This is a genomic window from Streptomyces sp. MMS24-W38, from assembly GCF_059889265.1.
This window is the reverse complement of the sequence record NZ_JCBCPP010000002.1, coordinates 1-56468: the sequence shown is the minus strand read 5'-3', so window position 1 is coordinate 56468 and position 56468 is coordinate 1. Positions and strand designations below refer to the sequence as shown.

Annotated in this window: 49 protein-coding genes and 11 pseudogenes (1 of these 60 running past the window's edge); 34 read left to right on the top strand and 26 right to left on the bottom strand. The window is 69.5% G+C overall.

The annotated features are described in order from the left end of the window. Positions 1 to 147: the 3' portion of a hypothetical protein gene (locus AC6F7H_RS33190; protein WP_500754652.1), read on the top strand. Its footprint begins 276 nt before the window's first position; the window shows 147 of its 423 coding nt (coding positions 277-423); its start codon lies beyond the left edge, outside the window; its stop codon occupies positions 145 to 147. An 89-nt stretch (positions 148 to 236) separates the two neighbouring features. On the opposite strand, the gene AC6F7H_RS33185 is transcribed toward AC6F7H_RS33190, so the two are convergent. After that, a protein-coding gene (locus tag AC6F7H_RS33185; RefSeq protein ID WP_500756563.1) for an IS5 family transposase occupies positions 237 to 1051 on the bottom strand; the annotation gives its coding sequence in 2 pieces (ribosomal slippage) (positions 237 to 694 and positions 694 to 1051; 816 coding nt in all). A 168-nt stretch (positions 1052 to 1219) separates the two neighbouring features. Between AC6F7H_RS33185 and AC6F7H_RS33180 the strand changes: the two are divergent. The 9 genes and pseudogenes from AC6F7H_RS33180 to AC6F7H_RS33140 all read left to right on the top strand — a co-directional run. Further along, positions 1220 to 2997, top strand: a pseudogene (locus tag AC6F7H_RS33180) (DUF4158 domain-containing protein); the annotation flags it as partial. 76 nt (positions 2998 to 3073) lie between these two features. After that, positions 3074 to 4077: pseudogene (locus AC6F7H_RS33175) on the top strand (IS5 family transposase). A gap of 23 nt (positions 4078 to 4100) precedes the next feature. Further along, a pseudogene (locus AC6F7H_RS33170) lies at positions 4101 to 4676 on the top strand (Tn3 family transposase); the annotation flags it as partial. An 83-nt stretch (positions 4677 to 4759) separates the two neighbouring features. Beyond that, positions 4760 to 5917, top strand: a complete 1158-nt coding sequence (locus tag AC6F7H_RS33165) for a tyrosine-type recombinase/integrase (RefSeq protein WP_500758289.1) — start codon at positions 4760 to 4762, stop codon at positions 5915 to 5917. A gap of 89 nt (positions 5918 to 6006) precedes the next feature. After that, positions 6007 to 8004 carry a tyrosine-type recombinase/integrase gene (locus tag AC6F7H_RS33160; RefSeq protein WP_500758290.1) on the top strand — a complete coding sequence of 666 codons (1998 nt, stop codon included), beginning with the start codon at positions 6007 to 6009 and terminating at the stop codon, positions 8002 to 8004. A gap of 24 nt (positions 8005 to 8028) precedes the next feature. After that, positions 8029 to 8727: pseudogene (locus AC6F7H_RS33155) on the top strand (Tn3 family transposase); the annotation flags it as partial. A 336-nt stretch (positions 8728 to 9063) separates the two neighbouring features. Then, the gene (locus AC6F7H_RS33150) at positions 9064 to 9468 is read left to right on the top strand and encodes a VOC family protein (RefSeq protein WP_500762292.1); all 405 of its coding nucleotides are present in this window, start codon (positions 9064 to 9066) and stop codon (positions 9466 to 9468) included. A 253-nt stretch (positions 9469 to 9721) separates the two neighbouring features. After that, positions 9722 to 10378 (top strand): CatB-related O-acetyltransferase, encoded by a 657-nt coding sequence (locus AC6F7H_RS33145; RefSeq protein WP_202282908.1) that lies wholly within the window; start codon positions 9722 to 9724, stop codon positions 10376 to 10378. Next, on the top strand, positions 10375 to 11283 hold the full coding sequence (locus AC6F7H_RS33140; protein ID WP_500762290.1) for a Vgb family protein: 909 nt from the start codon (positions 10375 to 10377) through the stop codon (positions 11281 to 11283). The genes AC6F7H_RS33145 and AC6F7H_RS33140 overlap by 4 nt, the downstream gene beginning before the upstream one ends. 187 nt (positions 11284 to 11470) lie before the next feature. Here AC6F7H_RS33140 and AC6F7H_RS33135 read toward each other — a convergent pair whose 3' ends face one another. After that, the gene (locus tag AC6F7H_RS33135) at positions 11471 to 12445 is read right to left on the bottom strand and encodes a tyrosine-type recombinase/integrase (RefSeq protein WP_500762555.1); all 975 of its coding nucleotides are present in this window, start codon (positions 12443 to 12445) and stop codon (positions 11471 to 11473) included. Positions 12446 to 13220: 775 nt separating this feature from the next. On the opposite strand from AC6F7H_RS33135, the gene AC6F7H_RS33130 reads away from it, so the two are divergent. Further along, positions 13221 to 13583, top strand: coding sequence for an integrase core domain-containing protein (locus tag AC6F7H_RS33130; RefSeq protein ID WP_500762288.1), 363 nt, complete (start codon positions 13221 to 13223; stop codon positions 13581 to 13583). A 937-nt stretch (positions 13584 to 14520) separates the two neighbouring features. Continuing rightward, positions 14521 to 14859: a MerR family transcriptional regulator gene (locus AC6F7H_RS33125; RefSeq protein ID WP_500762285.1), complete on the top strand. Its 339-nt coding sequence runs from the start codon at positions 14521 to 14523 to the stop codon at positions 14857 to 14859. Positions 14860 to 15173: 314 nt separating this feature from the next. On the opposite strand, the gene AC6F7H_RS33120 is transcribed toward AC6F7H_RS33125, so the two are convergent. Both AC6F7H_RS33120 and AC6F7H_RS33115 read right to left on the bottom strand, forming a co-directional pair. Continuing rightward, the gene (locus tag AC6F7H_RS33120; RefSeq protein WP_500762282.1) at positions 15174 to 15932 is read right to left on the bottom strand and encodes an IS6 family transposase; all 759 of its coding nucleotides are present in this window, start codon (positions 15930 to 15932) and stop codon (positions 15174 to 15176) included. Between the two features lie 10 nt (positions 15933 to 15942). Next, positions 15943 to 16938, bottom strand: a complete 996-nt coding sequence (locus AC6F7H_RS33115) for an NAD-dependent epimerase/dehydratase family protein (protein ID WP_500762280.1) — start codon at positions 16936 to 16938, stop codon at positions 15943 to 15945. A gap of 364 nt (positions 16939 to 17302) precedes the next feature. Between AC6F7H_RS33115 and AC6F7H_RS33110 the strand changes: the two genes are divergently transcribed. After that, positions 17303 to 17425, top strand: coding sequence for a hypothetical protein (locus AC6F7H_RS33110; protein ID WP_500762278.1), 123 nt, complete (start codon positions 17303 to 17305; stop codon positions 17423 to 17425). 26 nt (positions 17426 to 17451) lie between these two features. Here AC6F7H_RS33110 and AC6F7H_RS33105 read toward each other — a convergent pair whose 3' ends face one another. Further along, a complete protein-coding gene (locus tag AC6F7H_RS33105) occupies positions 17452 to 17922 on the bottom strand; it encodes a VOC family protein (RefSeq protein WP_500762276.1) in 471 nt (156 codons plus the stop codon). A 381-nt stretch (positions 17923 to 18303) separates the two neighbouring features. Here AC6F7H_RS33105 and AC6F7H_RS33100 point away from each other — a divergent pair. Beyond that, positions 18304 to 18555, top strand: a pseudogene (locus AC6F7H_RS33100) (hypothetical protein); the annotation flags it as partial. Positions 18556 to 18588: 33 nt separating this feature from the next. Here the strand turns inward: AC6F7H_RS33100 and AC6F7H_RS33095 are convergent. From AC6F7H_RS33095 to AC6F7H_RS33070, 6 genes are all read right to left on the bottom strand, one after another. Beyond that, positions 18589 to 19416 (bottom strand): HARBI1 family protein, encoded by an 828-nt coding sequence (locus AC6F7H_RS33095; RefSeq protein ID WP_500762274.1) that lies wholly within the window; start codon positions 19414 to 19416, stop codon positions 18589 to 18591. Between the two features lie 342 nt (positions 19417 to 19758). Continuing rightward, positions 19759 to 20142, bottom strand: a complete 384-nt coding sequence (locus tag AC6F7H_RS33090) for an integrase core domain-containing protein (protein WP_500762271.1) — start codon at positions 20140 to 20142, stop codon at positions 19759 to 19761. After that, entirely contained in the window at positions 20105 to 20734 is a 630-nt protein-coding gene (locus AC6F7H_RS33085; protein ID WP_500762269.1) for a helix-turn-helix domain-containing protein, read from the bottom strand. The genes AC6F7H_RS33090 and AC6F7H_RS33085 overlap by 38 nt, the downstream gene beginning before the upstream one ends. 427 nt (positions 20735 to 21161) lie before the next feature. Further along, positions 21162 to 22286, bottom strand: a complete 1125-nt coding sequence (locus AC6F7H_RS33080; protein ID WP_500754596.1) for an ISAs1 family transposase — start codon at positions 22284 to 22286, stop codon at positions 21162 to 21164. 100 nt (positions 22287 to 22386) lie between these two features. Then, a complete protein-coding gene (gene ltrA / locus AC6F7H_RS33075; RefSeq protein ID WP_500762267.1) occupies positions 22387 to 23622 on the bottom strand; it encodes a group II intron reverse transcriptase/maturase in 1236 nt (411 codons plus the stop codon). 672 nt (positions 23623 to 24294) lie between these two features. Continuing rightward, entirely contained in the window at positions 24295 to 24618 is a 324-nt protein-coding gene (locus AC6F7H_RS33070) for a transposase (protein WP_500762265.1), read from the bottom strand. Between the two features lie 313 nt (positions 24619 to 24931). Here AC6F7H_RS33070 and AC6F7H_RS33065 point away from each other — a divergent pair, with 313 nt between their 5' ends. Further along, on the top strand, positions 24932 to 25147 hold the full coding sequence (locus AC6F7H_RS33065; protein ID WP_500762263.1) for a hypothetical protein: 216 nt from the start codon (positions 24932 to 24934) through the stop codon (positions 25145 to 25147). A 4-nt stretch (positions 25148 to 25151) separates the two neighbouring features. On the opposite strand, the gene AC6F7H_RS33060 is transcribed toward AC6F7H_RS33065, so the two are convergent. Further along, the gene (locus AC6F7H_RS33060) at positions 25152 to 26582 is read right to left on the bottom strand and encodes a gluzincin family metallopeptidase (protein WP_500762261.1); all 1431 of its coding nucleotides are present in this window, start codon (positions 26580 to 26582) and stop codon (positions 25152 to 25154) included. 400 nt (positions 26583 to 26982) lie between these two features. Between AC6F7H_RS33060 and AC6F7H_RS33055 the strand changes: the two genes are divergently transcribed. Then, positions 26983 to 27702 (top strand): IS6 family transposase, encoded by a 720-nt coding sequence (locus tag AC6F7H_RS33055; protein WP_500762259.1) that lies wholly within the window; start codon positions 26983 to 26985, stop codon positions 27700 to 27702. 78 nt (positions 27703 to 27780) lie between these two features. Here the strand turns inward: AC6F7H_RS33055 and AC6F7H_RS33050 are convergent. From AC6F7H_RS33050 to rpmG, 5 genes and pseudogenes are all read right to left on the bottom strand, one after another. Then, a pseudogene (locus AC6F7H_RS33050) lies at positions 27781 to 28113 on the bottom strand (IS6 family transposase); the annotation flags it as partial. A gap of 49 nt (positions 28114 to 28162) precedes the next feature. Next, on the bottom strand, positions 28163 to 28297 hold the full coding sequence (locus AC6F7H_RS33045; RefSeq protein WP_500762257.1) for a hypothetical protein: 135 nt from the start codon (positions 28295 to 28297) through the stop codon (positions 28163 to 28165). Positions 28298 to 28429: 132 nt separating this feature from the next. Further along, positions 28430 to 29494 carry an NAD(+)/NADH kinase gene (locus tag AC6F7H_RS33040; protein WP_500762553.1) on the bottom strand — a complete coding sequence of 355 codons (1065 nt, stop codon included), beginning with the start codon at positions 29492 to 29494 and terminating at the stop codon, positions 28430 to 28432. Between the two features lie 144 nt (positions 29495 to 29638). Beyond that, a complete protein-coding gene (gene ykgO, locus AC6F7H_RS33035) occupies positions 29639 to 29761 on the bottom strand; it encodes a type B 50S ribosomal protein L36 (protein ID WP_019525784.1) in 123 nt (40 codons plus the stop codon). Positions 29762 to 29807: 46 nt separating this feature from the next. Further along, a complete protein-coding gene (gene rpmG / locus AC6F7H_RS33030; protein WP_500762254.1) occupies positions 29808 to 29972 on the bottom strand; it encodes a 50S ribosomal protein L33 in 165 nt (54 codons plus the stop codon). A 116-nt stretch (positions 29973 to 30088) separates the two neighbouring features. Between rpmG and AC6F7H_RS33025 the strand changes: the two genes are divergently transcribed. The 7 genes and pseudogenes from AC6F7H_RS33025 (at position 30089) to AC6F7H_RS32995 (ending at position 35355) form a co-directional block, all read left to right on the top strand. Further along, the gene (locus AC6F7H_RS33025; protein WP_109383500.1) at positions 30089 to 30271 is read left to right on the top strand and encodes a hypothetical protein; all 183 of its coding nucleotides are present in this window, start codon (positions 30089 to 30091) and stop codon (positions 30269 to 30271) included. Between the two features lie 298 nt (positions 30272 to 30569). Beyond that, the gene (locus tag AC6F7H_RS33020; RefSeq protein ID WP_500762252.1) at positions 30570 to 31934 is read left to right on the top strand and encodes an FAD-dependent oxidoreductase; all 1365 of its coding nucleotides are present in this window, start codon (positions 30570 to 30572) and stop codon (positions 31932 to 31934) included. A 230-nt stretch (positions 31935 to 32164) separates the two neighbouring features. Then, a pseudogene (locus tag AC6F7H_RS33015) lies at positions 32165 to 32885 on the top strand (IS6 family transposase). 150 nt (positions 32886 to 33035) lie between these two features. Continuing rightward, positions 33036 to 33647: a molybdopterin-dependent oxidoreductase gene (locus AC6F7H_RS33010; protein ID WP_232839339.1), complete on the top strand. Its 612-nt coding sequence runs from the start codon at positions 33036 to 33038 to the stop codon at positions 33645 to 33647. A 22-nt stretch (positions 33648 to 33669) separates the two neighbouring features. After that, positions 33670 to 34377 (top strand): FAD-binding oxidoreductase, encoded by a 708-nt coding sequence (locus AC6F7H_RS33005; RefSeq protein WP_258382466.1) that lies wholly within the window; start codon positions 33670 to 33672, stop codon positions 34375 to 34377. 10 nt (positions 34378 to 34387) lie between these two features. Further along, positions 34388 to 34678, top strand: coding sequence for a DUF6510 family protein (locus tag AC6F7H_RS33000; protein WP_500762249.1), 291 nt, complete (start codon positions 34388 to 34390; stop codon positions 34676 to 34678). Next, positions 34675 to 35355 carry an RraA family protein gene (locus AC6F7H_RS32995; RefSeq protein WP_500762247.1) on the top strand — a complete coding sequence of 227 codons (681 nt, stop codon included), beginning with the start codon at positions 34675 to 34677 and terminating at the stop codon, positions 35353 to 35355. Before AC6F7H_RS33000 ends, AC6F7H_RS32995 begins: the two co-directional genes overlap by 4 nt. 202 nt (positions 35356 to 35557) lie before the next feature. Here the strand turns inward: AC6F7H_RS32995 and AC6F7H_RS32990 are convergent, their stop codons facing one another. From AC6F7H_RS32990 to AC6F7H_RS32980, 3 genes and pseudogenes are all read right to left on the bottom strand, one after another. Continuing rightward, positions 35558 to 36475, bottom strand: a complete 918-nt coding sequence (locus tag AC6F7H_RS32990; RefSeq protein ID WP_500762245.1) for an NADP-dependent oxidoreductase — start codon at positions 36473 to 36475, stop codon at positions 35558 to 35560. 38 nt (positions 36476 to 36513) lie between these two features. Continuing rightward, positions 36514 to 36648 (bottom strand): hypothetical protein, encoded by a 135-nt coding sequence (locus AC6F7H_RS32985; RefSeq protein WP_269809385.1) that lies wholly within the window; start codon positions 36646 to 36648, stop codon positions 36514 to 36516. Between the two features lie 720 nt (positions 36649 to 37368). Beyond that, positions 37369 to 38312 (bottom strand): annotated as a pseudogene (locus tag AC6F7H_RS32980) (IS5 family transposase). Here AC6F7H_RS32980 and AC6F7H_RS32975 point away from each other — a divergent pair. Then, positions 38311 to 38418, top strand: a pseudogene (locus AC6F7H_RS32975) (telomere-protecting terminal protein Tpg); the annotation flags it as partial. The pseudogenes AC6F7H_RS32980 and AC6F7H_RS32975 overlap by 2 nt on opposite strands. Before the next feature lie 15 nt (positions 38419 to 38433). Here AC6F7H_RS32975 and AC6F7H_RS32970 read toward each other — a convergent pair. Together AC6F7H_RS32970 and AC6F7H_RS32965 are read right to left on the bottom strand one after the other, a co-directional pair. Then, positions 38434 to 38667, bottom strand: coding sequence for a hypothetical protein (locus AC6F7H_RS32970; protein ID WP_500762244.1), 234 nt, complete (start codon positions 38665 to 38667; stop codon positions 38434 to 38436). Between the two features lie 598 nt (positions 38668 to 39265). Beyond that, positions 39266 to 40393: an IS701 family transposase gene (locus tag AC6F7H_RS32965; protein WP_500762551.1), complete on the bottom strand. Its 1128-nt coding sequence runs from the start codon at positions 40391 to 40393 to the stop codon at positions 39266 to 39268. Positions 40394 to 40982: 589 nt separating this feature from the next. Here AC6F7H_RS32965 and AC6F7H_RS32960 point away from each other — a divergent pair. Continuing rightward, the gene (locus tag AC6F7H_RS32960; protein ID WP_500759068.1) at positions 40983 to 41828 is read left to right on the top strand and encodes an IS5 family transposase; all 846 of its coding nucleotides are present in this window, start codon (positions 40983 to 40985) and stop codon (positions 41826 to 41828) included. Here the strand turns inward: AC6F7H_RS32960 and AC6F7H_RS32955 are convergent. Then, a pseudogene (locus AC6F7H_RS32955) lies at positions 41785 to 42066 on the bottom strand (hypothetical protein); the annotation flags it as partial. The gene AC6F7H_RS32960 and the pseudogene AC6F7H_RS32955 sit on opposite strands and share 44 nt — an antisense overlap. A 50-nt stretch (positions 42067 to 42116) precedes the next feature. Here AC6F7H_RS32955 and AC6F7H_RS32950 point away from each other — a divergent pair. From AC6F7H_RS32950 to AC6F7H_RS32930, 5 genes and pseudogenes are all read left to right on the top strand, one after another. Further along, positions 42117 to 43351 (top strand): annotated as a pseudogene (locus AC6F7H_RS32950) (IS3 family transposase). A 32-nt stretch (positions 43352 to 43383) separates the two neighbouring features. Further along, positions 43384 to 43812, top strand: coding sequence for a hypothetical protein (locus AC6F7H_RS32945; protein ID WP_500762243.1), 429 nt, complete (start codon positions 43384 to 43386; stop codon positions 43810 to 43812). Positions 43813 to 43895: 83 nt separating this feature from the next. Then, complete coding sequence (gene istA / locus AC6F7H_RS32940) at positions 43896 to 45530, top strand: IS21 family transposase (RefSeq protein WP_500762549.1); 1635 nt, start codon at positions 43896 to 43898, stop codon at positions 45528 to 45530. Then, positions 45527 to 46324: an IS21-like element helper ATPase IstB gene (gene istB, locus AC6F7H_RS32935; RefSeq protein WP_500762241.1), complete on the top strand. Its 798-nt coding sequence runs from the start codon at positions 45527 to 45529 to the stop codon at positions 46322 to 46324. Before istA ends, istB begins: the two co-directional genes overlap by 4 nt. A gap of 590 nt (positions 46325 to 46914) precedes the next feature. Further along, entirely contained in the window at positions 46915 to 47715 is an 801-nt protein-coding gene (locus AC6F7H_RS32930; RefSeq protein WP_500762239.1) for an IS5 family transposase, read from the top strand. A 19-nt stretch (positions 47716 to 47734) separates the two neighbouring features. On the opposite strand, the gene AC6F7H_RS32925 is transcribed toward AC6F7H_RS32930, so the two are convergent. Then, positions 47735 to 48268 (bottom strand): GNAT family N-acetyltransferase, encoded by a 534-nt coding sequence (locus tag AC6F7H_RS32925; RefSeq protein WP_500762236.1) that lies wholly within the window; start codon positions 48266 to 48268, stop codon positions 47735 to 47737. Positions 48269 to 49268: 1000 nt separating this feature from the next. Between AC6F7H_RS32925 and AC6F7H_RS32920 the strand changes: the two genes are divergently transcribed. The 4 genes from AC6F7H_RS32920 (at position 49269) to AC6F7H_RS32905 (ending at position 52454) form a co-directional block, all read left to right on the top strand. Then, on the top strand, positions 49269 to 49739 hold the full coding sequence (locus AC6F7H_RS32920) for a hypothetical protein (RefSeq protein ID WP_500762234.1): 471 nt from the start codon (positions 49269 to 49271) through the stop codon (positions 49737 to 49739). 66 nt (positions 49740 to 49805) lie between these two features. Next, on the top strand, positions 49806 to 50552 hold the full coding sequence (locus tag AC6F7H_RS32915; protein ID WP_500762547.1) for an ABC transporter ATP-binding protein: 747 nt from the start codon (positions 49806 to 49808) through the stop codon (positions 50550 to 50552). Then, positions 50543 to 51859, top strand: coding sequence for a DUF7224 domain-containing protein (locus AC6F7H_RS32910; protein ID WP_500762231.1), 1317 nt, complete (start codon positions 50543 to 50545; stop codon positions 51857 to 51859). Before AC6F7H_RS32915 ends, AC6F7H_RS32910 begins: the two co-directional genes overlap by 10 nt. A gap of 4 nt (positions 51860 to 51863) precedes the next feature. After that, positions 51864 to 52454: a hypothetical protein gene (locus tag AC6F7H_RS32905; RefSeq protein WP_500762229.1), complete on the top strand. Its 591-nt coding sequence runs from the start codon at positions 51864 to 51866 to the stop codon at positions 52452 to 52454. A gap of 341 nt (positions 52455 to 52795) precedes the next feature. Here AC6F7H_RS32905 and AC6F7H_RS32900 read toward each other — a convergent pair whose 3' ends face one another. Together AC6F7H_RS32900 and AC6F7H_RS32895 are read right to left on the bottom strand one after the other, a co-directional pair. Continuing rightward, positions 52796 to 55459 carry a helicase associated domain-containing protein gene (locus AC6F7H_RS32900; protein WP_500762227.1) on the bottom strand — a complete coding sequence of 888 codons (2664 nt, stop codon included), beginning with the start codon at positions 55457 to 55459 and terminating at the stop codon, positions 52796 to 52798. 43 nt (positions 55460 to 55502) lie between these two features. Then, the gene (locus tag AC6F7H_RS32895) at positions 55503 to 56033 is read right to left on the bottom strand and encodes a hypothetical protein (protein ID WP_500754399.1); all 531 of its coding nucleotides are present in this window, start codon (positions 56031 to 56033) and stop codon (positions 55503 to 55505) included. Positions 56034 to 56468 lie beyond the last annotated feature (435 nt).

Sequence of the window (56468 nt, the reverse complement as noted above, 5' to 3'; positions counted from 1 at the left end):
CTGCGGGCGCGGCAGGTGTGCGAGGCGATGGACCTGGAGATCGCGCCCAACACCATCAACAACACCCGCCTGAAACTCAAGCGGCTCGTCGAACGCGGAATCCTGACCGAGACCGAGCAGGGCTTGTTCATCCAGCCACGGCCGTAAGCCGCCCTGCGTCGCTGCGACCTGCCCACTCACCCACAACGGAAGCGACGAATCGGGGCATCAAGTCTCATACCGCCCTCTAAGAGGTCCTAACAGAGTGCTCGGACGCGCCGGTACAGGATGAGGCAGACCGCCAACTGCAGGAAGCCGTCGTGGATGTCGTCCCGGCGCTCCCAACGGATCCTCAGATGCCGGAAACCGTGCAGCCACGACAGTCCACGCTCGACCACCCACCGGTGGACGCCCAGGCCCGAGCCGTGGGATTGCCCCCGGCGGGCGATGACCGGGGTGATGCTCAGGGTGCGGACCATGCTGCGGTAGCGGTCGTGGTCGTAGCCGCGATCCGCATACAGACGCCGCGGCCGGAACCGGGGACGCCCACAGCGGCCGCGGACCGCGGGAATCGCCTTGAGCAGCGGCATCAGCTGGGTGACGTCGTTGCGATTGCCGCCGGTGAGCGAGACCGCGAGCGGAGTGCCGCGCGCATCGGTGATCAGGTGGTGCTTCGAGCCCGGCCGGGCGCGGTCGACCGGGCTCGGGCCGGTTTTGGGCCGCCCCGCAGGGCACGCACGTGAGAGGCGTCGATGGCGGCGCGGGAGAAGTCCAGCTGGTTCGCGCCGCGCAGCTTGGCCAGCAGGATGGCCTGCAACTGCTGCCAGACACCGGCCTGGTTCCAGTCCCGCAGCCGACGCCAGCAGGTCATGCCCGAGCCGAAGCCCAGTTCCTGTGGCAGCCACTCCCACTGGATGTCGGTTGCCAGCACGAACAGGATGCCCTGCAGGGCCTTGCGGTCGTCCAGTCGCTTGCGGCCCGGATGGTCGGGCCGGCGCTCGACCACGGGTAGCAGCGGCTCGATCAGGGCCCACAGGTCGTCGTCGATCTCCCAGGGCTTGGGGCGGGACATCGCGCACCTCCTGGTCAGAGCGGATCCGCACCGACATCTCCAGATTAGCGCAAACGTTCTATTTTGTTAGGTCCTCTAAGCCCTCGCGGCCTCGATTGACCCTTTGACCTGGGCTGATCGTACGGCGCAGCCTTCGCGGGTCGATGTTGTCGATCTTCGGAGGACCTGGTGGCGGTCGAGTTCCTGTCGGATCAACAGGCAGCCCAGTACGCGGCGTTCAACGGAGCGCCGTCGCGTGCGGAGCTGGAGCGGTACTTCTTCCTGGATGACTCGGATCTGGAGAAAGTGCAGGCCAAGCGGCGTCCGCACAACCGGCTCGGCTTCTCGGTCCAGCTGACGAGCGTGCGCTACTTGGGCCGGTTCATGCCGGACCCGCGGCACGTGCCGGCGGAGGTCGCCGAGCACCTCGCCGAGCAGCTGGGGATCGCCGATGCGTCGTGTCTGAAGGAGTACGGCGAGCGGGACGGGACGGCCCGTACGCACGCCGGGGAGATCCAGGAGGCCGGGGGCTGGCGTGACTTCGCCGAGGTGCGGGACGAGCTGAGCGAGTGGCTGGACGCGCGGGCCTGGACGACCGGTGACGGGCCGAAGTCGCTGTTCGACGCGGCGGCCGGGTGGCTGCGCGAGCGCCGGGTGCTGCTGCCCGGGGCCAGCCGTCGGCCAGGCTGGTGGGCACGGTCCGGGAGGCGGCGAACAACCGGCTGTGGGACACCCTGTGCGGCCTGCTGAGCACCGGCCAGCGGGCGGTGCTGGACTCGCTGTTGTCCGTTCCGCCGGGCGCCCGGGTCTCGGAGCTGGACCGGCTGCGCCGAGGACCGGTGCGGATCTCCGGGCCCCAGATGAAGTGGGCGCTGGAGCGGGCGCAGGAGATTGCCGCCTTCGGGATGGGCGAGGTGGACGTGTCCGCGATACCGCCGCGGCGGCTGGCGGAGCTGTCACGGTACGGGATCGACGGCAAGGCGTCGCTGCTCAGGCGGCACGGCGACTCCCGGCGCCTGGCCACCCTGCTGGCGACCGCGGTCTACCTGACGTCCCGGGCGGTCGATGACGCCCTGGACCTCCTGGAGGTGCTGATCGCGACGAAGCTGCTGGCCAGGGCGGAGCGGGAGACGGCGAAGGAGAAGCTGAAGAGCCTGCCACGGGTGGAGAGGGCATCGGCGAAACTGGCCGCCGCGTTCCAGATCGTGTTCGACAGCACCCGCGAGCAGGTCGACACCGACACCGGGGAGATCACCCCGCCCGAGGTGGAGACGCTGGAGGCGATGTGGGAACGGATCGAGCAGGTGGTGCCCCGGCACGAGCTGGCGGCGGCGATCGCAGCACTGTTCGAGCTGACTCCGCCGCTCGACTCGGACACGGACGAGTCATGGCGGACCCAACTGGTCACCCGGTTCGGCACCGTACGGCCGTTCCTGAAGCTCCTGGTGACGGTGGTCGACTTCGACGCCACGCCAGACGGCCTGCCGGTCCTGAAGGCGTTGAAGTCGCTGCCGGACCTGATGGGACGCAAGAAGATCGGGCCCGCCGAGATCGACACCGGCCTGCTCACCGGGTCGTGGCGGCGCCTGGTGCTGTCCGCGCCGCACCTGGAGCCGGGCACGGTCGACTGGAAGGCGTACGCGTTCTGCGTGCTGGAGCAGCTGCACCGGATGCTGCGCCGGCGGGAGGTGTTCGCGAAGAACTCCTCCAAGTGGGGCGATCCCCGCGCGAAGCTGCTGGACGGGGACGCGTGGGAGCAGGCGAAGCCGTCTGTGCTCGCCTCGCTCGGCCTGCCCGCCGAGGCGGGTGAGCACCTGGCGGCGAGGGCCGCACTGCTGGACGGCACCTACCGCGAGGTCGCCGCACGGGTGCCGGCGAACTCGCAGATCGTGTTCGATGACGACGGCCGCCTGCACTTCGCCGCCCTGGAACCGGAGCCCGAACCCGCCTCCCTGCGCCAACTGCGCTAGGGCCTGTGTGATGTTGTGATCAATCTTGCCGATCCGGGTCCGTCTGGAAGGCGGATCCGGTAGGAAGAAGGTCGTGACGCGCAGGCAACTCACCGACGAGCAGTGGAAGTTGATCGAGCCGTTCCTGCCGATAGGCGAGTACGGCCCGTACCCCGGGCGGCTGCGGGAGCAGTTCGAGGGGGTGATCTGGCGGTTCAGGACCGGCGCGCAGTGGCGGGAGATGCCGGGCGAGTTCGGGCCCTGGCCGACCGTCTACGGGCGCTTCCGGGTCTGGCGCAACGCGGGCGTCTTCACCGTCCTGCTGGAGGGCCTGATCGCCGAGGCCGCCCGCCGGGGCAAGACAGACTTGTCCCTGGTCAGCGTGGATTCCACGACCGTCCGCGCGCACCACGACGCCGCCGGGATGCTCGTCGGCCAGGACGTCATGGAGGCGCTGGAGGAGGCCGCCGCCGAGCAGGAACAGGCCCGGCAAAAGGGGGAGCCGAGGCGGAACAGAACGGACGGGACGGCGGAAAAGAGCCCGAGCGGACCGAACGCCGGCGCGTCCGCCGCCGACGCAGGCTCCGCCTGAGGGAAGCCCTGCTCGGCCGGTCCCGCGGCGGGCTGACCAGCAAGATTCACCTCGCTGCCGACCGCAGGCGCCGACCGCTGTCGTTCGTCCTGACCGCCGGGCAGGCCGCGGACAGCCCGCAGTTCATCCCCGTGCTGCAGAAGATCCGGGTCCGCCTGCCGGTCGGACGGCCCCGCACCCGGCCCGGCGCGGTCGCCGCGGACAAGGCGTACTCGTCCCGCGCCAACCGCGCCCACCTGCGCAAACGCCGTATCAAGGCGGTCATCCCGGAGAAGAGGGACCAGGCCGCCCACCGCAAGAAGAGGGGCAGCCGGGGCGGGCGTCCCGTCGCTTTCGACGCCGGTCTTTACCGTGACCGCAACGCTGTCGAGCGCCTGATCAATCGGCTGAAGGACTGGCGTGGCATCGCCACCCGCTTCGACAAGACACCCGAGAGCTACCTCGCCGGTCTCGAGCTCCGTGCCTCGATGATCTGGCTCGAGGACCTCCTGCGAGCAGCCGATTGATCACGACATCACACAGGCCCTAGGCGGTGGAGGCGATGCTGCCCCGTGTCGACCTGCCGGAAGCGCTGCTGGAGGTGTTCTCCTGGACCAGTGCCGACCAGGCATTCACCTCGGTCACCGGCGGCGAAGCCCGGCTGAAGGACCTGCACGTGACGATCACCGCGCTCTTGGTCGCGCACAGCTGCAACGTCGGCTACACCCCCGTCATCGGAGCCGCGGACGCGCTGAAGTACGGGCGGCTGTCCCATGTCGACCAGACGTATCTGCGGCTGACGACGTACCGGGCCGCGAACGCCACGCTGATCGACTACCAGGCAGCCATCCCGCTCGCGCAGGCGTGGGGCGGCGGCCTGGTCGCCTCCGTGGACGGCATGCGGTTCGTCGCCCCCGTGCCGTCGGTGTACGCGCGGCCGAACCCGAAGTACTTCGGGCGCCGGGGCGGGGCGACCTGGCTGAACATGATCAACGACCAGGCCGCGGGGCTGGGCGGAAAGGTGGTGGCCGGCACCCCGCGCGACTCGCTGTACGTGCTGGACGTCCTCTACGACCGCGACGGCGGCAAGCGCCCCGAGATGATCGTCACCGACAGCGCGAGCTATTTAGTTACCTGGACACCTCAGCCTCCGTTGGGGGTTGGGGGCGGCCGTCGAGGCCGTCGGGTGCGATGGCTGCGGAGGTGTCCGTGCGAGTTCAGCAGCGGTGTCTGGAAGACGGCTCGACCATTGTCGAGCTGCTCGACGAGGACGGAGTACCGGTCGAGGTCGTTGCGGGGTTCCTGCGGTTCCTCGGCGCCCGGGACTGTTCGCCCAACACGCTCGTCTCGTACGCCTACGACCTCCGGCACCTGTGGAGGTTCTTCGAGAGCCGGGAGCTGAGCTGGGAGCGCTTCGGTCCGCCGGACGCGATCGCGCTGCTGGAGTACCTGCGGTCAGTGCCGTCCCGCCGTCCACGCCGCCGGATGACGCTGTCGGTGGTGACGATGGATGCCGACGGCCCGGCGACCAAGCTCGCGGCGAGCACGGTGAACCGGATCCTGGCCGCGGTGTCCTCGTTCTACGAGTACGCGATCCTGGCCGGGCTGCTGGAGCGGGCCAACCCGATCGAGAAACGCCCGGACCCCGCGTTGCAGCGCGTCTCCGACCGGCACCGCCCGTTCATGGGCCGAGCCAGCCGACAGCGTCCCGTCCGCCGGGCGGTACGCGTGAAGACCGTTCAGCGGGTGCCCCGCCCCCTGGACGACGAGCAGATCCAGTTGCTGCTCGCGCAGCTTCGAGGATTGCGCGACCGGGCGATCGTGCTGCTGATGCTCCACGGCGGGCTGCGGCCCGGCGAGGTCCTCGGCCTGCACCTCGACGACCTGGCCTACGGGCGGCGGCGCGTGGTGGTCCGGCATCGTGACGACCATCCCAAGGGCGCCCGGTCGAAGTCCCGCCAGGAGCGGGTCGTGGACCTGCACGAGGCGGAAACCCTGGCCACCGTCAGTGCCTACGTGATGAACGAACGGCCGCAGGACGCCGACAGCCGACTGGTGTTCCTGATCGGCGGCCGCGGCACCCGACGTCTGGAGCCGCTCGGCTACGACGGGCTGGTGCGGATGTTCTCCCGGGCCTGCGCCCGGGCCGGCATCCGCGAGCCCTGGGTGACCCCGCATGCCCTGCGCCACACTCACGCGACCCGCATGTGGGAGGGCGGGATGCGGGAGCTGACGCTGCAGAAGCGACTCGGTCACGCATCGCCGGAATCGACACGTCTCTACACCCGGGTCTCCGACCCTGCCGTCGTCGCCGACTACCACCAGGCCCTGGACGCCCTGGGCAAGCCGCGCAAGGCCACCTCATGAGGGGCGGCCCGACCTCCACCGCGGCCATGGCCGCCACCCCGGACCCGGTCCGCCGACAGCGTCCCCGGCACTGCCCCGACCGTGAGTACGTGAGCTTCGTCCGTGGCCAGGACGGCTTCAACCACCACTATCTCAACGCCAAGTTGCGCTACTACCGGGCCTTTCGCGAACGGTGGCCGGACCTGGCCGCGTGGTTCGCCGGGCCGCTGGTCGAGCGGGTGGGCCGGCTGCCCGGCGAGTCCTTCCACCGTCCCTCCTTCCCCGCCTCGCACAAGGCCCGGCCCTACCTGACCTATCTCGGCCTGCGCGGATACGCGACGTTCGACTACCGGTGGATGTTCGCCGTCGGCCAGCTGCGCGTCCACGACCAGGCCGCGCTCGCCGGGATCGACCTGGGCACCGCGGCGCTGGTCGAGGAGGCGATCGCGCTCGGCTACAGCGGCCCGGCGGCGAGGCAGGCGATGCATTGGTCGGTGGCCCGGATCGTGCTCCGCAACGGCCTGGCCGGCGTCGCCGATATCACCGGCGCGCATGTCGCCGAGGTCCTGGAAGCGATCCGTCTCTTCCCCCAGGACCCGGAGTTCGCGGCCTTCTACCCATCGGCCGAACAGTTCTACGTGGGGCCGGCGAAGTGCTGGATCACGCACCTACACCAGCTGGAGGTGGTGCTCTTCCACCGCGGCCAGGTCGCCGCTCAGCCGCGCAAGCTGATGCCGTCGTGGAAGGCGTCCCTGGCACTGCCGCCCCGGATGCTGGCCGTCGCGGAGAAGTGGCTCGCGGCCCGCAGGCTGACCGACGCGCCCTCGACGGTGGACAAGCTGGAACTCGCGGTGCGGGCCTTCGGACAGTGGCTCGGCGAGCACCACCCCGGCATCATCACCTTCGCCGACGTCACCCGCGAGCACTGCCTGGACTGGATCGGCCACATCGCCGAGGCGCCGACGCAGACGACGGGCAAACCGCTGGGGGTCATGTCGCGGATTCAGCGGATCTCCGGGCTGTCGCAGTTCTTCCGGGACACCGCGCTCTGGCAGTACGACGACGTGCCCGGCCACATGCTCATCGGTGCCGGCGATGCACCGAAGTACCCGCAGAAGGTGCCGCGGTTCATCCCCGAGCAGGACCTCGACCGGCTGATGCCCGCCATCGACGCGATCGCCTGCCCGTTCCAGCGGGCCGCCCTGCTGGTCGCCCGCTGGTCCGGAGCCCGCCGCACCGAGATCCAGCGCCTTCCGATCGACTGCCTGGACCGCTATCCCGACGGCACCCCGCGACTCCGCCTGTCCGGCCGCAAGACCTACAAGGAGCGCGTCGTCCCCCTGCACGAAGACGCCGCCGAGGCCCTGCAGAGGGTCATCGACCTGCGCAGACACGCACCGGAGCGGCCGTTCACCGACGAGCGCACCGGCGAGGAGATCCGCTACCTATTCATGAGTCACGGCAAGCTGCTGTCGACCTACTACCTGTTCGAGACCCCGATCCAGGACGCCTGCAAGGCCGTTGGCCTGGTCCGCCCCGGCGGCCGCGACGGCACCGGCCGGGGCACCGTCTCGGCCCACCGCTTCCGTCACACCGTCGGCACCCAGCTCGCCGAACGCGGCGCGAAGCTCCACACCATCATGAAGGTCCTCGGACACACCTCCGTGAGCATGGCCCTCGTCTACGCGCAGATCAGCGATCAGGAAGTCCTGCGCGACTACCAGGCCGTGCTCGGCCCCGGCGCCACCATCGCTGGCCCGGCCGCCGACGAACTGCGCAACGGCACGCTGCCGGACGCGTCGGTCGACTGGCTCAAGACCAACTTCTTCAAGACCGAGCTCGAACTCGGCCGCTGTCTCCGGCTCCCCGCCGAAGGCCCCTGCGAATGCGACCTCTACCTGACCTGCGCGAAGTTCGTCACCACACCCGAATACGCACCACGACTGCGAGCACGGCGCGAGGTCGAGCTGACCCTCGCCCGCGACGCGGCCGAACACGGCTGGGACCGCGAGGTCGAACGCCACCGCTGCACCAGCGAACGCATCGAAAGACTCCTGGCCGACCTCGGCCAACCGGTCAACGAACCGCACGACACACCAGAGACATGATCAACTTGAACTGTCCACATAAACAGCGACATTGTCTTCGGGCTGCTCACGCTCGCGGGGTTCGCGTACGCTCCGCAGCTCGCTGAACTGCCGGATCAGAAGATGTGGCGCATCGACCGCGCAGCCGACTACGGCGCCTTCCAGGACGCGGCCCGCGGCCGGGTCGACCTCGCCAGGATCGAACGCCACTGGGAGGACATCCTGCGGATCATCGGCTCCATCCACACCGGCGCCGTGCGCGCCTACGACGTGATCCGGATGCTGTCCCGCGACGGCCGCCCCACCCCGCTCGGCGACGCCATCGCCCACTACGGGCGGATCTCCAAGTCCCTCCACATCCTGCGCCTGGCCGACGAGCCCGGCTACCGGCGGCAGATCAAGAGCCAGGCCAACCTCCAGGAGGGCCGTCACTCCCTCGCCCGGAAGATCTTCCACGGCCGATCCGGGCAGCTCTACCAGCGCTACCAGGACGGCATGGAAGACCAGATCGGCGCCCTGGGCCTGGTCCTCAACGCCCTCGTGCTGTTCAACACGCGATACATGGACGCCGCGGTGAACGAGCTGCGGGCGGACGGCTTCGACGTCCGTGACGAGGACGTGGCCCGCCTCTCGCCGTTCGTGCGGCACCACATCAACATGCTCGGCCGGTACTCCTTCCAGCTTCCCGACCTGCCCGGCGGCCTGCGTCCGCTTGGCGATCCGGACGCCACCGACGAGGAATGACCCAGGGTCCCTGGCCCGCACCAACGGATGGGAGGACCCTGGAGATATGGCCAGGAGGTACGTCCGGCGGTGCGGCCAGTGCGGCATGGAGCTGCCCAAAGGCAGCGGGCGGTCGCGCCGGTACTGCGACTCGGCCTGCCGTACAAGGGCCTGGCGGGTGACGCGGGCCCGCTGGGCGGCGATCGACGCCAGCAGTGAGGCGATGCGGACTTCCTCGGATGACGCCTCGACAGCGTGAGCGTTGCTGTTTAGGATCATGCGCACGCATCGCGTGTCGGTCACCGGCTGGGTGAGGCATGGAGGTGCCGTGAGGTGCCTTGCGGAGGCATTCCACACATGTCAGTTGAGTTGAATCACACCATCATCCATGCCCGGGACAACCGGGAGTCGGCCGAGTTCCTGGCGCACATCCTGGGGCTTGAGGTCGGGACCGAGTGGGGCCCGTTCATTCCCGTGGCCACCGGCAACGGGGTCACCCTGGACTTCGCCGCCATCCCGGCGGAGTCGATCGTCATGCAGCACTACGCGTTCCTCGTTTCCGACGAGGAGTTCGACGAGGCCTTCGCGCGAATCCAGCAGGCCGGGATCACGTACTACGCCGATCCGCATCTGAAGCAGCCTGGAGAGATCAACCACCACCACGGTGGGCGCGGCCTGTACTTCATGGATCCGGCCGGGCACGGCATGGAGATCATCACACGGCCCTATGGCAGCCACCAGGAGCAGCCGACGGCATCCTGAGGCAGTGGCAGGCCAGGGCACTCCCTGGCCTGCACTCCGTGGCGGGGTTCAACTGCCGTGCGAGCGCCTCTTCCAGGTCACCGACCCCAACGGGCGTGATCGTCCAGTTCGTCGAGTGAGTCACTCCGTCCGCCCCCCGAGAACGCCTGAGGTCCCGCCGCGTCAGGCCACATCCGAGCCATGCCCCGGCAACGCCCGGCCCCCGACCGCGTGCGACATCAGTATCCCGCAACCCCCGCAAAGGACCCCGGCCTTGTCACCTGACCCGACCACCGTTCACCCGCTGCCCGCCCACGACCGCGTGGTGTTCCTCAACCCGCTGGTCACCTCACCGAACATCGCCGTGGGCGAGTACACCTACTACGACGACCCGGACGGCGCCACGGACTTCGAGCACCGCAACGTCCTCTACGCCTACGGGCCGGAGCGTCTCATCATCGGCAAGTACTGCGCGATCGCCTCGGGGACCACATTCCTGATGGCCGGTGCCGAGCATCCGGCGATGGGGGTGTCCACGTACCCGTTCACCATGTTCGGCGGCCGGTGGGCCGAGCAGACTCTGGACATCGTCACCGCCATGCCCAGCCGCGGCGACACGGTCGTCGGCAACGACGTCTGGTTCGGCTACCGGGCAACCGTCATGCCCGGCGTACGGATCGGCGACGGCGCCATCATCGCGGCCGGCGCCATGGTCACCGCCGACGTGCCGCCCTACACGATCGTCGGCGGCAACCCGGCCAGACCGATCCGGCAACGGTTCGACGACGCCGGCATCGAGCGGCTGCAGCGCGCCGCGTGGTGGGACTGGCCCGCCGACCTCGTCACCGAACACGCCCGCACCATCATGGCCGGAACCCCGGCCGACATCGAACGCATCGCCACCGAGCACGGATTGGGGAAGCCCCTTTGAGCCATTCGCCCCAGGTATCCATCGAAGAGCACGCGGTGGCCGACAGTACGGCCGGACCCTACGCCCTCACCACGGGACCGGACGGCGCGCTGTGGTTCACCCTCGTCCACAGTGGCCGGATCGGTCGGCTCGTCCCCGGCGAGAAGCCGACGAGCCACCGGCTCGACCCCGACTGCGGGCCAACCGTCATCACCCCCGGCCCCGACGGCGCCCTGTGGTTCACCCAGTACCGGGCGGACCGGATCGGGCGGATCACCACCGACGGTGTCATCGACGAATTCGGCATTCCCACCCCCGGCTGCGGGCCGTTCGGCATCGCGGCGGGACCCGACGGTGCGCTGTGGTTCACCGAGACCGCCGCCAACCGCATCGGCCGTATCACCGTCACCGGCCACATCACCGAGTTCCGGCTGCCCGTCACCGGCGCGTTTCCCTCAGCGATCACCGCCGGTGACGACGGCGGGATGTGGTTCGCCCTCAACCAGGCCAACGCCATCGGGCGGATCGACATGGACGGTGCGGTCACCCTCCATCCCCTGCCGACGGAGGCGGCAGCGCCGGTCGGGATCGCCGCAGGCCGCGACGGAGCGCTGTGGTTCGTCGAGATCGCCGCCGGGCAGATCGGACGGATCACTCCCGACGGGCAGATCACCGAGTTCCCGTTGCCCGACCGCACCGCCCGACCGCACGCCGTCACCGTCGACGGCGACGGCACCGCATGGTTCACCGAATGGGGTGGCAACCGCGTCGGCACGATCACCCCCGACGGTTCCCTCGCCGTCCACGACCTGCCCACCCCTCACTCCGAACCACACGGCATCACCCCCGGCCCCGACGGAGCCCTGTGGACCGCACTGGAGATCGGCGCACTCGCCCGCATCGCCCCAGCGGACAGCACCACCTGACCAGGCTGCCCACTCACTCCCTGGCTTTGTTCAGTCCTCTCGATCGAGGTCACAACCACTCCGCCCCAAGACGAAACCCAACGTCACCACCAACGACACTGGGCCGAACGGGTGCGAGGGATGCTCAACGCTCCGAGGTCATCCCGTGGCGGGTTTCTGGTGCATCTGGGTCACGCCCCAGCAGGGCTCAGCGGCGCGCGTCGCCAGGCGCGAGCAGGCTCGTCAGCTCCGAGATCGCCTCAGGGGACGGCTTGAAGTAGCGGCGGACGTTCTCCGGCTTCTTGTGCCGGGACTTCGCCATCAGCATCAGCAGGGAGGCGCCCTGCTTGCCGAGGTGGGTCAGGGCGGAATGGCGGTACTCGTGCAGGTCCCAGCCGGTGCCCGGCCCGCGTACGGCGGTGTGCTCGTCCAGCAGCGCGCGGGCCTGGCCGTAGGAGAGGCGTGCCAGGCCGGTGTCCGGGAACACGTCGCGCGGGCTGACGACCTTCCCCGGGCCGGGGCGGCGGTGGGTGACGAACACCGGGCCCCGGGTACGGCCTTTGAGCAGGCGGGGCAGGAGCCGGGCGGTGCCGGCGTCCCAGTAGACGGTCTCCAGGACGAAGTCCTCGCGGGCCTGGCCCCGGCGGCGGGCCTTGCTCCGGGCGCCCTTGGCCTTGACCGGGCAGCGGCGCGCGGCGAGGTCCAGGTCCTCGATGTTCACGCCGAGGATCTCCTCCGCGCGGGCGGCGGTCTCGTAGAGCATCCGCCACAGCGTCTTCTCGCGCAGGTGGACCTCGTGCCGGGCGATGAGCCGGTCCACGGCCATCTTCGAGCGGGCCGGGGTCTCGGAGTCCGGCACCGCCAGCCGCTTCGTCCAGGCCGGGACGGACGGACCGTCGTAGCCGTACTCCTCGCACCAGCCCAGCCACGACAGCACCGCCGCCCGGCGCGCGTTCCAGGTGTTGACCGCCGCGGTGCCCCAGAGCAGTTCCAGGGCCTCGCCGATCTCGTCGTCCGCGACCGAGCCCAGCGGGCGGGCCTCGCCGATGCGCTCGGCGGTCTTGCCGACGCCGGTCGAGTAGCTGCGGACCGTGTTCGGGTTGCGAAGCGAGTCGAGGAAGGCGTCGGCCGCCGCGCGGACGGTCAGCGCCTTGCCGGTCGGCAGTTGCACGACGGTGGGCACCGCTTCCTGTGCCGCTCGAAAAGTCATCGCCGCAGGCGGCAGCGATGATGTTGCGCTGACTGGAAGCATGTCCGGGTGCTCGTGTCCCTGGTGGACAAGATGATCCGGAAGATGCCCTTTGTCCCGTCGGTGCTGCCGCGCCGCGACACCTCCAAGGATGCCGGGCTGCTCGTGCTGCGGAACGCGAACGCCGTGCTGCGCCGGCAGGTGGAGGGCCCGGTCCGCTATGAGCCGACCGACCGGTTCCGGTGCGCGGCGCTGTCCGCGCTGCTGCTCCGGCAGCCTGGCCACACGGTCTTCCCGGTCGCCCCCGGCACGCTCCTGGCCCGGCACCGCCGGTGCAGCGCCGCCCAGGGGGACTGCACCGGACGCCCACCCACCCCAGCGGCAGTCAGGACGCTCGTTCTGCGGCCGGCCCGGGACGATCCGCGGTGGGCACGGGCGCATCCCAGGGGAGGTGGCCCGGCCCGGGCAGCGGATCGCCGCCCCGGCGGTCTGGGAGATCCTCAAGGCCGCGGGCACCGGCCCGGCCCGCGCCGCTTTGGCCCGGCCCGGCGCGGATTCCTGGCCGCCCGGGCCGGGGGCATTTTCGCGGCCGACTTCCTCCACCCCGGCACCGCGCTCGGTACGAGGCCGTCGCGCCGGCGTTCGGCGAGTACGGCACCAGGCGCCTGCGCAGCATCGAAAGTCGCCGCCCGCCCGGCAGGGGGCCGGGCCACCGGCGCGCAACCTCGCCGCCGACCCGGGCAGGCGCCGGGAGTCTTTGCGGTTTCTGGTGCGTGACCGCGACGGCAGGTACGGCGGAGCGTGCGACGCGGTCTTCGAGGCCGAGAAACTGGACGGCATCCAGAGCGCGCCACGGGCTCTTCGGATAAACGCCCACGGCGAGAGGATCATCGGCGGCATCCGGCGCGCGGCCCTCGACCAGGTCCTGATCGTGAACGGGGCCCACGCCCGCCAGGTCCGGGCCGCCCACCGGTGGCACTCCACCGCGCACCGCCCTCACCAGGCCCGACAGCGACCACGGCCCGACGCCGAGGAACGGCCCGCCGCCACGGTGCACGTCCTCGACGCCCGCCGGGTGCTGCGGACCCGGCTCCTTGGCGGCGTGCTCGGCGAGTACCGCGACACCGCTTGACCGGCGATGGTGACTTCTCGAGCGGCACAGGCTGCCGGAGGGCTTCGCAGAAGGCCCGGGTGGTCTCGGGCGCGTCGGCGACCGCGGTTGCGGAGCGGATGGTCGTGGCGTCGACGCACATCGTGTCCATCAGGTCCACCCCGGCCGCCGGCTCGTCAATGCCCGGTCCTGCCTGCCCGGTGCTTGTGCTCAGCCCAGCGTCCCCCTTGACCCGGCAGGGCCCGATTACCTCACCGGCGAACGCGCGGAAATCTATGGCGGCTGCAGTAGACATTGGGTGGTGGTGTGGTTATGGTTTCTCTCGTAGTCGAGATCAACAGGGCCCGGCAGAGACGAACTGCCGGGCAGCGGTACCCGCAGTTGCAGGATGCAGGACGGTGCGGTGGTGGAGTTCCGAAGCCAGAGCGGTTGCAGGACGGCGACGGGACTGACGACCGGACCGGGTGGCCCGCAGTGATCAGGGGCCGCCGTGAGCAGTACCCCGCAGTGAAGTCAGTGAGCAGTACCTCGGTGAAGGCGTCGGCTGCGGACGCGCGCACCGGGAGGTTCGGCAGTGGGGTTCCAAGCCGGAGCAGACGCAGGACGGGCGACGGGGCCGGCTGCCGAAGAGTGGTGCCGTCACAGGCCACCAGCAGTACGCAGGAGAGCAGTACCAGCAGTAGGTAAGTGATTGATCACCGAGGGAAGAACGGAGGAGCCGAGCGCCATCAGGATCGCCCGGGCGGACGTCTGAGCCCGGGTACCGCAGGACATCGATAGTGAGGTGGTCTCCGGTCAAGCAACCGCGATCCCCGCACCCCCGGCAGCATCTCGGTCGGGTCTGCGGACACAGGAGGCCGGCGCAGGATCAGGGCCGGCAGATGGTGTAGCAAGTTCCTTCGGGGCCCTGGTGCCAATGGCACCAGGGCCCCTCCCCGCGTTTTACCGAGAGGTGCAAGTGACCGCAGACGACTCCTTCGGCCGTCTAGATGACGACGACTACCCCGCCTACACCATGGGCCGGGCCGCCGAGATGCTCGGCACCACCCCGGGCTTCCTGCGCGCCCTCGGCGAAGCCCGCCTGATCACCCCGCTGCGCTCCGAGGGCGGCCACCGCCGCTACTCCCGCTACCAGCTGCGCATCGCCGCCCGCGCCCGGGAACTCGTCGACCAGGGCACCGCCATCGAGGCCGCCTGCCGGATCGTCATCCTCGAAGACCAGCTCGAGGAAGCCCAGCGCCTCAACGCCGCATACCGCCGCGCCGCCGAAGCGGCGAACCCGACCACCGCGGCCTGAAACGGCGGAGACCCGTAACCCCCAGGAGCTTCGCGGCTGCCGCCGGGAAGGGGCCGTCGACGGTTCGGGCGCCGGCCCCGGCTGGGGCGACCTGTGCCACCACGGCCTGGCCGTGGAGGACTTCATCGCGGGCCTTTGGGCGAGTGCGGTCACGGTGGGCCTGTCGCTGTGCGTCGACACGCCGGACGGAGGCTGGTGGGATGAGACTCGGTTCCGACCGGCGTTATCACCTGATCCGGCGTTGTCACGTTGTTGGGTGCATGACTGCCTGATGGTGCGTCGGGGCGTGGTGGGCTCGCGGCCCGGGCCTGTGTTCAGGCCGTGGTGGGCCGGCCGGCGGCGCCGGTGACCTGCTCCCAGATGGCGAAGCGGAGGGTCATCTCGGCTCGGTAGTCGGGTGCGGTCATCAGGTGGCGGCGGGGTCGGAAGTGGGGTGAGATGCCGCTGAACGCGGACAGAAACCGCTGCGCCCCGCCGGCCGAGCGGAAGCCCTTCATCGCGCGCTCCCGCTGCCGGGTGGGCTGGTGGCTGTTCTCGGCCCGGTTGTTGAGGTACTTCGACTGCCGGTGCTCGACGGAGGGCATGACCTCGCGGTGGGCCGCTCGGTAGGAGCGGAGCTTGTCGGTGACGATCACCCGCGGCACCGAGCAGGTTCTCTTGAGCAGCGTACGGAAGAAGCGCCGGGCCGCAGCGGTGTCCCGGCGGTTCTGGACGAGGATGTCCAGGACGGTGCCGTCGGCGTCGACGGCCCGCCACAGGTACTTCTGCTCTCCGCCGATCTTGATGAAGACCTCGTCCAGGTGCCACTTATCGCAGGGCCGGGGCCGCCGTCGACGCAGGCCGTGGGCGTAGACCTGCCCGAACTTCGCGCACCAGCGGCGGATCGTCTCGTGGGAGACGAGCACGCCGCGCTCGGGCATCAGTTCCTCGACCTCGCGGAACGACAGCGGGAAGCGGTGGTACAGCCGCACGCAGTGGGAGATGATCTCCACCGGGTACCGGTGGCCCTGGTACGACGGCGGCGCGGACGACACGAGCGAACCTCTCCCCGGCACGATCAACTCCAAGATCATCCCAGGCCGGTCAGCCAACGTGACAACGCCCTTCCAGGAGTTCGCGTTCGCGCTCGATACTCAGGCCGGCCCGGCGGGGCCGGTCCAGACCCTGCTCCCGTTCCCAGCGCAGGGTCTCCTCCAGCAGCTCCGCCCGAGGCCGGTGCCGCAGGCCGGCCGCGCCCGCCGCAGCGCCGTTGCGGGCGCCGAAGCCGGCCCAGTCCGGGTCGGCCACCCACAGCGCGAGCGACTCCGGGCCCATGGCCTGGACCACCTTCTGCCCGAGCAGCCAGTCGTCGTCCGCCTCCACCACCGGCCCGGTGTGCCCGCCGATCTCCCGCGACAGCGCGACCCACTCCCCGAAGGGCACGATCGGGCCGACCGCGTTGTACGTTCCGGTCGTCCCCTTCTCCGCACAGTCGAGCAGCCATGCCGCGAGGTCTCGCGCGTCCACCACCTGCGTCGGGATGCCCAAAGAAGCCGGCACCAGCAGCGGGGCCAGCGGCTCGCGGGCCGCGCGGCCGACCCAGTACCCGGAGCGGCCGCTGTGGTCACCGGGGCCGCCGATCAGTCCCGCCCGCGCGATGAGGAGCCGGTCTCCCACTGCGGCCGCCGCGGCCTCCTCGCAGGCCACCTTGGCCTCCCCGAACTCCTCGTGGCCGACCTCGTCCCGCTCGGTCGCCGGGAGCAGTTCCGCCGACTCGTCCGCGTCCGGCTGCGCATGCGAGGCATACGCGCTGACCGACGACACGTACGACCAGTGACCCGCCCGCTCGCCGAGCGCCGCCAGCGCCCCGCGGACGAAGCCTGGCTGCCACGACACCTCGACCACGGCGTCCCAATCCCGGCCCGCCAGGCTTTCGTACGCCGACGGGTCACGCCTGTCCGCGGCGACCAACACCGCGCCCTCGGCCGCCTCGCCACTCTCCCCGCGGGCCAGGCAGGTCACTCGATGCCCACGTTCCAGTGCCTGCCGCGAGACCTCGCGGCCCACCCACGCTGTTCCGCCCAATACCAAGATCTTCATCAGCTCACTCAACCCGGACTGTGAGCCTGCGCGTTCCTGCTTCGCCGAGGGCGTAGCGGTCCTCAACGGGCCACCGGGGCGCCTTCCCAGCCGTTTACAACGGTCGGACGCTGTGGCCAACTGCCCAGTGCGTCCATCCGCGCGCCTAGGTTCGCTGAGACGGAAGGCCAAACGACTGGGTTCGATGAGGAAACGCCTCGATTGGATGAGAGGGCGGTACGTGAGTCAATGTCCGTATTGCCCTTTCGGTTGGGATGGGCGGGCTGGTCGGGGGTCCGGCTGGGTGGCTACGGCCGTGGCTGGGTGAACAATCCCTGCTCGGTCTCGACCGGGATGCCGCCTACGACGTCAGCCTCAACCCTCGGTGGTCAGGGTGGTCTGGGGCGGCGAGCGCAACCTGCTGACCGGCAACGGACCGCAGTCCGTCGACGCGCAGGCCTCCCGGCTCGCCGAGATCGTCCGCGACTCGCGCAGTCAAGGTCAATAGCGGGGCGCGGCCCGGGATCTCGGAACTCACTCGGAATCGCCGGTGCGGGAACTCGGGGGCCAGTGAGCCGGTGTCCAGTCTCCCTCCGGGTCGGTGGTCTGGCCGACTTCGATCAGATGGCCGTCAGGGTCGCGGATGTAGCAGCGGATCTCGTACGCGTGTTGTTTCGGCGGCGTCAGGAACTGGGCACCTCGGGCGCTCCACTCCTCGTACAAGGGGTAGATGTCCCTGACGCGGATATTGAGGAAACTGCTGACCCGGCCGGAATCGCGCGGCGCCTCCAGGGTGACCGAGGGCTTGTCGTCCGTCGGGCCTCCGCCGACGTTGATGATGATCCAGCTGTTGGCCAGTGCGACATAGGTCAGGCCTCCAGGGCCGGAGTAGGCCAGCCGGCCGCCGAGCACTTCGGTGTAGAAGCGTCGAGAGCGTTCGACATCGTCCGAGACGATGAAGTGGGCCAGCACAATTCCCTCTGGCGGTGGCGGGAGATCGGCCATCTGGTGCCTCCACTTGTCGGTCTCATGCTCCGTTGATGATGTGCATTGACGGTAGGTTCCCCCTTCGAAGGGGCCGGCAATTTCATCGGCTCGCCCTCCTGGAAGATTCGCGGGCAGCTGTACACGGATGGCTCGCCGCTTAGTACTCCAGTCGGACTTCTGTATTTCTCCTGGTCAACGGCCTGGCGGTGGGGAGTGTAGCGGGGGTGTGGCATGCGCGGGACGGTGTTGGGCCGGCCGTGACGGTTTGAGTTGGCCCCACTCGGACGGTCTGAAGTGGCCCCACCCGGAGATCGATTGGGGCGGTGTGACGGTTTCAAGTGGCCCCGGCTGTCGGTGCGAACCGGCCCCACTGGCGTCGTCTGGTGGCATGATCGCGGCATGACTGCAGTGCTGCCGCGGACGATCCGGGCCGTGGACACCGATCAGCTCCTCCTGCTGGAGCAGGAAGCGGCGAGGTTGGGCTTCAGCCAGCGGCTCCCGGCCGGTTGGCTGCGGGAGCACGCCCAGGCGGCGGTGCACTATCTGTTCTCGGCGATGGAGCACTGGCTCAGTCATCGACCGGAAGTGTCACCACAGTGGCGGTGCGAGTTGTTGCTCACGGTCCGGACCGGTGAGGAGGTACTGAGCCTTTCCCAGTAACGGACCATGACGGTGTGTGATCGTTCAGATGGTGCGGTCGTACTCGAGCTGGAGCAGGACGAGGGCCGCGGCGGCGATCTTCGTGATCTGGCTGGGGTCGAGGCTGACTCTGCGCAGGGCCTTGAAGGTCGTCTTGAGCAGGGAGTTGGCGCGTTCACAGATGCCGTGGATGCCACGGATGACCTTGTTGTATGTCTGTTGCTCCTCGGTCAGCTCACCGCCGACAGGCTTCTTGTGCGGGTGGCGGAAGCCGTCGCCGGCGTTCTCGTAGCCGAGGTCGACCAGGGTCGGCATGTCCAGCTCGGCCGCGATGCGGCCCAGGGCGTCGACCAGCCCGTGGTGGCGGGCGCAGGTGGTGTCGTGCTCCCGGCCCGGGCGGACCGGCGAGACCCAGATCGGCCAGCCGTCCGGAGTGGCGATGACCTGCACGTTCCCACCGTGGTGCCGATGCTTCCCGGACCACCACAGGTCCGCCCCGTGGGGGCCCGGGGCCGCGACCCGGTCGGTGCGGATGACCGTGCCGTCCAGGTTGAGATGGGTCAGGCTGGCCGCCTTGGCCCGCTCCAGCGCGGTGGCCAGATCCGGCGCTCCGGCCGCCAGGACGGTCAGCCCCTCGTGCAGGTAGCGGTAGGCAGTGGAGGACGACAGGCCGTTGTCGCAGGCGAGTTGGGCAAGACGGGTGCCGTCGATGAACCAGCGCAGGATGAGCACGGCCTGCCGGAAGCAGCCCAGCGCGCGTCGTCCCCGGCGGGTACCGATCGTCGAACGGTGGTCCCGCAGCGGCCGGGCCAGGTGCTCGGCGGTGGACCAGCGGACATCGAGCACGGCGGTGTATGTGACACTGGTCGGCACGTGAGGCCCCTCGGTCGGATCTTTTCTGTCGCAAGATCGTTCCTACCAGGGGCCTTGCGACTGCCCGGAGTTGGGGTCTACAGGACGCAGCACAGCCCGGCGATCACAGTGAGCGACGACCGGTTACCGGGAAAGGCTCACTGAGTCTGCTGGACGTCCGGCCCGCCAGGTTCGAGGAACTGGCGGAGACGCTGGACACGACGGCGAAGGCGGACATCGCGGCCCGCATGAGGCGGGCGCTCAGCGTGCGGGAGTGGGCCGAGCGGGAACGGTGATCCTTTCCCGCGTGGAGTCGCGACTGGTCAGGGGACGGTGTGCCGCTCGAAAAGTCATCGTCGCCGGTCAAGCGATGTAGCGGTACTCGCTGATCACGCCGCCGAGGATCCGGGTCCGCAGCACTCGGCGGGCGTCGAGGGCGTGCACCGTGGCGGCGGGCCGTTCCCTGGCATCAGGCGGTAGTTGCTGCCGGGCTTGGTGAGGTCGGTGCGCGGTGGAGTGCCGCTGGTAGGCGGCCAGGACCTGGCGGGCGTGGGCCCCGTTCACAGTCAGGACGTGGTCGAGGACCTCGCGCCGGATGCCGCCGATGATTCTCTCGCCGTGGGCGTTTATCCGAGGAGCCCGTGGCGCGCTCTGGATGACGTCCGGTTTCTCGGCCTCGAAGACCGCGTCGAACGCCGCACCGTACTTGTCATCGCGGTCCCGCAGCAGGAATCGTAGGGACTCCATGCGCCTGCCCGGGTCGGCGGCGAGGTTCCGCGCCTGTTGCACGGCCCGCTCCCGGGTCGGGCGGGTGGTGACTTTCGGTGATGTGCAGGCGTCTTGTGCCGTGCTCGAGGAACACCAGTGTGTACGGCCTCGTGCCGAGCGCGGTGTCGAGGTGGGAGAAGTCTGCCGCGATGATGCCCTCGGCCTGGGCGGTGAGGAACGCGCGCCGGGTCGGGCCGGAGCGGCGCGGTGCCGGGTCGACGCCCGCGGCGTGGAGGATCTCCCAGACCGTCGAGGCGGCGATCCGCTGTCCGGGTCGAGCCGACTCCCCTTGGATCCGCCGGTGCCCCCGCCTCGGATTGTCCCGGGTCAGCCGCAGGACGAGCGTCTTGACTGCCGCTGGGGTGGACGGGCGTCCGGTGCGTCGGCGTGCGGTGTAGTCCCACTCGGCGGCGATGAACCTGCGGTGCCAGGCGAGCAAGGTGCCTGGGGTGACCGGGAAGACCTCGCGCCGGCGTCGCCGGGGTATCAGCACGGACAGGGCGGCGAACCAGAACTGGTCGCCGGCTCGTAGCGGACCGGGCCGGCTGCCGGTGCAGGACGGCGTTCTCATGCCGCAGCACGAGCAGCTCGGCGTCCTTCGCGGTGTCACGGCGCAGCAGCACCGACGGGACGGACAGCAGCCTCCGGGCCGCCCTGTACAGCAGGGACACGATCACGCGGGCATGATCCCAGGGCCGAACCGCACCACTCCCACCTGCGCCGATGACTTTTCGAGCGGCACACGGTCGAAGAAGTAGCGGGTCCGCTCGGCCAGCGCCTGCCGCCTGACCTCGCGTTGCGTCGGCTGGGCGGGGCGGCGGCGGTCGGGTGGCCCCGGGGAATCTCACCCCGGGGCTCCCACAGATCCCGGCGTGAACCTCTCGGTTCACCGGGCTCTTGTCGTCCTGGTCACCAGACAGCCGGAACCGTGTTGACCCAGATCCAGTGCGCGAAGAACCGAGGCCGCAGCCTCACCAGGGCTCCGGCAAAGTCGTCGGTCATGCGGTCAGGAGAAGGCTGACGGGGCGGTCGGTGTCGCGGGCGTGGTGTCGTAGGGCGGCGGCGATGTTCTGGTGGCCGTGGAGGCGGAGGAGGGTGATCGCGGTGTTGCGGATGCCTGCCATGACGCGGGGTGCGTTGCCGGTGCGGACCTGGGAGCGGTCCTCGTCGAAGGTGACGTCGCGGACCCAGTGCAGGCGGTTCTCGATCTCCCAGTGCGACTGCACCCATGTGGCCAGCAGCTCCGGGGGCGCGGTGCGGGCGTCCGCGCTGGTGATCAGGTAGACGATCTCGACCGTCCGTGTGCCCTTCCTGGTGACGGTGCGCCGCAGCTGGGCGACCTGCGCGGCCCCGGTGAAGTCGATCCAGGCGGGGACGGCGACGGCCTTGATCGTTCGGGTGGCGCGGCGCCCGTGTCCGCGGTCCGTTCTGGTGACAGCAGGTATCCGGGCCCAGGGCAGAGCCTTGAGCCGTGCGTACAACGACTTCTGATTGGCCTTCACGGTCAGGACGTAGTCGGCGCCGGCCTCGGTCACGAGTGCCGCGGTGGCGTGCTGGGTGTGCAGCGCGTCCATCGTGACCACCGCCCCGTCCAGGTCGAGGGCATCCAGCAGTTCTCTGGCCGCGGGGATCTCGTTGCTCTTCTCGCGCACGGCGACTTGGCCCAGTACCGCTCCCGAACCGTGCGCGAGCGCGGCGACCAGATGTGGGGCCGGGGCGTCACCGCCGCGTGCGCCCCGGACGGTCTTGCCGTCGATCGCGATGACCCGCCGGCCCGCGACCAGCGAGGCCCTCGTCGCCGCCCATGTCCCCAGGAGCGCGTCGAGGCGGTCCGCGTCCAGCCTCGCGAACAGGCGCCGCAGCGTCGACTCGTCCACCGAGCCTCGCACCAGGCCCAGCTGTTTCACGGCTACCGCTCCGGCGTCCCGGGCCCACTCCCCGATCGCCGTGAAACCCCGCGCTCCGGCCATCACCGCGCACACCGCGACCGCGATCAGAGCACTCACCGGGTGACGGACCCCGCGCCGGCGGCGCGGATCGGGCATCCGGCCGAGCAGGTCGACGAGGAGCTCGCGCTCCGGGACGGGCGTGCGAACAGGCACGCAGATGCGAGACGATGGCATGGCGCGGGCGTTGTTCCCTGGTCGGACGGAAGGCGTAGGAACCTCCATCCAACCGGACCGGAACACGCCCGCGCACCTCACCCACCCGCAAAACCACACGTCACAGGGCTACCAAACGACTTTGCCGGAGCCCTGGCAGCCTCACAGCCCGATCCCACGCGGCTTGGGCCTTCTTCCGGTTCCGCAGCCGTTTGTACTTGTTGCGCGACCACCGCATCACGTAGGCGTTGATGCGGGTCAGGAGGGGATACAGCGCCGACCGATAGAAGGCACCGTAGTAGTTCAACCAACCACGCACTACCGGGTTGATCCGTCGTGCGAGGTCCGCTTCGGAAAGGTCCGTACGCTGGTGCAGTCGCCAGGACCGCACCCGTGCACTCATCATCTTCAGAGCTTCCTTGCTGACCGCCGGGTTGAAACCGAGGAACATCTGCCCGGTCTTCGTCCGCGCCCCGCGCGCCCGGAACGTGAACCCCAGGAACGTGAACGCCGTGTGCTCATGCGAGCCGCGCCGCTTCCCGTCCTTGCAGTAGACGATCCGGGTCTTGTCCGGGTGCAGCTCCAGCCCGACCTCGCGCATCCGTTCCTTGATCGCCGCCAGCACGGTGCGCGCCCGCGACTCGCTGACGCAGTGGACCACTGCGTCGTCCACGTAGCGTTCGAACTCGACGCCAGGGAACTCCCGGGCCATCCAGACGTCGAACGCGTAGTGGAGGAACAGATTGGCGAGCACGGGCGATACCGCTGATCCCTGTGGGGTCCCGCGGTCGCGCCCCTGCAATGTCCCGTCGGGCAGTGCCAACGGTGCAGCCAGCCACCGCTTGACATACAGCACCACCCACGGCAAGTCAGTGTTCGCCTCGACCGCCTTGACGATCAGATCCCACGGCACGGAGTCGAAGAACTTCCGGATGTCCAGATCGATCACCCAGTCGTTGCTCCAGCACCGTGTCCGGCAGGTCCCGACCGCGTCCAGCGCGGACCGCTTCGGCCGGTAGCCGTAGGAATCCGGATGGAAGATCGGCTCGACCCTCGCCTCCAGCACCCCGGCCACCACCGTCTGAGCGACCCGGTCGGCGACGGTGGGCACGCCTAAAATTCTCGTGCCCCCGCCGTGCGACTTCGCGATCTCCACCGCGCGGACCGCAGGAGGGAAGTACGTCCCCGAGGACATCCGGTTCCAGATCTTGTACAGGTTGCCCCGCAGATCCTTCTCGAACTCCTCGATCGACACACCGTCCACCCCGGCTGCGCCCTTGTTCGCCCTGACTTTCTCCCACGCCTCCCAGACAGCCCGCTTCGAGATCTCGAACGGCTTGCCTGATGCTTTCAGCACGTCCACGCGACTCCTCCCGGAGCACTTCCGGTTGATCGAACAAACGGCCACGAACGACCCGGCCCCTTCGCTCCACCCCCATTACAGGGGCTTCACAGCTACTACGAACCGGTCCGCCAGCACGACCCGCGACGGTACTCAGGCCCCCTGCGGACAGCCGCAGGAGACACTCCCTCTCGCCGCCCACAGGGCGGACGGTGTCGGATCGCGCCTTCTCACGTTCCGCGTGGAACCCGCAGACCGGGCTCGCGTCGCCTCCATGCCGGACACCGCCTGGCCAGTCGACGGGCTCCCGCCAGGCTCATCCCGGGATCAAGTGGACACCCCGGTTTCGATGTCGTCTGTTTCTATTTCGACACGTCAGCAGCGATTCGCTTGCGCTCGCCTTCCCGATCCCCACCTGACGCCTCGACAGACGCCTTTTCCACATCGCTCACCACGGACGGCATTCAGCCGCCGCAGCATGTGGCGGTTTGGAGCCTCCCCCCGCAGGGCGACTCCGAAGGGCCAGAACCTTCATCTTCCACGCAGCACCGCCTCACGAAGCTCTACCTACATCGAGCTCCCTTCGGCGTTCGTGACACACCCACTTGTAGAACCACGCCTCCGACACGCCGAGCGCTCGGCAGGAGGTCCGGTGCGGAATCTTGTACTCGGTCTTCTGGTCGCTGACTACCCCGACGACGGCCGCCGGGTCCGCCTCAGCCACTTCACCCACAAGACCATGCAGCGTTTGAGGACCTTGCGCTCCATCCCCAGCTCCTTGACGTCTCTCTTCAGCTGGGCGTTCTCTCGACGCAGCCGCTCGAGCTCCTCGCTCTCGCCCGTCGGACTGGCCCCGCCTGCCTTGCGGGCCCGCGACACCCGGCTGGCCAGTGTCGTCTCATTGATCCCCAGGTCCTTCGCGACCTGGGCGACCGGCTTCCCGGTCTCGGTCACGATCCGCACGGCCCCCTCACGGAACTCCGCGTCGAACTTCCGCCTCTTCTCCGCCATGACTCCCAACTTCCCCTGCAGTCAGGGTCTCTACGCTACGAGGGAAGACTCAGCCGGTCACACCCCCACCAACGTGACAACGCCGGGCGCGGTGAAACACGGGCGCAGCACCTGCAGCAGAGCGAGCAGGGAAGGCGGTACGGTCGGACCCGAAAGCATCGGCGGCCCCTCGCAAGAGTGTTGGAGAACACCGCGGATGCTTCCGTTATGTCCGGGCCCGGCCACCGCTGCCACGCGCAGCCCGCCCGAAAATCACCTCACCGAGTCACACCACCGTCCCGCCGTTGACCGGCCAGAAAGTGCGAAACACGAGATGGACGCAAATAGTAATGAAGGCCAGAAGGGCGCCAGTGAAGGCAGACAGAGCGATGACGCCGAGCGCCGGGCGACCGAGAAATTCATCAGCGACCTGCTGGCTCGCGGCGAGGCGGTCTTCGAGGGCGAGGAGCCTACGCCCAAGACGACGCACGTGATCAAGCGCGAGGACGACGGACGGCTCACCGTCCGTCGTCTGCGCTTTTTCCACTGATTGTTCAGTCGAAGCACCGCCGGACCAGGACAAGACCCTCGCCGGTCGCGCTCCGCGTGATCTCGTGGGTCTTGAGCCGGGAGGGGTTGTCGTCGACGAACGCCGTGTCGGAGCGGTGCTCTTCGGGCACGTGGACCCGGCCGCGTCGGAAAAGGTCCTCGAGGAACGACGTCGCGACCAGTTCGGGGTCGGCAGGGCGCACCGAGCCGCCGGTAGGGTCTGAGCCTGCGATGCCGAAGCGTCGTTCCTGCGCCGGAGCGGAGAGGGCGAGTGGCTGGGTGATACCGTACGTCGCCCCCTGGACGGTGACGGCCGTCAGACCCTGATCGTCGCCACCGCCCGGCGTCGCCTCGGCGATTCCGGCACCTCGGCGTGCCACCTCCGGCTCGGTGATCGACGCGGCAGCCTCCAGGGAGAGAATGCCGTGGCGGATGAACGCCGAGCGCAGGGACTGACCGTACTTGCCGCCGTTCCGGCGCTGGTCCGCGGCGATCATGTGACCCGCGACCTGCGCGTAGTAGGCGGACACCACGGGCGCGGCCACGACAGCATCCACCAGCAGCTGTCCCGCGACCTCGGCCGCCTTGGCCAGACCGGCTTGGTCCTGCAGGTTCTGTTGCCGGAAGATCCCGGCGACGATCTTCAGGAACGCGCCGCTGAACACCCGGGAGAACGAGTGCGGCTCGCTGGAGAGCGTGTTCGCGGGTCCGTTCGGCAGCAGCTGCACCGGGTCGCGGTAGAAGAAGCTGTTCGCCAGGTTGCGCAGGCAGTCCGGGTCGACCGCGTTCGGGTGGCCCTGGCGGATCGCCCAGCCCAGTTGCTCGGCCATCCTCGACACCCGCGAGGACACTTCGATGTCGCCCTGCGTCTCGGCCAGTACCGCGATCCGCAGCGATTCCAGCCGGAGTGAACTCAGCAGGGCGCTGATGTCACCGAACGCTTCGTGCAGGGCGGCCGTCTCCGCGCTCGCCGCGTTGAACAGCTGAGGGCGCAGAGCGTCGAGGATCGCATGTCCCGTCTCGTGCTCGACGACCTCGTTGCTCTCGCATGCAGCGACGGTGACGCCTGCCACCGTGCGGCGGAAGAACCACAGGCTTCTACGGTCGTAGAAGGCGTTGAGGTCGTCTCCGGCGTTGAGGTGCGCAGTGAGGACGCGTCCGACCTGCGGATGCCACTGGGTTCCGGTCGGAACCAGCGGTCCCCAGGTCTGGCTGGCCCTGCTCAGCGAGTCGGCCGCCACCCAGTAGCGGAATGCCTCGGTGCCGGGCCCGGCACTGTCCTGCTGCGGTGCGGCTTCCGCTATGGCTGTCGGGAAGGGCTGTGTGTCGAGCTGTGGAACGGGATGCGGTACGGGCATGTTGACCTTCGGAGGAAAACCGGGGTCGTCCTCGTACACCAGAACCGTCGGGATAGCTTGCTGTTGCTGCACCGTCACAGCGCCTCCATGAGAGGGGGAGAGGATGCGGATGATGGAACCCCCCACAGGAAACTTCTGATCAAGATTCCCTCATGTTCAGTACGAGGCCCCAGTAGTCCGGTGTCAACCCGAACATGAGCCTACGGGGCCGCCCCGGCAGGCGGTGGCAGCAGACGAGCGGGCGGTCACTCTCGGCCCGTGGCTGGTGTGCGCGTGCCACTAGACCCGGCGACAGGACGGCGGCCAGACGGGTGACGGTGAAAGCGGCAGTCGCGGTACAGCCAGTGTGGTTGGCCCGCCTACGCGGGTGTGCTCCCAGGCACGGTAGGGCGGCAAGGATCAGGAGGAAGGGCGTTGTCACGTTGGCTGACCGGCCTGGGATGATCTTGGAGTTGATCGTGCCGGGGAGGGATCGTCCGTGGACAGCGCGTCGCCGTCGTACCAGGGGCACCGGTACCCGGTCGAGATCATCTCCCACTGTGTATGGCGGTACTTCCGCTTCCCGCTGTCGTACCGAGAGGCCGAGGAACCGATGCCCGAGCGCGGTGTCGTCGTCTCCCATGAGACGGTCCGCCGCTGGTGCGCGAAGTTCGGGCAGGCCTACGCCGGCGCGCTGCGCCGCCGGCAGCCCCGGCCCGGGGACACATGGCACCTCGACGAGGTCTTCATCAAGATCAACGGCGAGCGGAAGTATTTGTGGCGGGCCGTGGATGCCGACGGCACCGTCCTGGACATCCTCGTCCAGAACCGGCGGGACACCGCTGCGGCCCGGCGGTTCTTCCGCAGGCTGCTGAAGAAGACCTGCTCGGTGCCGCGGGTGATGGTCACGGACAAGCTCCGCTCCTACGGCGCGGCCCACCGCAAGGTGATGCCCTCGGTCGAGCACCGTTCCCATAAGGGCCTGAACAACCGGGCCGAGAACAGCCATCAGCCCACCCGGCAGCGCGAACGCGCGATGAAGGGCTTCCGCAGCGTCGGCGGAGCCCAGCGGTTCCTGTCCGCCTTCAGCGGCATCTCACCCCACTTCCGGCCCCGCCGCCACCGGATGACGGCCACCGGCTACCGCGCCGAGATGACCGTCCGCTTCGCGATCTGGGACCAGATCACCGGCGCCGCCGGCCGGCCCGCCGAGGCCTGAGCACCGGCCCGAAACCCGACCCCCACCACGCCCCGACGCGCTGTCAGAGATCCAGGCTCCCAACAACGTGACAGCGCCCGCGGCGGTGTCCCGGCGGTCCAGCACCATCCCGTCCTGGTCGACGGCCCGCCACAGGTACTTCTGCTCTCCGTCGATCCTGATGAAGACCTCGTCCAGGTGCCATGTGTCGCCGGGCCGGGGTCGCCGGCGGCGCAGCCCGTTGGCGTAGGCCTGCCCGAACTTCGTACACCAGCGGCGCACTGTCTCATGGGAGACGATGACGCCGCGCTCGAGCATCGGCTCCTCGACCTCGCGGTACGACAGCGGGAAGCGGAAGTACCGCCACACGCAGTGGGAGATGATCTCGACCGGGTATCGGTGCCCCTGGTACGACGGCGGCGCGGATGACACGAGCGGATCCCTCCCCGGCACGATCAACTCCAAGATCATCCCAGGCCGGTCAGCCAACGTGACAACGCCGCAGTTGGTGCCGCAGGGAGAGGATCTCGATGTCTTTGTCCCGCTCGCTCATCGGCAGGAGACGTAGCAGGGCGAAGATGTTGGTAGCGGCGAGGTAGGCCAGGCACAGCAGCACAACCGATCATGATGCCGTCCTCCCTCGCTCAGGTGAAGACAGCGGGGTAACCGGCAGCTGCATCAGAGATGGCCGGTCAAGGCCGTGGCCTGGGCGGATGATTTATCGGCACCCGCAGAGTGACGGGCCCCGTCACCCGGATGCCGTCGGGTCATCCGGCATGGCGAGGTGCGCCAGGTCTCCCGGCGGCGCACTGCGGACCGGCCAGAGCGGTGCGGGCGTGCCGTCGGCGACCGCGGCAGGCGCGTCGGTGAGGTTCATACGGTCACGGAGGCGGCCGTAGAAGTCCATCGGGCCGAGCCGTACGGCACGCAGCCTGCGCGGTGCGGCGTAGACGCCGATCCAGTCACCGGGGCCGATCACGCCGCGGAGCTGGCCGTCGATGCTGACGGCGGCGCGGCCCGAGCGCTCGAGCACCCGCAGCCCGACGGGCTCGTCCGGGGCGGCGACGACCGACCGGTTGAACGTCATGTGCGGTGCCACCGGTGTGAAGACCAGTGCCTCGGTGCCCGGCGAGACCACGGGGCCGCCGGCGGCAAAGCTGTAGGCGGTCGATCCCGTCGGCGTGGCCACCAGCAGCGCGTCGGCGGAGTACGAGGCCAGCAGCCGGCCCGCGATGTAGACCCCGACCGAGATCTGCCGGTCCCTGGCGAGCTTCTCCAGTACGACGTCGTTGAGGGCGGTCACGTCCAGCGGGATGCCCCACTCGCCGCCCGTCTCGCAGTCGGAGCGCACGCTGGTCGGGGGCAGGAGCGGGCCTCGGCCGTAGCTCATGAGCGCCTTGATGTCCGAGGGCACCTCCAGGCGGCACGAGGCACGCATGGTCAGCAGCATGCGCTGCTCCACGTCGAGCCGGTCGTCGTGCACGGCGTCCAGCGCCGTACGCACCATGGTCGTGGGCACCTCGGTCAGGAAACCCACGCGGCCGAGGTCGACACCGAGGACCAGCGCGTCGATGGCGGCCGCGAGCCGGGCCCCGCGCAGAAAGGTGCCGTCCCCGCCGAGGGTGACGACGAGGCCGGGGTCGCCGGCCGCCGCCACTTCCTGCCGGGCGCTGCGCCGTTCGCCGTCGTTCCACACGTCGACGTCCTTGCAGGCGACGGCATGTTCGGCGCACCATGCACGGACCGTGCGGGCCGCCTCCGCGGCCTCGGGACGTCCGCCGTGTACGACCATGCCGACCCGGTCCACCGCCATCTCCGCCTCCTGGACGTCCGCTCGCCCCGACTGGGCGTGGGGCTCCATCCTGGCCAGGCGCGCGTCGACCGGGCGCGGTACCACGCCGCGACGGCCCGGTACCGCGAGCGCGGTACCGGGCCGTCCGGGTGGTGCGGTGGCTGGTCAGCCCTGGCGGGCCTTGAACCGCGGATCCTTCTTGTTGATCACGAAGGTCACGCCCCGTCGGCGCACCACCTGGGCGCCGGGCCTGGACTTCAGCGAGCGCAAGGACTTGCGTACCTTCATCACGGTCTCCTTCCGCGGGGCTGCACGAGGGCGAGGGAGGCGGGTGTCATCGTTCTTCGCGGAAGAGGACGTGCTCTCCGGCGACCGGATCGTACTTGCGCAGGACGATCCGGTCGGGGTCGTTCAGACGGTTCTTACGGGTCACGTAGGTGACTCCCGTACCGGCTGCCGACTTCAGCCTGACGACGGGCCGCGCTGTGCTGCGTGCCATGAGGTGCTCCTTCCGCCACCGCCCGATCCTTTTGACTCAGGCATGCCGGCATGGGGGTGCAACGGCGTCGGCGGGCGGGATATTCCGATACGGGGGCCCTGGCACTGCTCCTGGCGATGACCGGCCCGGGTTCCTGGTCGGTGGACCATGCCGTGGGCGCGGACGCGATGTCCGGCGTTCCCTGGGCTCTGGCCGCGGCGGCCGTCGCCGTGGCAGTGGCGGCGCCCGCCCTGCTGCTGCGCCGGCGCAACCTTCGCGCCCCGGCCGCGGTCCCGGGCCCCTCGGACGGGCCCTCGTAGGGCGGGATCCGGCGCACGGTGTCGACGAAGCCCGCTCAGGCGTCCCTGATGGTCGTCCTGACGGGTGTACCGATCTCGATCGTGCGGCTGACCGTGCAGAGCCGGTCAGCCGGAGAACGATCGGAAAGATGAAGAAAGGATGCCTCAAGCGCATACGCAACGTAAGCGTGTGGTCACTTTCCAGGCGAGCGAACACGCACCCCTCGTGGCGGACGGCACCCTGTCAGCGGAGCACCGGTGGTGCGATGCTGGAGACATCAGCGATCTCCTGTCGGTCCGTGGGGTGAGGAGTTCCGCCGTGCTGCGTGTCGCCGTCGTAGGTTCCGGACCGAGCGGGTGCTACACCGCACAGAGTCTGGTCCAGCAGGACACCCAGGTGCGCGTCGACGTCCTGGACCGGCTGCCGTGCCCGTACGGGCTGGTCCGCTACGGCGTGGCACCGGACCACGAGAAGATCAAGTCGCTGCAGAACAACCTCCGCGCGGTCCTGGAGCACGAGCGGGTGCGCTTCCTCGGCGGGGTGGCGGTCGGCCCCTCAGGAGTGTCGGTCGCCCGGCTGCGGGAGTTGTACCACGCGGTGGTGTACTGCGTGGGCGCCGCCACCGACCGGCGGCTGGGCATCCCCGGTGAGGACCTGCCGGGGAGCTGGTCGGCGACCGAGTTCGTGTCCTGGTACAGCGCCCACCCGGACTCCCCCGGGCAGGGAGGCACCCCCACCGACGACGGGTTCCTGCGCGGGGTCGGGTCGGCCGTGGTCATCGGCGTGGGGAACGTCGCCGTGGACGTCACACGAATGCTGGCCCGGGGGGTGCCGGAGCTGAGCCCGACCGATGTGCCGCACGCCGCCCTGACCGCGCTCGGGGCGAGCCGGGTGACGGACATCGCCATGGTGGGCCGGCGCGGTCCGTCCCAGGCCCGCTTCACCACCAAGGAACTGCGCGAGCTGGGCACCCTGCCAGACACCGGGATCGCCGTGGACCGGGCCGAGTTGGCGCAGGATCCGGCCTACGCCGATCCCTCCGGGCTGCCCGCCCCGCAGCGCCGCAACGTGGAGGTGCTGCGTGGCTGGTCCGAGACCCCCGCACCGAGTTCCCGGCGGCGGATCCGGCTGCGTTTCTTCCTCCGCCCGGTCGAACTGCTCGCCCGGGACGGCCGCGTGGGCGCGGTGCGCTTCGAGCGGACGGTGCCGGACGGGCACGGTGGCGTGACGGGCACGGGTGCGTATGAGGACATCGAGGCGCAACTGGTGCTGCGTTCGGTGGGGTACCGCGGAGTGGCGCTGGAGGGTCTGCCGTTCGACGCCTCGGGCGGCACGGTGCCGCATCTGGCCGGGCGGGTGCTGCGGGAGGGTGCCGTGGCGCCGGGCGAGTACGTGGCGGGCTGGATCAAGCGGGGCCCGACGGGTGTCATCGGTACGAACCGGCCGTGCGCCAAGGAGACGGTGGCCTCCCTGCTGGCGGACACGGCCGCGCTGGTCCGCCGTGACGTGCCCGGGGATCCGCTGGTGGCGCTGCGTACCGAGGGGATCGAGCCGGTCGAGTGGGCCGGGTGGCGGGCGATCGAACGGGCCGAGGCGGAACTCGGCGCCTCGCTGGACCGGAACGTGGTCAAGCTGCCCGACTGGGCCTCGCTGCTCGATGCGGCGCGGAGGACGGGAGCGTAGCGGCTCGGTGGGCGCCGCCACCTGGCCGACCCCCAACGACGGCCAGGGCTCGCGGCCCCCGCGGAACATCCCGATTGTCCGGGACAGTGACAAGCCGCAGTCTCAGGTACCGCCCACGAACGCACTCACGCATCCGCCGCCGACGACCTGATCCCACTGACCGGCGTTGTCACGTTGGCTGACCGGCGTGGGATGATCTTCGGGTTGGTCATGGTGGAGGGGGACCGTCCGTGGACAGCGCGTCGCCGTCGTACCAGGGGCACCGGTACCCGGTGGAGGTCATCTCCCACTGTGTGTGGCTGTACGTCCGCTTCCCGCTCAGCTTCCGGGAGGTTGAGGAGCTGATGCTCGAGCGCGGCGTGCTCGTCTCCCACGAGACCATCCGCCGCTGGTGCGCGAAGTTCGGGCAGGCCTACGCCAACGCGCTGCGCCGACGCCGGCCCCGGCCCCGGCGACAAGTGGCATCTGGACGAGGTCTTCATCAAGGTCAACGGCGAGCGGAAGTACCTGTGGCGGGCCGTCGACCAGGACGGCAACGTGCCCGACATCCTCGTGCAGAACCGGCGCGACAAGGCCGCCGCCAGACGCTTCTTCCGCAAGCTCCTCAAGCAGACCGGCGCCGTGCCGCGGGTGATCGTCACCGATCAGCTCCGCTCCTACGGCGCGGCGCACCGTGCGGTCATGCCCTCGGTGGAACACCGCTCGCACCAGGGCCTGAACAACCGGGCGGAGAACAGTCATCAGCCGACGAGGCAGCGTGAACGCGCCATGAAAGGCTTCCGTAGTGTCGGCGGGGCCCAGCGGTTCCTGTCCGCGTTCAGCGGCATCTCACCCCACTTCCGGCCCCGCCGCCACCGGATGACCGCCCCCGAATACCGCACCGAGATGAGCACCCGCTTCGCCGTCCGGGACCAGATCACCGGCACTGCCGGCCGACCCACCACGGCCTGACCCCCAGGCCCGAAGCGCAAGCCCACCACGCCCCGACGACGCCATCAGACACTCACACACCCAACAACGTGACAGCGCCCGGGGGAGGCATCTGGGCCACTCATCGCGGCGCAGGCGAGAGCGCTCACGGTTGGTTACGCTGCCGATACGATGGGTGGTGAGCGACAGATGGTCACGCGCGGATTCACGGGACGTCCTCGACGCACGGAAGGCCCGGTCCCACCGGGGCAGTTCGTCACCAGTGACTTCCCGGTCCTCACGGCGGGCCCGACCCAGCACGTACCGGCCCGCGCGTGGGAGCTGGTGGTCACGGACGGGATCACGGAGAAGACCTACGCGTGGGCGTCGCTGCACGATCTGGGCGTGGTGGACCTGACGACCGACATTCACTGCGTCACGCACTGGTCCAAGCTGGGGACGACCTGGCAGGGCGTTCCGGTGGCGGCCGTGCTGGAGGACGCCGGGGTGGCCGACGAGCCCTACGCGCTGGTGTCCTCGTACGGCGGCTACACCACGAACGTCCCGGTGGAGGACCTGGTGGACCGCGACGCGATGGTCGCGGTGGGCTACGAGGGCGGTCCGATCCCCGCCGAACATGGCGGGCCGGTCCGGCTGCTGGTGCCGCACCTGTATCTGTGGAAGTCCGCCAAGTGGTTGCGCGGGATCCGGGTGATGCCCGAGGACGAGCTGGGGTTCTGGGAGAACGCCGGCTACCACCACCGCGGTGACCCGTTCCTCGAACAGCGCTACTACGGTGACTGACCGTTCAGCCATGCCACCGCGCGTGCGACCCGTTCACGGCTGGCGAGCCGCCACCGTCGCCGGTACGGCGCGTGAGAGCGCCTCGGCGCGCACCATCCGGCTCGCCGTCGCCGGCTGGCCGGGGCATGTCGCCGGCCAGCACATCGACGTCCGGCTCACCGCCGAGGACGGGTACCAGGCCACCCGCAGCTTCTCGCTGTCCTCCGCGCCCGGGGAGGCCCCGCAGATCACCGTGGAACGCGTGGACGACGGCGAGGTGTCTCCGTACCTGGTCGACGTCGCCACCGACGGTGACGCCCTGGAGATCATGGGACCGGTGGGGGGCTACTTCGTATGGCGGCCCGGCGACGACGTACCGCTGCTCCTGGTCGCCGGCGGCTCCGGCATCGCGCCGATGCGCGCCATCTGGCGGGCCGCCCGCGCTCACGGCACACCGGTGCGACTGGTGTACTCCGCGCGCACCGCGGACCGGGTCATCTTCGCCGACGAGCTGCGCGGTCCCGACGGGCCGGAGAGCACCGTCCATCTGACCCGGGAACGGGCGGCGGGGTTCGAGCACGGCCGGCTGAGAGCCGAGCAGCTGAGCGCGCTGCTTCGTCCCGGTGGTGTTCGCGAACCGCGGCTGCGGGCTTACGTATGCGGCCCGACCGCCTTCGTCGAGGAAGCCGCCCGCGGGCTGATCGGCGCCGGCTTGGACGCCGACTCGTTGAGGACCGAGAGGTTCGGATAGGAGGCCCGCAGTGAACGCAGAGGAAGACCTCCTCTCGGTGCCCCCGGAGGACGGCTATGTGGACGGCAACGCCGTCGCCGGGGCGATGTCGCTGGCCCTGGGCCGGGACGCGACCACGATTGTCCTGCAGTGCGCCGAGTGCGGGGATCGGCACCGCGTCGCCGAGACCAGGGTCTATCTGCGCTGCCCCGGCATGGTGGTGCGCTGTCCGGCGTGCTTGGCGTGCGAGGTGCTACTCGTCGACCGGCCACGCCGGCTCCAGCTCACCCTGATGTCGATCCGGATGCTGGAGCTGCCGTGACCCCCGCCTCGCCGGGCGACGAGCGAGAGGCGGCGGCCAAGCGGCGCGCTCGGGCGGCCCGGTCACTGGCGTGCGCGGACATCGTCGACGCCCTGGGACGAATCCATCGGCACCGCGCGCACATTCACGACCTCGTCACTCCGACACCGGGCCGGGTCCTGTTCGGCCCGGCGGTCACGATCTCCTTCTTCCCCTCCTGTTCGGTGATGATGGACCCCGAGACGCACACGTTCGGCGCTCTGCTCCGGCAGGCGGTGGGCGTCGAACCCGACGGTGGCCGGGGGAAGGTGCTGGTGCTGGCCAGCAACGGCCACCGCGACGTCTCCATCGGCGGCGGCACCAAGCTTTCCCTCCTGACGCGCTACGGCCTGGCCGGTGTGCTCACCGACGCACGGCTGCGTGACTTCGCCCAGCTGCAGTCCCACCCCTTCGCGGCCTACTGTTCCGCGGAGGCCGTGCGATGGGGCGGCGATGTGATCACGCCGTACCAGGCGAACGTGCCGGTCGTGGTCGCGGGGGTGGGCGTGCACCCGGGGCAGTACGTCTTCGCCGACGACTCCGGCGCGGTGGTGATCCCCGAACCCGACATCGACGCCGTACTCGACGGAGCCGCGGCGGTGAGCAAGGAGGAGGCCGCGTTCCGTGCCCAGGTCGAGCAGGAGCGCACGACCACGTAGCCGACACGGTCGGATCGCGCGGTTCCCAAGCCGACCACGACCGGCTGGGGTCCCGAGCGCATCGCACGTGCCTGGACCGAGCTGATGAAGCGCCTCGGATAGCGGCGGTTCGTCGCTCAGGGCGGCGACTGGGGCGCGCTGATCTCGGATCTCATGGGCGTACAAGCGCCTCCGGAGCTGCTCAGAGTGTGGCCATCACTCCCTACGGGCGTACACGAATGACTGTCTTCCCCTCGCGTCGCTCGGTTGAGTTGAGGGTTGCAACCGCGTTGTCGAGGGACGCGGTGGTTCCGATGTTCGTACGCAGCCGCCCGTCCCGGACTCGCTGCACGATCTCACCCAGCTGGGTGAGATCGGCCTCGACAACGAAATCGATCGCCAGGCCATCAGCGGGGCGGGCCTCGACCGGGCCCACGACCGACACCAGCGTCCCGCCGGTCTTGGTCAGAGCCGCAGAGTTCCTCTGGACGTCGCCGCCGATGACATCGAAGACCAGATGGACGCCCCCGACGTCTTTCAGCGCGTCGTTCTCGAGGTCGACGAACTCATGCGCGCCGAAGTCGAGCGCCTTCTCACGGTCGGCGGCGCGTCCAGTGCCGATGACGTAAGCGCCGGCCTCACGCGCGAGCTGGGTCACCATCGTCCCGACTGCTCCGGCTGCGCCATGGGCGAGGACGGTCTGGCCGGCCTGAAGACGGCCGTGCTGGAACAGCCCCTGCCACGCGGTCAGACCCGAGATGGGCAGGGACGCGCCTACCGTGAAGTCGACGTCGCCGGGCAGCGGTGCGAGGTTGCGTGCCTCAATCGCCACGTACTCCGCGAGGGTGCCGTCGCGGTGCCAGTCGGCGAGGCCGAACACCCGCTGCCCGACCGACAGCCCCGTCGTGCCGTAGCCGAGGGCGGTGACCACTCCGGCCAGCTCGTGGCCGGGGATCGACGGTGTCTTGTCACGGCCGGCGCGATCGGTCCAGGTCGATGGCCACTCCATCTCTGTCGGGACGAAGCCCGATGCATGAATCTGAACGATGACGTCGTTGATCGCTGTGGGCGGCTCAGGCCGCTCCGTCAGCGTCATCCCGGCCGTTCCCGCGGCCTGGTCGGTTACCACAATGGCTTTCATTGAGATCGTCCCCTTCCTCGTATGAGCTCGTAACACGATCACGAGCGGTGGTTGCCGTGGTGGGCCGCGACCTTCTCGATCTGCTCGTACTGCCCCTCAAACCCGCCGAAGTCGTCCACCGCCGCCGCGGGCACCCCCAAGGCGCCGGCCTGCACGCGCAGGGCCTTCGCCATCGTGTGCAGGGCGGGCGCGAGTCCGTCGCCGAGCCGGGCCGCGATGACGTTAGGGGCGGCGTCCTGGTCGAGTTCCCCGACCGCCGTCAGGATCTCGGCGGTCAGCGCGGCGGGCGCCTGCTGGTGGTCGGTTCGTGGTCATCGCGGTGGCTCCTCGCTTCGGGCCGCCCTTCGGTGGGCGGTGATCGAGGGAGCAGCGTGCACGGGACCTCCTTGTCCGCGGTCTGACGGCCGCCGGTAGCGAGCGTGGTCTAGGAGAAACGCGGCGGTGGTCGGGGTGTGGCCGGCCTGGACAAGGGGTCATGGTCGGGCTCGTGGTAGGGCCGACCATGGTGGACAAGGGGGCCGGGTTTGGCCCTTGCAGCCCGATTCGTCACGTCCGGGCGGGGAGGGAGAGCTCTCCCGCCTCTATCCACAGGCCGGCGGGCGGACACTGCCGGGGACGTCGTCGTGATCGGCACGGCGACCGTACGTCAGGAGCTGCCCATGTCCCCTATCGTTCCCTCGCGCCCCCGCATCTGGTCCAGCTGGGCTTTGACTACGTCCTGGCGGTGGAGACCGGAGACGATGCCCAGGCCGCGCGGCTCGCGCCGAGGTGGAGCAGCTGCCAGGGCTGCTGCCGGGCATCGCGGAACTGGTCGTTTTCCCCGTGACCGCGTTGTCCGACGACACCGACCCTTGCGCCGACTCCTTCGTCCTAGGGCCTGTTCGGGGTTCAGATCATGGGAGGGCCGGCAGGCTGCGTAGCCAAAGGACGGATCCACGCAGGTGGAGTCCTGCGGCGTAGCTCTCGGGTGCCTTGTCGTAGCGGGTGGCCAGCCCCCGCCATTCCTTGAACTTGTTGATGGCGCGCTCGACGGTGTTGCGGTCTTTGTAGAGCATGGTGTCGTGGCTGACCGGGCGGCCGCCGGAGCGTCCCTTCTTCCTGCGGTTCGCCACCTGGTCCTTCTTCTCCGGGATCACCGCCTTGATCCCTCGTTTGCGCAGGTGGGCGCGGTTGGCGCGGGAGGAGTACGCCTTGTCGCCGGCGACCGCGTCCGGCCGGGTCCTCGGGCGGCCGGCCGGGACACGCGCCTTGACCTTCTCCAGGACGGGGATGAAGCGCGGGCTGTCCGCGGCCTGCCCGGGGGTGAGGACGATGGCCAGCGGGCGGCAGCGCCGCTCGACGGCAAGGTGGACCTTGCTGGTGAGCCCGCCTCGGGAGCGGCCCAGTTCGGCGGCCCGCAGTCGGGCCCTGTGGCGTCGGCGCACGGCACGGCGCTGTTCCCGCTCGGGGTCCCCGCCGTCCGCGGCCCCGTCTCCTACGGGGTCGTTTTGCCCCTTTGCTGCAGCCCCTTTTCCTCCGTCGCAGCCTTCTCCAGGTCCTCCAGGAGCTCCGGGTCGACCACCATGCCCGCAGCGTGGTGATGCGCACGGGCAACGGTCGAGTCCACGCTGACCAGGCTGAGATCGACGTCGTCACGGGCCGCCGCCTCGGCGATCATCCCGTCCATGAGCGCCTGGAAGACCCCGTCACGCGCCCACATCCGAAACCGGTCGTAGACCGTCGACCAAGAGCCGTAGCTCTCCGGCACATCCCGCCAGGGGCTGCCGGTACGGAACCGCCACATCACCGCGTTGAAGTAGCTGCGCAGGTCAGGGATCGGCCCGGACACCCCCGGCATCGCCGCCGAGGGCCTGGGGGAGGTGTACTTCCGCGACGGCGGCCGCCGCGCGCACGGCCTCGGCGTGGAGTTCACCGACGTTGAGCGGATCGACATCGACCTGTAGGGCCGGGTCGCGCCGTCAGACCGGGGGAGGCTGCGCAGCTGTGCGTTCGGTTGTGGGTGGCTGCGGATCACCGCCGGGGCCGGCGCCCAGTGCGCGGCGACCGGTGGCCGGGCGTGCGGGCATCGGGTCGCCGGCGGCCGGGGCGGTGGGCAGGCGTTCGGCGGCGAGCTGGGCGCGTGGCGCGGGCGGCAGCTCCGCTTTGGTGGCGGTGCGGGTGGGTCCGGTGCCCAGCGGGCGGCGGTCGGTCATGCCGGATTCTCGCCCGGCGCGCGTTGTTCTTCCTCACCGGGATCGCCGTGGGCGGCGGCGGGCCCCCGGGTGGGCACGGGTCGCGTGCGTGCGAGGCGGAGAACTCCGCTGAGCACCGGGCGGTGGCCTGGGCGGCGGCGCTGCCCGGCCCGGAGCAGGGCGTCGGGGCCCGGCGGAACCGGGCCGGTACGGCCCGCAGAAGCCCCGTAAAGGGGGCTCTCAGGGAAGTAGTCGGCGCGCTCGGCGCCCCTTGACCACGCTTGTGAGGTGCGGGTTTTCCCGTCAGGACCGGGATTGGTGAGGCGCCCTGCGAAACACCTTGTGGGGCCCCCGGGAGCGCCGTGCCGGGCGCCTTGGCAGACGCCCTCGCCACGCCGCTACGGTCCGTGAGAGGTGCGTGAGGGCAGCGTCCGGCGGCGAGTCTATGCAGGGGTGTTGTCGGCTGCTTTCCGCCGTCTTTTCGCTGGTCACGGTGGGGCGAGTGCCTGTCTGCTGCTGACATGAGGGTGACACGGGCACCGGGGCTCATTGTCACGGCGGGGTATATCCCGTGGTGGTTCACTGACTCGACTTTCGACGTTCTGACAGGTTTGGGCGATCAGGCTGCGTCGGCCGCGGCCCATGCCTGCTGGACGGCGCGGATTTCCTCGTCCGTGGGCCGGCCTGAGCGGGTAGGCGTAAATCGGGCGGCGATGATCACCCGGCGGAGCTTGGTGACCATGTCGGACAGGGACGGCTCGGCCTTGGTGGTGTACCACGGGGCCCGCTCGCGGCGCTGGGCGGCATCGGCCGGGTGATGGCCGTGCAGCGCGTACCAGACCACGGTGATCGTGTAGCAGTACAACGCGAACGGCACGGTGCGTTCCACCGCGTGGCGGGTGCGGCTCTGGGCCTGGCCGGCCCCGAGCAGGTCGCGGGCCTCGGCGAAGGTGACCTCAATCGACCAGCGACACGCGTAGCGGGTGACCAACTCCGAAAGCGGCGTGTCCAGGTCGGTGGTGACCAGGGCCAGGTCGTAGCCGCTGACGGTGTCCCCATCGCGCAGGAGGATCACGCGGACGGTGCGGGTGTGGAACGAGCCGTACCACAGGCAGGTGATCTCGGCCAGGTGGACGGTATCGGTGCGCTGGTAGCGCGTGACCTCGAATGCGGCGAAGACGGCCCGCTCGGCCAGGTCCTTCGCGGTGCCCAGCCGCTTGCCCTTCAGAGCGGGTCGGCCGCGGCGTCCGGTGGGCGGCGGGGCGAGGTCGTACAGCACCGCCGAGGCGGGCAGCCGCGTGGTGAACGTGCAGGTCGCGGGCAGAGCCCGGAGCGCCCTGCCGTGGTAGGCGGCGTCCGCGACGACGTGGATGCGCCGCCGGTAGTGGCAGGCGGCCAGCAGGCGGATCATGGACGCGGCCAGGTCGACTTTGGACTGCTCCTGCTTCGGGCGCCACAGCCGGGCCATCACCGGCAGGCACACCGGCCGTGCCAGGAACGGCAGTTGAACCACGATGCCGACCACCACGAAGCAGGTCCCGCGCCCGACCGGCCTGGGTCCCCTGGCCGCGCCGTCGTGCTGCCAGGCCGCACCGTGCACCTTCTTCCCGTGCCGCTTGAACAGCGTGTCGTCCACCGCCACGGTCAGCACCGCGCCCTCGGGCAGCAGTCGGCGCACGATCAGATGGGACAGTGAGATACCCAGGATGTCCGGGTTCCAGGCTGTCGCCGGCCAGCGCGGCCAGATGACGTCACATCACCCGCCTGGGCGACCCACACGACGATCAACGAAAACGTCGAAAGTCGAGTCACTGACACGGGGCGGAGATATCGCAGGTCTGTGCCCCCGGCGAGCTGCCGGGCGGCTGTCGCTCGTGCCGGCTCGCCCTGCCCGCGTGGGGACTCTGGCCTGGGCGGGTTTCCTAAATCCGACCGCGACTGAGGCGGTCGGCCCACGAACGCGAGGCGGCCCCGGACCGACGGGCCCGGGGCCGGGGTGGCGGTGGCCGGAGTGCTACGCGGGGTTCTGCGGGGACGGGGGGCCTGCGGCGATGCGGGCCCCGACCAGCTGCCCGACCTGGGCGGCGGTGCGCAGCACTTTCACGGTGGTCCGGAAACTTAAGAAGCTGTTGTCTTTTCGATCTTGAGCGGTGGCGGTCGAACGCGGGTTCCCGGTCGGGTGATCCTGCCGAGGCCAGGGCATGAAGACGGGGCCTCCTGAACAACTCGTGGGTGTCGAATCCATAGAGCAACAGGAGGCCCCGGTGCCGCAGTCTTCCGTGTCAACGGGCGGGCAGTCCAACCCGGCTGCTCCATCGTGTGAGTGCCTCGCGCACGTGTACGGCAACGCGGCCGACCGGCCCGAGCGGCAGCGCCGGTACCCGACCGACCTGACGGACGCGGAGTGGGCCGAGGTCCGGCCGCTGCTGCCGGTGCCCGCCTGGCTGGGCGGCCGGGGCGGCCGGCCCGAGGGCTACTGCCACCGCGCGATACTGGACGCGATCCGCTACCTCGTCGACAACGGAATCAAGTGGCGGGCGATGCCCGCCGACTTCCCGCCGTGGGACCGGGTGTACGCGTTCTTCCGCCGCTGGCTCGAGAACGCCCTGATCCAGGAGTTCCACGACCGGCTGCGCGCGCAGGTCCGCAAGAAGCTGGGCCGGGACGCGGAGCCGACGGCCGGGGTGATCGACTCCCAGTCCATCAAGGCGGACGCCGTGGTCGGCGCCGACAGCCGCGGCTTCGACGGCGGCAAGCTGATCAACGGCCGTAAGCGGCACGTCGTGGTCGACACCCTCGGCCTGCTGCTGGGCGTGCTGGTCACCGCCGCGGATGTCGGCGACCGCGCCGCCGCCCAGGTCCTGCTGGCGCGGGTGGCCGCCGCCCACCACCGGCTGGAGCTGGTGTGGGCCGACGGCGGCTACACCGGCAGCCTCATCGAGCACTGCCTGGCCACGTTCGCCCTGGTCCTGGCGATCGTCAAGCGCAGCGACGACATGCGCGGCTTCGTGGTGCTGCCCAAACGGTGGATCGTCGAGCGGTGTTTCGCCCACCTGATGCAAAGCCGCCGCCTGGTCCGCGACGTCGAGCGCCGCACCAGCAGCGCCGAGGCGATGGTCTACTGGTCGATGACCCTGCTCATGACCCGCCGCCTGGCCCGGCCACCCCGCGGGCAGGCGTGAACCGGCCCGGCTGCTGCTCGGCCAGCCAGCCGCGGGCCACCAGGCGCTTGGCCTTCGACCGCAGCGCCTCCACCCGCGCCGGTACCACGTCCATGCCGAACCCTGCGGCCAGTTCCTGACAGGTCACCGGCCCCTGCCCGAGCCGGGCCCGGTCGGCTGCCACCTGCAGGATGCGCTGGTAGTCCACCGGCAGCGCCGACCGGGCAAGTCCCTCGCGCCACAGGGGCACCTGCGACTGAATCGCCCTGGGTTTGATGGAGACATCGAAGACCCGGAAGGATGCCGACCATGGCTGCCCCCAAGAAGTACTCCGACGAACTGCGTGAGCGCGCGACACGGATGGCGGTCGAGGCCCGCCAGGACCCCGCCGGCCGGACCGGAGCAATCCGCCGCATCGCCGAACAGCTCGACGTCCACCCCGAGGCCCTGCGCACCTGGGTCAAGCGGGCCGAGACCGACGAGGGCCTGCGCGAGGGCACCACCAGCGCCGACGCCGCCCGGATCGCCGAGCTGGAACGCGAGAACAAGGAGCTGCGCCGGGCCAACGCCATCCTGAAGTCCGCCTCGGCTTTCTTCGCCGCGGAGCTGGACCGCCCACTGCGCTGAAGGTCGCCTACGTCGACCAGCACAAACAGGAGTTCGGCGTCCAGCCGATCTGCGAGGCCCTGAAGGGCACCGACGCCGAGATCGCGCCGAGCACCTACTACGCCGCCGCCAGCAGGCCCCCCAGTGCCCGCAGCCTGCGCGATGCGCGGCTCACCCAGGAGATCCGCGTGCTCCACGCCGCCAACTACGGCGTCTACGGCGCCCGGAAGATCCACGCCGCGCTGCGCAGAGCCGGGCGGAACGTGGCCCGCTGCACCGTGGAACGCCTCATGCGCGAGGCCGGCCTGCGCGGCGTGAGCAGGGCTAGGGGCCCGCGCACCACCCGGCCGGCTCCCGAGACCGGCCGCCCCGCCGACCTGGTCAAACGCGAGTTCACCGCGAGCGGACCGAACCAGCTGTGGGTCGCGGACATCACCTACATCCGCACCTTCTCCGGCTGGGTGTACGCCGCGTTCGTCATCGACGTCTTCTCCCGCATGGTCGTCGGCTGGCAGGTCGCCACCAGCCTCTACACCGACCTCGCCCTCGACGCCCTGGACATGGGTATCTGGCGCCGCCGGCGCGACGGCGCGGACCTGGCCGGACTGGTCCATCACTCCGATCGCGGCGTGCAATACCGCGCCCTGCGCTCCACCGAACGCCTCGCCGATGAGGCCGCCGTGGCATCGGTCGGCTCACGCGGCGACTCGTACGACAACGCCCTCGCGGAGGCCTTCAACAGCCTGTTCAAGGCCGAGCTGATCCGCAATAAGGGCCCGTGGACCGGCATCAACGACATCGAGATCGCCGTGGCGGAGTACATCGACTGGTTCAACCGGCGACGCCTCCACGGAGAGCTCGGGCACCTCCCGCCCGCCGAGTACGAGGCCCTCCACACTGCATCACCCACACCAGAACTCACCCTGAAAACCAGCTAACCCACCGTCCACCAAACCCGGGGCTTGACAATGTGGTGTGCTGCCGGTGGCGCGTCGAGGAGGACTTCCAGCTGGCCAAGGGCGTCTGCGGCCTCGATCAGGGCCAGACCACCTGCTGGAACTCCTGGATGCGTTGGACCCTGGTCAGCATGCTCGCCGCCGCCGTCCTCGCGATCACCCGCGCCCGCACCACCACAGCCCCCACCACGAGCAGCGCGCTCGTTCCGGCCAGCGGCCGCGAACTCCTCCGACTCCTACGGATCACCGCTCTGCCCCAGCCCCGGCGCGACCGCGACCACCTCCTGCTCTGGTCCACCTGGCGCCGCCGCCACCAACACCAAGCCGCCGAAGCCCACCGCCGGTGGAACAACATCACCGCCGCCGCAACGGTGGCTTTATCGAGCAGTAGCGACGTTACTTGTCGACGGGTTTGGGAGGCGCCCAGAACCACGGTCGGGTGATGTTGATGAGTTCGGGAGGCACTGGGGTTCTTGTCAGGGCAGCATCGGGATGCTCCTGGTGAAAGGTCCTGGTCATGCCGCAGATGTCGAAGGTCGAGCTGTACGCGGCGATCCGGCGTGACCACCGCGGCGGCATGTCGATGCGGGAGCTTGAGCGCAAGCACGGCGTGACGTGGCGGACGGTACGGAAGGCGTTGGACTCGGCCTGGCCTGAGCCACGCAAGAAGCTGCCTCCTCGAGCCACCACGCTGGACCCGTACAAGCCGGTAATCGACGAGATCCTCCGGGCGGACCTGGACGCGCCGCGCAAGCAGCGGCACACCGTCACCCGAATCTTCCACCGGCTGGTCGACGAGCACGGGGCGGACGTCTCCTACGGGATGGTCCGCTACTACGTCGCCGGCCGGAAGCCCGAGATCCTGGTCGAGTCCGGCAAAGCGCCGCTGGAAGCGTTCGTCCCGCAGACACACCTGCCCGGTCACGAAGCGGAGGTCGACTTCGGTGACGTGACCGTGCGCCTGGGCGGCGAGCTGGTCACCTGCTACCTCTTCTCCTTCCGGTTGTCGTACTCGGGCAAGGCCGTCCACCGCGTGTTCGCCTCCTGCGGCCAGGAAGCCTTCTTCGAAGGCCACGTTCATGCACTGCGGACGCTGGGCGGAGTTCCGAGGACCAAGGTCCGCTACGACAACCTGAAGGCCGCCGTCGCCAGGGTGCTGGGGCAGAGCAGGGGAAGAGTCGAGGCCGACCGGTGGATCGCCTTCCGCTCGCACTTCGGCATCGAAAGCTTCTACTGCCGGCCCGGCATCGAAGGCGCCCACGAGAAGGGCGGAGTCGAAGGGATGATCGGCTACTTCCGCCGCAACCACTTCGTTCCCGTCCCCGAGGTCTCCTCGCTCGCCGAGCTGAACGAGATGGTCGAGCAGTGGGACCGGCAGGACGACGCCCGCCGCATCGGCTCCAGGCCCAAGACGGTCGCGGAGTACTTCGCACTCGAACAACCGCTGCTGATGCCGCTGCCCGAGGAACCGTTCGAGACGGGCCGGCTGTTCACCCCGCGGGTCGACCGCTACGGCCAGATCCCGGTCCGCACCAACCGCTACTCAGTCCCCATCCGGCTGATCGGCAAACGCGTGCGCGTCGTGCTGCACGCTTCTCATCTGGTGGTTTACGACCAGAACGTGGAAGTAGCCCGGCACGAGCGGCTGATCGCGAAGGGTGCCGTCCGTCTGGATCTGGACCACTACCTGGAAGTCCTGGTCCGCAAGCCCGGTGCCTTCCCTGGCTCCACAGCCCTCGAACAGGCCCGTTCGGCAGGCAGGTTCACCCCGGTCCACGACGCCTGGTGGGATCAGGCCCGCAAGATGCATGGTGAGCGGGACGGCACCCGGGCTCTGATCGAGGTCCTCCTACTGGGGCGGCATCTGCCCCATGAGCATGTCGTCGCCGGCCTCGCAGCGGCTCTGCGGGCCGGGGCCATGACCGCGGACGCGGTCGCTCTGGAAGCCCGCAAGGTCGCCCAGGCCGAGACCGAACCCATCCCTGCGGTTGGCCAGCTGGCGTCCGGGAATCCGCCGGCGACGGTGACGTCTCTGTACGAATGGCGGCTCGCGCACCTTCCTGAGGACACCAGGCCGCTGCCCTCGGTGACCCCCTATGACCAATTGCTCCGACGCCGTCGCACCAGCGGCGGTGACCACCGTGAGGGAGAAGCACAGTGACCCTGCCCCGCCAGCGAGGTTTGACCGAACAGGCCGCCGACGCCGCCATCGACACCGCCTGCCGAATGCTGCGACTGCCCTCGATCCGCAACGAGTTCTCCGACATCGCCGACCGGGCGATGAAAGACCAGATGACCTACCGGGGCTTCCTTGCCGAACTGCTGATGACCGAGTGCGACGACCGGTCCCGCCGCCGCTCGGAACGACGGATCAAGGCAGCCGGCTTCCCGCGAGAAAAGTCCCTGAGAGCCTTCGACTTCGACGCTAACCCCAACATCGACGCAGCCACGATCCACAACCTGGCCAGCTGTGAATGGATCAAGAAGAGCCAGCCGCTCTGCCTGATCGGCGACTCCGGCACCGGCAAGTCCCACATGCTCATCGCCCTGGGCACCGAGGCCGCGATGAAGGGCTACCGCGTCCGCTACACGCTCGCGACGAAGCTGGTGAACGAGCTGGTCGAGGCAGCCGACGAGAAGCAGCTCAACAAGACCATCGCCCGTTACGGACGTGTTGATCTTTTGTGCATCGATGAGCTCGGCTACATGGAACTGGACCGGCACGGCGCTGAACTCTTGTTCCAGGTCCTGACCGAACGCGAGGAGAAGAACAGCGTCGCCATCGCCTCCAACGAGTCCTTTGGGGGCTGGACGAAGACGTTCACGGATCCGCGGCTTTGCGCGGCCATTGTCGACCGGCTGACGTTCAACGGCACCATCATCGAGACCGGCACCGACTCCTACCGCCTGGCCAGCACGCGGGCACGAGCTGAGGAGCCCGCGAAGGCTGGCTGACCCCTGCCGCTACCTGCCTCGACGGCCAGCCGCCCAGACGGGCGACTGGCCGTCCCGTGTCGGCGTGCGAGTCAACGTGCACACCCAAGTACAGCTGCCGTGCACAGCGTCGTGCGGATCGACGATGAGACGAGCGGAGGCAGATGCGACGCTTCAACCGACCGCGATCCGACCACCGGACTCAGCGAGACCCATGAGAACGGCCCCGCCAGCCCCCGTGGTGTTCCGTCCCCAGCGCCCCGGCGTGGAGTGTGTGCCGCATCCGCTTCTGCCTGCCGACGGATTGGGGCCACCTGCCGCCTGCCAGCACTGCACGGAGCCGTCCGCAGGCCAAACGTCCGGTGTCTCAGTGCCTGTCCATGAACTGATCGTCAGGGCGGAATCGGTGAAGTCGTCCGGACGAGCAGGACCTCTTGGTAGCAACAGCGGTGTCGAAGCCGGCCGCCGCACCAAGAGGTCCCGTCATGCCGTTGTACGCCACCGCGCCGTCCCCTGTCTCCACGGTTGAGGAAGTCGATTGCTCCTGCGTCGCCTGTCGGTTCGGCCACGGCGCCGACCGCCCCGCCCGTCCGCGCCGCTACACCACGGACATGACGGACGCGGAATGGCAGGCCATCGCGCCGCTGCTGCCCTGGCCGGCCTGGCTGGACGGCAACGGCGGCCGCCCGGAGGAGTACTGCCGACGCCTGGTCATCGACGCCATCTGCTACGTCGCCGACAACGGCAACAAGTGGCGCAACCTGCCCGCCGACTACGGCATTCGCTGGAAGAGCCTGCACGCGATCTTCACCCGATGGAGCCGGGACGGCTTCACCCTCGCCCTCCACAACGACCTTCGCGAGAAGGTCCGCGAGGCCGAAGGGCGTGAGCGGGAGCCGTCCGCGGCGGTCATCGACTCGCAGTCGGTACGGGCCGCGGAGACCGTCGGCGCCGGCAGTCGGGGGTGGGACGCGGGCAAGAAGGTCGGCGGCCGCAAGCGCCACGTGATCGTGGATACCCTCGGCATGGTCCTGGTCGTGCTGGTGACCGCCGCGAACGTGCAGGACCGCGACGGCGCCCGCCCGGCGCTGGAGTTCCTCCGCGACCTCTACGAGCGGATCGTCCTGGTGTGGGCCGACGGCGGCTACGCGGGCAGGCTCGTGGATTGGGCGAAGGAGAAAGTCCAGGTCACGCTGGAGATCGTCAAGCGCAGCGACGACGTGAAGGGCTTCGTGGTGCTCCCCAGGCGCTGGGTGGTCGAGCGCACCCTGTCGTGGATCTGCCAACGCCGCCGATGTGTCCGCGACTACGAGCGCTTACCGGAGCACCACGAGGCCATGGTCCACTGGTCGATGATCCTCCTGATGCGACGCCGCCTCGCCCGCGCCACCGCCCCGCCACCCCCGAGATGATCAGTTCATGGACAAGCACTCAGAGCCGTCTCGTGGTGAACAGGGTGGTCCCGTGCACCGCGTCCGCTTCCTTCCGATCGGTCTCGGTGAACCCGACCTTGGCCAGCACTCGGCGAGAAGCGGTGTTCCAGTCCCAGACCGTGGCCCACAGACGTTCGTACCCAGACGATCGCGCCCATTCCAGAACCGCCAACGAGGCCTCGGTCGCGTATCCCTGACGCCAAACTCGGCGTAGCAGCTCGAATGCCAGTTCCGGTTCCCCTACCGACCCTCGCCCGCTGTCGACCAGCCCGCAGTAGCCGATGACGTCACGAGAGGCCTTCCGTTCGACCGCCAGCAACCCGATCGACCACAGCCGGTTGGTGCGGATCGAATCCTCGAGCTCCGCGACCGTGGGGTGTCCGTCCGCGTCGATTCGGCGGTGCGGCGGCACTCGTGGATCACGCTCGGTCCACAGCTCACGCTGGACGACAGCCTCGGCTACCCGCCAAGGTCTGAGCAGCAGGCGACTCGTCTCGAGTGCAACCTCGCTACCCGGCGCGCCAACTGTCATGACAGCAACCATCTCACGGGCGAACGCGCTTTCATGCCACGGGGCGCCGTCGGTCCTGCCGACCGTGGGCGCTCGAAATGCGGGACAACCGAGACCCATCCCTGAACGCCGTCTTGGACTTGTGCACGTTCGGCTGTACCCGGTGGGACGTTGACCTGTACGCCGACATCCCGCTTCGCGGACACGGCAGTGCCGTCATTTCTCCTCGACATCTCCGAGCTCGTTGATCACTAACTGCCTTCGGAAACCGTCGACAAATGCTGTCCCTAGACATCAACGAAGCCACAACGGCTTGACCAGCAGCGATGCCCTACCGATCAAGAACTACAGCTGCCGTGTCTGACATCCCCCTAGAGCCTCCTCGGCCGCCCACCAGCAGGAAGAAGGGATGGGGCAGGGCTGGGGCAGAGGCCAGCTCGCCGGGGGATCGGCGGCGTGGACGTGGTGTTGCGCGTCGGCAGTGCGAATCTGCATCTCAAGGTCACCGGTTTCTGTAGTGGTGACACCAGTGCTCTCCAGCGCTGGTGTCAGGGCGGTGGGCTGGGGCTTCGCCGTGCGGTGTGGGGTGGTGGTGACATCGGGGTGCCGTTTTTGCGGTGACGGCTCGTGAGGTTGCTGCAGGTCGCGGTGTGTCCTTCCGGTGTAGATCCGCAGGGCCTTGCCGGAGCCGAAGTCGTCCTCCAGAATCCGCGCCCTGCACAGCGAGGGTGTCATCGACGCCTCCTGGGCATTCCACCTCGAGCAGGAGCGCCGACGCGTCCGCCAAGGCCAGCACCGGGACAACTTCACACTCAGCGTTCGATCAACAATTTCCTGTCAAGGAACTGCACAACTCAGCGTGTTTGACCTGGAGTTGATCACAGAAAGATCACGTTCGCCAGGAGGAGGCTCCGGGTGGTCTAAACCACAGGTAAAGCTTGGCTGTCCCCCGGGCCTTACTCCCGGAGGGGACGGTGAGGCCGATCGGGCCTCGCGAGCACCCTCACTTCAGGAGTGATCCATGCGTTCTTCTCTCGGTATGTTCAAGACCGCGGCGGTCGTGGCCTGTGCCGCCCTGCTGCCGCTCGTCGCCGCACCTGCCGCGTCCGCCGAGGACGCCCCAGGGGGCAAGGAAGAAGGAGTCTCCATAGCGGCCATCGACAGCTACCTCACGGCTGTGCGGCCCGGCTTCCAGTCCAGCAAGACCGACATCGCGACAGCTCCGACAATCATCGACTTCTACAACTGCAGAACCTCGGATCGCGGGTACCTCAGCGAGTCGACCAAGGTTCAGCTGATCAACTACAACTACACCACCCCGAACGAGTATTGGGAGACGAAGACCTTCACCGCCTGCTTCAGTGGAGGCAAGTCCCACGGAGAGTGGGCCGGGCGCAAGGGCGATGACCTCTTCTTCCAGATCAAGGCGGTGAACGGGAACACCACTTCCAGCGGACCGACGCTGTCCGCCACGCGAGTCCACATGTGGTGATCTGAGGCACGTCAGAGCCCGCACCGAACGGGTGCGGGCTTCCCCCACTGTCAGAGAGTGCGCACCATGCCCATCGGCTTCCACTCGGCCGCGTTCGGCTATCACCGCCGCAGTTCGGTCATCCAGGACTTCACCTTCGCCTTCCCGCCCGGCCGGACCGTGTTCCTCGGCCCCAACGGCGCCGGCAAGTCGACGGTCCTGTCGTTGGCCGCTTCCGTACTACAGCCACAGGCCGGCACCGTTGCGTACGGGAGGCGGACGACTGCCCGGCGTGCCAATCTTGCCGAATACCGTCGACGCGTCGCCTGGCTGCCCCAGCACATCGAGTCTGTTCCCCGGCTGACCGCCCGCGAACAGGTGGCCTATGTCGGCTGGCTGAAAGGAATGAACCGCCGGGACGCCTGGGACGCCTCTCTCGGCGCTCTCCAGCGAGTCGAACTCGCCGACTTCGCCGACCGGAAGGTGCGCCAGATGTCCGGCGGGCAGCAGCGCCGGGTCGGCGTTGCCCAGTCCCTGGTGCACGAGGCCGAAGTCCTTCTGCTCGACGAGCCGACAGCCGGCATGGACCCGCGCCAGCGACGCGTCTTCCACGAGATCCTCGGCGGCCTCGACCAGCACGTGCTGCTCTCCACTCACGATGTCGCCGATCTGGAGGACACCTACGACCACGTCGTCGTGCTCAGCGGCGGGACCATCCGCTTCGCCGGTGCGGTACGCGAATTCCATGCCCTGGCCCCGCCCGGCACCGCGCCGGGCCGCCTCGCGGAAGCCGCCTACTACGCCACCGTTCAGGAGGAGGCGGCGTGCGCGTAGCAACAGCCCTGCGTACCACCAGCGTCGTCTGGGTCGCTCCTCTGGTCCTCGCGTGGGTGTGGCTGGTCACCAGCCATGAGGCGGCGAACGAACCGGCCTACTGGGCCGGCAACACCGCTCTGGTCGGGCACACTCTCCCCTTCTACGCCCCCGCCTGCGCGGCTTTCGCGGCCTGGGAGGCCGGGCGGCTGAGGAGGGCGGGGGTCCACCGGCTGGCACCCGTGCGCGGCAGGTACGCGATAGCGATCAGCGTACTGTGGCCCGTGGTGCTCCTCGGAGTGGCGGCGGTCGTGGTGTGCCTGTTGACCGTGCGTCTGGCGACCGGTGCGGCACATGACTGGCCGCACCTGGGCGTGCTGGCCATGGCCGGGTACCTCATCATCGTCCACACCGCCCTCGGCTACGGGCTTGGCATGCTGCTGCCGCGCATTCTGGCCGCACCACTGATCCTCGTCATCGACTACCTGTGCCTGGTGATGCCCGTCACGGTCGTCGACCCGATGTGGCTGCGGGAACTCACCGGATGGCTCGGCGCCCCCTACGGGGACATCACCATCACTATGAACCCGGTGGCGCTCGCCGTACCGATGGTGCTGGCCACGGGCATCCTGGCCGCTGTCCTGGTCAGTGCGGAGATCGCCCGGTGGCGTCGCCACCGCGTCGTACGCGTCGGCGCAGCAGCTGCCGCGTCCCTGGTCTGCCTGAGCGTGTTCACCGTCTCAGCCATCCTGCCCGTGCGCGACTGGAATGGTGACCCGCCGCTGCGCGCCCGCACCGACCCGCCCGTGTGCACCGGTGATTCCCCCAGGATCTGCGTCCCTCTAGAGGCGACCGGCAGTCTGGAGCCGCTGGCCGATGCCGCGAAGGAGATCGTGCCGCGCCTCGTGGAGGCAGGCCTGGAGCCGCCGAAGGAGCTCGCGTTCGTCTCCGAGGCAGCCGACATCGATGCGCGGACGTGGAGGCTGTTCCTCTACCGGGACATGGACGACGTGGCTGTGAGGGCGAGCGTCGCGGCGTCGGCGCTGCCACCGATCCCGCCGTGTCCCACCACATCCGACGCCCACACCGGCCACGTGGGCACACTCGCGGCCTGGCTCATGGTGAAGGCCGGCATGGACGTCGACGAGATCCAGAGCCAGTACAGTCAGAAGCTGGCCGCCGACCCGCGAGTGATGTCCGTGGTGGACAGAGAGACGAAGCTGTCGCCCGACGAGCAGCTGTCGTGGTTCACGCGCAATGTCACGTTGCTTCAGCAGTGCAAACCCGCTCCGGAGACCATGCCGACCATCGCCAAGACGGGAGGATGATCCGATGCGCCTGTGGCTGAAAACACGACGGATCCCGGTCCTCGCCGCCGCTCTCGCGGCTTACGCCGCACTGACCGCAGCGGCCGGGGACACGCTGGTCGATCTTCCTTCCCTGGGCAGCGACGCCGCCCGACCTCTGGTTCTCTTCGCCCCGCTCCTGGCCTGCATGGGGCTCGCGCTCTGCCTCAGCAGCAGGCTTCCCGCCGCCGAGGCGTCGGGCAGTCGTCCCGTTGCCCGCTTCGACCAGGCACTGGTTCTGGCCACCATCCTGACCACGGTCGCCGTGGCGCACACCGTTTCGGTACTCCTCGACGCCGAGATTGCGAACACGGCTGGCCGCAATACCGCGTTCCTGGTCGGGCTGATGCTGTGCGCCCGCCGGATAGCGGGTCATCAGGTGGCTGCCATCACTCCGGTGGCATGGGTGATCACGATGATGCTCATCGGCAACTCGGGCGGCAACGGTCAGGCTCATCCGTGGTCGGTCATCCTCCTGTCCCCGGACCACATACCTGCCGCACTCACGGCCATCACGATGCTGGCCCTCGGCACAGCCGCAGCCCCGGCCTCCCCGATGCTCCGCAACGTGAGCTGAGTCGGAAAAGCTTTCCGGGAAGGCTTGGCATTCATCGCCTCTTTCGTGCGTTTGGTGATTAACCGCGCGGCCCTCGGCTATGTGCCCGCGGACGAGGCCACTCGGCTTTCGAGGTTCTAACGGGCCTGTGTGGTCATGCGGTTGTGGTGTGGGGTACGTCGACGTCGGCAGCGGAGTCCCGGCGCGCGATGTTCATACAGCGCCATGCTCGACACTGGTCTGCTCGGCCTGCCGCCCTGGAGCGCCGACAGCACGAGAACCCGGGCGTTGTCATGACCGCCCGGGGTCTCGCGTTGTGGACTGATGGGTCCGGCCGGTTTAGCGTCCGGCCGGTGGCGATGTCAGGCCCACTCCACACCCAGCTCCCGCAGCGCGTCGAGTTGCTCGGCTGTGAGTTTGTCGCGCCTCGCGCGGGTGTTGGAGACCCACACGCCGAGCCGGACCGCGATCGGCTCGACCTCGTCGTCGAGCGTGATCTGTTCGCTGTGGCCTCTTGGCACCGGCCGGTGGGCGCCTTCCCGTTCCACCCACTGTGCGAGGGCTGCCAGGCCGCGTTGGAATGCCTGCTGTGCCTTGCTCGGGCTCTTCGTCGCACGGGGAGCTGCCGGGGCGGGAGACGGTGCCTCAATTGGCTTGATGCCCAGCGCGGTCAGCCGTTCCTGCTGCTCGTCGGACAGCTGCGCCCAGGTGCCGGGCTGTTTCTGCCGCTTCAGCCACTTCCCAAGATCGTCGCCGTCGAAGAGCACGCCGGGTGCGATGTCGGGCAGGTGGCCGTCGGCGTCGACCAGGTCCGCGAGCACGCGGTAGTGGCGTTGCCAGTCCAGCGGCCACGGGCAGTTCCAGTCCTCGTCGATCGCCTCCAACTGCTCCGCGCGGGTCCTGGCACGTTCCGGGTTCTTGCCGAGGCCGCCCCTCCTGCGCAGATTGGCCATGTGCTGCCCGACGGGCACCATCGCCTGGCTCTCGCCCCACACCGCGTCCTGACGCGGAGCAAGGTGCCCCGTGGCGCGCCGGTAGGAGCGCAGCGCGGCGAGCTTGTTCTCCCACACCTCTTCGCCCGGTTCCCAGACCATGCCGGCCTCCGGCGCGTCGAGCAGTTCCTTGCGCCGCTCCTCCAGCTCACCCGCCCGCAGCGCCTTCCGCTGCTGGTGCACCCACCTGCCCAGCGGAAAGTCCTTCGTCACCCCGACCTCGACCTCAACGTCATAGGGCACGGCGTGCAGGCCGGTGATCTCGTTCTCCTTCCGCCAGCGGATGAGGGCCTGGTAGCCCTCGAGCCACACCAGGGATTCCGGCCGGTAGACCCGCGTACGCAAGAACGCCGCAATCGTGCCGGGGTCCCGGGGAGAGGAGAAGTGGAGCAGCGCGGACTCGGCGGCGCCGTCGGTATCGCCCTGCTCCTGGTCCTCGCCGTCACCCTCACCGCTGGCGCCGACGATCCGCCCCTCCTCGTCGCGCCGGACGTGCACCGTGCGCTGCCCGCTGGTGAGGGCACGCGAGGCGAGCTGCTCCACGAGTCGTTCATCATGACTGCGGAGGCCTTGGAGCACAGCGACCAACCCGGCATACGAGGCGGAGGCGACCATGTCGGTCGGGTCCTCGCCCGGCTGAAGGAACACCGGCACGATGATCCGCGCGATCTTCGTGGAGCCGTCCCGGTTGAGCCTGAGTGCCCGGCCGATGTTCTGCACGATCTCCACCTGCGAGCCGCGAGTGTCGGCGAAGCACACGGCCTCCACACCGCGCTCGCCGGTGATGTCCACGCCTTCCCCGAGCACCCGGCAACTCGCCAGGAACGCGCGGTGCACCCGCCGGCCCGCGGCATCGATCCCATTGGCGAATTGCCGGATCACTTCGCGCCGCTCGGCGACGAGGTGGTCGCCGCACAGCCAGGCCGACCAGACGCGGTCCGGGGGTACGTGGCGGCCGGCCTCCAGCTCGTAGAACCGTGCGTCGATCGACGACTTCGGCAGCCGGTCCGCGGCGGCCAGGTCGTGGTCGGTGGCGTCGCCTGCGTACAGCTCGGCTGCGGTCTGGGGCAGCTTGTCCGCGAACGCGGCGGCCTCCTCCACCTTCTGATGGAACGTCATCACCGTACGCAGGTTGTACGCCGCCGCGTGCTCCAAAAGTGCGGTCTGCAGCAAGGCCAGGCGCCGGCCCCGCTGCGCCTCCTGCGATTCCCCGAGGACGGGGGAGGGGTCGCGGATCTCCAGCACGTCGATCTCGAATCCGGCGAGGATGCCCCGCTCGATCGCCTCGCTCAGCCCGAGCTCGGCCAGCCACGGCCCGTACGTCTCGGAGTCCTGGCCCATCGACGCCAGCTCCAGCTCTTTCCCGCCGGCGCCCTTCTGGGGCCGGGGCGAGGCAAGGATGCGCGGGGTCGCGGTCAGGTACAGCCGGAAGCCGGCCGGGATCCGGGCGTTGTCGTGGATCGCCGCCCACGGCCTGCCAAGATCACCGGCCGTGCCGTGGGCCTCGTCCACGATCGCGAGGTCGAAGCCATCCATGCGCTGGCCGTACAGGCGCTCTCCGCCCGCCAGGGCGGCCTCCAAAGGCCCGCGCACCTTCTCCTGGCCCATCGGGTCCTCGAAGTCTTCGCGGTCCACGAGGGAGGCGTACGTGGCGAACACGACGACGGGCCCGCTCCCGGCCCACAGGGCGAGCTGGATCGCGTTGGTGGTGGTGCGCACCCCGAGCCGCTCCAGGACCTCGTCCTTCTCCAGGGAGCACACCGCCACCATCGGCGCCCGGTGGCCCACCAGCCGCCATGCCTGGGCGGTCTGTGCGAGTAGGTCCAGGGTCGGGACGGTCACCAGGATTCGCCCGCCCGGGAAGCCTTCCAGCGCGCACGCGGCGGCGGTGATCGTCTTGCCCGATCCGGTCGCGGACACGATCGTGCCCCGCGCCCCCTCCGACGGTACGGATGATCTTGCAGGGAATCCCACCCACCGACGGAAACTCGCTTTCTGGGCCACCTGGTGTTCCCGAAGCTGAATACCCAGCATTCCCCCACTCCTCCTCTGCCTTCTTTTCCGCTCGCTTCGGAAATCACAGGGACGGCGTGAAGGGCGGGACGGACACCGTACCGTCCTCGCCCACCACGATCCGCTCGGCAAGCTGCGCCAGGACCTCAGCGGGACGCAGTCCCGTCCGGCCGGCCACCACCCGGACCAGCCGACTGGACACGGTGGACAACCAGACCTCCGCCCGCAGCTCATCCGCTTCCTCCCCCCGCGCCCCGAAGCCGGTCTGTGCCGCAAGAGCATCAGTAAGCCGTTCCTCACGCTCGCGTGCCCACACCGAGCCCTGAGCGTCCTGTTCCGGCTCGTACACGCTCCAGCCGACTGCGGTCATCAAGTCCCTGACGCGCCGCCACTCGGCGTGCTGGGCCCACCAGATGGCAGCCAACCGCTCCCGGTCCATCTCGAACGCGTAGAAGGAACCGTTTCCCCTCAACTGCTCTGCGGTCTCCCGCTCACGGACAGCGGCCTCTGCGACCTTTTCCGCAACGGCGGCGACGTCCAGGCCATTCGCCTGACGCCGGACCTGATCCCGCGCCACGTCCTGAGCACTCCACATGCGTTTTCCCTTTTCCGAAAGGCGCGGGCACCTGGGCCCGCATCAGGTGGTTGTAGGGTGTCCCGTGTTTCCGCCAACAATACATAGTGCATCAATCCGATGCACCCACTACACCAGCACCCGAAACGAACGAGCAACCCCCACTCTCGCAGCCAGCCCGGCCCGCGAAGCGGGCCCCAACGGTCCTGGAGGCGCAGCCGGAAGGACCGCCAGGCGGGGGAGCGCAGCGGACCCGCCCCCAGGCTGGAGCGCAGCGGAAGCCTGAGCGGGACGAAGTCCGTCCGCTCCGGGAGCGCAGCGGACGGAGCGTCAACCCCGATGCGCAGCATCGGGGTTGTGCGGGTGGCGCAGCCACCCGCCAGCGCTCCCGCGGAGCGGGAGCGCAACCCCCGTGCGCAGCACGGGGGTTCGCTTGCACATCGCGCAGCGATGTGA

Excerpts from the sequence above, each read along its gene's own strand:
- AC6F7H_RS33150 (WP_500762292.1), top strand. The coding sequence starts at position 9,064 with ATGTCAGTTGAGTTGAATCACACCATCATCCATGCCCGGGACAACCGG.
- AC6F7H_RS33120 (WP_500762282.1), bottom strand. The coding sequence starts at position 15,932 with ATGATCTTGGAGTTGATCGTGCCGGGGAGAGGTTCGCTCGTGTCGTCC.
- AC6F7H_RS33115 (WP_500762280.1), bottom strand. The coding sequence starts at position 16,938 with ATGAAGATCTTGGTATTGGGCGGAACAGCGTGGGTGGGCCGCGAGGTC.
- AC6F7H_RS33105 (WP_500762276.1), bottom strand. The coding sequence starts at position 17,922 with ATGGCCGATCTCCCGCCACCGCCAGAGGGAATTGTGCTGGCCCACTTC.
- AC6F7H_RS33090 (WP_500762271.1), bottom strand. The coding sequence starts at position 20,142 with ATGGAGTCCCTACGATTCCTGCTGCGGGACCGCGATGACAAGTACGGT.
- AC6F7H_RS33085 (WP_500762269.1), bottom strand. The coding sequence starts at position 20,734 with ATGAGAACGCCGTCCTGCACCGGCAGCCGGCCCGGTCCGCTACGAGCC.
- AC6F7H_RS33080 (WP_500754596.1), bottom strand. The coding sequence starts at position 22,286 with ATGCCATCGTCTCGCATCTGCGTGCCTGTTCGCACGCCCGTCCCGGAG.
- AC6F7H_RS33070 (WP_500762265.1), bottom strand. The coding sequence starts at position 24,618 with ATGGCGGAGAAGAGGCGGAAGTTCGACGCGGAGTTCCGTGAGGGGGCC.
- AC6F7H_RS33065 (WP_500762263.1), top strand. The coding sequence starts at position 24,932 with ATGGACGCAAATAGTAATGAAGGCCAGAAGGGCGCCAGTGAAGGCAGA.
- AC6F7H_RS33040 (WP_500762553.1), bottom strand. The coding sequence starts at position 29,494 with ATGGCGGTGGACCGGGTCGGCATGGTCGTACACGGCGGACGTCCCGAG.
- ykgO (WP_019525784.1), bottom strand. The coding sequence starts at position 29,761 with ATGAAGGTACGCAAGTCCTTGCGCTCGCTGAAGTCCAGGCCCGGCGCC.
- rpmG (WP_500762254.1), bottom strand. The coding sequence starts at position 29,972 with ATGGCACGCAGCACAGCGCGGCCCGTCGTCAGGCTGAAGTCGGCAGCC.
- AC6F7H_RS33025 (WP_109383500.1), top strand. The coding sequence starts at position 30,089 with ATGACCGGCCCGGGTTCCTGGTCGGTGGACCATGCCGTGGGCGCGGAC.
- AC6F7H_RS33010 (WP_232839339.1), top strand. The coding sequence starts at position 33,036 with ATGGGTGGTGAGCGACAGATGGTCACGCGCGGATTCACGGGACGTCCT.
- AC6F7H_RS32990 (WP_500762245.1), bottom strand. The coding sequence starts at position 36,475 with ATGAAAGCCATTGTGGTAACCGACCAGGCCGCGGGAACGGCCGGGATG.
- AC6F7H_RS32985 (WP_269809385.1), bottom strand. The coding sequence starts at position 36,648 with ATGGCGAAGGCCCTGCGCGTGCAGGCCGGCGCCTTGGGGGTGCCCGCG.
- AC6F7H_RS32970 (WP_500762244.1), bottom strand. The coding sequence starts at position 38,667 with ATGACCGACCGCCGCCCGCTGGGCACCGGACCCACCCGCACCGCCACC.
- istA (WP_500762549.1), top strand. The coding sequence starts at position 43,896 with ATGTCGAAGGTCGAGCTGTACGCGGCGATCCGGCGTGACCACCGCGGC.
- AC6F7H_RS32930 (WP_500762239.1), top strand. The coding sequence starts at position 46,915 with ATGACGGACGCGGAATGGCAGGCCATCGCGCCGCTGCTGCCCTGGCCG.
- AC6F7H_RS32925 (WP_500762236.1), bottom strand. The coding sequence starts at position 48,268 with ATGACAGTTGGCGCGCCGGGTAGCGAGGTTGCACTCGAGACGAGTCGC.
- AC6F7H_RS32920 (WP_500762234.1), top strand. The coding sequence starts at position 49,269 with ATGCGTTCTTCTCTCGGTATGTTCAAGACCGCGGCGGTCGTGGCCTGT.
- AC6F7H_RS32915 (WP_500762547.1), top strand. The coding sequence starts at position 49,806 with ATGCCCATCGGCTTCCACTCGGCCGCGTTCGGCTATCACCGCCGCAGT.
- AC6F7H_RS32905 (WP_500762229.1), top strand. The coding sequence starts at position 51,864 with ATGCGCCTGTGGCTGAAAACACGACGGATCCCGGTCCTCGCCGCCGCT.
- AC6F7H_RS32900 (WP_500762227.1), bottom strand. The coding sequence starts at position 55,459 with ATGCTGGGTATTCAGCTTCGGGAACACCAGGTGGCCCAGAAAGCGAGT.
- AC6F7H_RS32895 (WP_500754399.1), bottom strand. The coding sequence starts at position 56,033 with ATGTGGAGTGCTCAGGACGTGGCGCGGGATCAGGTCCGGCGTCAGGCG.